The organism is Streptomyces sp. 11-1-2 (assembly GCF_003595545.1).
Classification (GTDB): domain Bacteria; phylum Actinomycetota; class Actinomycetes; order Streptomycetales; family Streptomycetaceae; genus Streptomyces; species Streptomyces hygroscopicus_B.
Genome location: NZ_CP022545.1, coordinates 4704933 through 4759265, shown reverse-complemented (window position 1 = coordinate 4759265; position 54333 = coordinate 4704933). Strand labels below are relative to the sequence as shown.

Sequence of the window (54333 nt, the reverse complement as noted above, 5' to 3'; positions counted from 1 at the left end):
GTACGGACGACAGGCCCTGGTCGAGGCCATTGGTGACCATGACCATCAGCACGATGGCCAGCAGCAGCCGATGGTGCAGCAGAAAGCGGTACCCCTCGCGCAGCTCCGCGCGGTAGGCGCGGGCGGACACCGGCACGACGGGCCTGCGCGGCGCGGCGGCGGGCAGTCCGCGCAGCCCCGCCATGATCAGCAGCGCGGAGGCCGCGAACGTCGCCGCGTCCAGCAGCAGTACGGAGGGCGGGCCGAGCAGCGCGATCAGCAGCCCCCCGACCGCCGCGCCCAGCATCCGGGCCCCGCGCGAGGCCCCGTCGTAGAAGCTGGCGGCGCGGCTGAGGGTGGTGCCCGCCCGTTCGGCCAGCGCGGGGACGAGCACTTGGCGGGCGGTCTCGCCCGGTGCGTGGAGCAGTCCGCAGAACGCCATCAGCGCGCATAACTGCCAGAACCGCAGCAGCCCGGCGAAGTGCAGCACCGGAATCGTGGCGACGGCCACCCCGCACAGCGCGTCGGAGGCGATGGAGACCCGCCTGCGGCCGACCCGGTCGATGACCGGCCCGCCGATCACGGCGGAGACGACCACCGGCAGGGTCGCGCAGAAGGACACGAACCCGGCCTTGGCCGCGCTGCCCGTGGTCTCCAGGACGAACCACGGGACGGCGATCAGCGTGAGCGAATTGCCCGCTATGGAAACGGTGTTGGCGGCGAGGACGAGCATGAGCGGTCTTCGGCCACCGCTGTTTCCCCGGCGCTCTCTGTCTCCTGTGTCGTCGGTCATGTCAGTGGTCGAACCGCGCGGTCAGACCGGATTGCGGCAGCCGTGGGGTGGCCAGCCGCAGCCCGACCTCCACCAGCGTCCAGCCGAGCCGGGTGCGCAGCGCCCGGGCACGGGCGGGGCGGGTTCGGGCGGGGCGGGTCCGGCGGTGGGACTGGGGCGCCTCGTGGGCCTCATGCTGGAGACGCTCGGCGCGTATTCGGTGGAGCCACAGATGGATCTCGTCGCCGTACATGTCGTTCCCCCCAGGGATCGGTCAGTCCTCTTCGCGCGGGAAGGCATGCAGATGGACGCGGTACGGGGCGGAGCCCTCGGTGTCCCGGTCCACCTCCTTCTCGCGGTAGCTCTCGATCACTTCGTGCACCTTGTCGCGCATTTCGCTGGCGAGTTCGGGCGTGAGACGCATGGCGAAGTCGCTCATGTCCGAAGCGCCGCGCCATGCTGAGGGCCAGTCGTGCATGGTGCTGAACCAGGTGGACAGGTCCTGGCCGTGGATGGTGGCCCACTCGTGAAGCAGGGTGTTCATTGCTCCGCGTACGGCCGGGTCGGGGCTGGTCAGAAACCTGTCGGTACCCACCCGCACGCCCCGCTGCGCCGCCTTCCACCACCGCTCCCGCCCCTTGCCCCGCTCCGGATCGTCCTTGACGAAGCCGTGGGTGGCCAGCTGCCGCAGATGGTAGCTCGTGGCGCCGCTGGACTCGCCCAATCTGTCGGCCAGTTGGGACGCGGTGGCCGGTCCGTACTCGCGCAGCGCCCCGAGCAGACGTATCCGCAGCGGATGCGCGAGCCCGCGCAGGGAGCGGGGGTCGAGCACCCGGACGTCGTCGGGCGCAGGCTCTTCGTTCTGTGCCATGCGCGGCAGCGTAAGCATGCAAAGACTCAGTTGCAACACTTTCTTTGCAACAGAGTCTTTGGATCCGTTTCAGGGGCCGCCGCGGGCCCCAGTCCTCAGTCCAGCGCCGCCTGCCGCACCAGCGGGATGATCCGCAGCGGAACCGCGTTCTCCATCACGATCGCCGTCGAGGCCCGGACGATCCCCTCGAACCCCACCACCAGGTCGATCACCCGCTGAAGGTCGGCGTTGGAGCGGGCCACCAACCGGCAGAGCATGTCCCCGTGGCCCGTGGTGGTGTGCAGCTCCAGCATCTCCGGAACGGTCGCCAGATGGGCCCGTACGTCCTGCCCCTGCCCCTGCTTGATCTCCAGCGTCGCGAACGCGGTGACCGGATAGCCGAGCGCCGCCGGGTCCACATCGGGGCCGAAGCCGCGGATCACCCCCTGCGCCCGCAGCCGGTCCAGCCGCGCCTGCGCCGTGCCGCGGGCGACACCGAGGCGGCGTGACGCCTCCAGCACGCCTATCCGCGGTTCCTCGGCGAGCAGCTCGATCAGGCGGGCGTCGAGCCCGTCGATCCCCATGCGGTCCCCCTTGAGGTCTCCGTGGCCCTTGTGACGTTCTCTGTGACGGTAGTCACCCTGTACAGGATGCTCTATGGCAGACCGCTCTGGCTATACACACTGACCAGCGTTCTCGCGAAGTGTTGCGCACCTTGAGCCATGGGAGGACGCTGCGAAGTATGACTGAGACGACAGAGATGCTGCAGCAGGGGGACGCACGGCACGCCGACCCGTTCCCCGTGAAGGGGATGGACGCGGTCGTCTTCGCGGTCGGCAACGCGAAGCAGGCCGCGCACTACTACGCCACCGCCTTCGGCATGAAGCTCGTCGCCTACTCCGGTCCGGAGAACGGCAGCCGGGAGACGGCCAGTTACGTCCTCGTCTCGGGCGGCGCCCGCTTCGTGTTCACCTCCGTCATCAAACCGGCGAGCGCCTGGGGCCGCTTCCTGGCCGAGCATGTCGCCGAGCATGGCGACGGTGTGATCGACCTCGCGGTGGAGGTGCCGGACGCGCGCGCCGCGTACGCGTACGCCGTCGAGCACGGCGCCTCCGGGATCGATGAGCCGCATGAGCTGAAGGACGAGCACGGCACGGTGGTGGTGGCTTCCATCCGCACCTACGGCGACACCCGCCACACCCTCGTCGAGCGCACCGGCTACGACGGCCCGTACCTGCCCGGCTTCGCGGAGGCCGAGCCGATCGTCGACCCGCCCGCGCGGCGGAACTTCCAGGCCATCGACCACTGCGTCGGCAATGTGGAGCTCGGCCGGATGGACGAGTGGGTCGGCTTCTACAACAACGTCATGGGCTTCACCAACATGAAGGAGTTCGTGGGCGACGACATCGCCACCGAGTACTCCGCGCTGATGTCGAAGGTCGTGGCGGACGGCACCCGCAAGGTGAAGTTCCCGCTCAACGAGCCCGCGGTCGGCAAGAAGAAGTCGCAGATCGACGAGTATCTGGAGTTCTACGGCGGCCCCGGCGTCCAGCACATCGCGCTCGCCACCAACGACATCGTCGCCACGGTGCGGGCGATGCGTGCGGCCGGGGTGCGGTTCCTGGACACCCCGGACTCGTACTACGAAACCCTGGGGGAGTGGGTCGGCGACACCCGCGTCCCGGTGGAGACCCTCCACGAGCTGAAGATCCTCGCCGACCGCGACGAGGACGGCTATCTGCTGCAGATCTTCACCAAGCCGGTCCAGGACCGGCCGACCGTCTTCTTCGAGCTGATCGAGCGGCATGGCTCGATGGGCTTCGGCAAGGGCAACTTCAAGGCCCTCTTCGAGGCGATCGAGCGCGAGCAGGAGAAGCGCGGCAACCTCTGACCGTCACGCGGGGCGGGCCGCGGCCCGTCGGCCCGCCCGGCTCCTGGTACGCCCGGCCGCGAGCGGACGGTCGCGGTGGATTCGTTGGGCCTCGACCGCGCCCGCATCGGGAGGAGGCCACGTGCAGCTTGGCGTGCACGTACGCCGAGCCGCCGCGGTCCTCCGGGGCGTGCAGCACACCGATGCGCCAGGTCGACCGGTCACCGGAGTGGAATCTCGTGTTCGGGAGTGGGGGGATTGCTCAAAGTGGTTTCCCGCTTTCACAGGAGACAGAGCGAGACCCGCACTACCAAAACCGGCGCACGGGCTGACGCAAGGGACAGGTCAGTTCGTGGATCGCGCGACGGAAGGCAAGGCAACGGACGACATTTTCCAATACGAACCCTAGCGCGTATGCGCCCCGGTGCATTGCTGAATCGTTATCTTCGAACCCTCTCTGAGTGCGCATTCCAGCCACGTTTATCAAGAGGTCCGATCCGGCTGTTCTGCGCGCGTCGTCATGGTCTCCTCCAGGGGGCCGTGAGAGCCGCCGCTCACCGGGGCGGGTGGCGGCTCTCACGCCGTTCGCGGGGTTCGGGGTCAGCCCATGTGCACCGGGGCCGCGCCGCCCTCGGTGTGGTGCTGCCTGCCGGCGTTGACGGCGAACGCGGTGACGGCCAGGCCCGCCAGGAACATCGCGCCGGCGGCCACGAAGGCCATGGTGTAGCCGTGGGTCACCGCGTCGCCGGCCCGGGCGACCAGGGCGAAGTCCTTGGTGGACAGGCCCCGGTAGAGGCCGGCGGCCGCCTCGGGGAGCTTGTCGTCGGCGGCCGACGTGGAGATCGTCGAGAGGACGGCGAGGCCGAGGGCGCCGCCGATCTGTTGGGCGGTGTTGAGCAGCGCGGAGGCGACCCCCGTGTCCTGGTGGTCGACCCCGCTGACCGCGCCGAGCGTCATCGGGACGAAGCTCATGCCCAGGCCGAGGGCGGTCACGAACATCGCGGGCAGGAGGTGGGCCGTGTAGGAGGAGTCCGGCTCCAGGGTGGCGAACCAGAACATGCCGCCGGCCGCGACCAGCAGACCGGGACCGGCGATCAGCCGGGGCGCGTGGTGGGCGACCAGCTTGGAGCTGATACCCGCGGCGGCGGCCATGCCGAAGCTGAAGGGGAGGTAGGCGAAGCCGGTCCTGACCGGGCTGTAGCCCAGGATGAGCTGCATGTAGAGGGTGAGGAAGTAGAAGGTGGCGAACATGCCGGAGCCGATGAACAGCATCGTGGCGTAACTGCCTGAGCGGTTGCGGTCCTTGAACAGGCGCAGCGGCATCATCGGGTCCGCGGTCCGGGCCTGGAGGAACAGGAAGGCGGCGAGCAGTACGGCGGAGGCCGCGAAGGAGGCCAGGGTGAGACCGCCTGTCCAGCCGTGTTCGCCGCCGCGTGTGATGCCGTAGACGAGGGAGATCAGGCCGCCGGTGCCGGTGACGGCGCCGGGCACGTCGAGGCGGCCGGGGTGCCGGTCGGCCTCGACCAGGGTGCGGGTGCCGGCCAGTACGGCCAGGCCGATGGGGATGTTGACGAAGAACACCCAGCGCCAGTCGAGTACGTCGGTCAGCGTGCCGCCGAGCAGCAGGCCGACCGTGGCGCCGACACCGCCCATCGCCGCGTACACACCCATCGCGGTGTTGCGCGGCTTGCCCGCGGGGAACGTGGTGGTGATCAGGGCCAGGGCGCTGGGCGCGGCGAGCGCGGCGCCGACACCCTGCAGGATGCGGGCGCCGATCAACAGCCCCTCGTTCGGGGCGAGTCCGCCCAGCAGCGAGGCGAGGGTGAAGACGATGATGCCCGCTTGGAACATCCGCCGGCGGCCGAACAGGTCGCCGGCCTTGCCGCCGAGCAGCAGCAGGCCACCGAAGGCCAGGGCGTAGGAATTGACGATCCACGCCAGGTTCGCGTCGGACACGCCCAGGTCGGTCTGGATGGCGGGCAGGGCGATATTGGTGATCGTGGCGTCGAGGACCACCATCAGCTGGGCGGCCGCGATCACGACGAGGGCGAGCCCTAGATGACGGCCTCCTCCTGCCGAGATCTCCGACGTGTTGGTGTCCCCCCGCGAGGGCGCGGGGGTGACCGTACTGCCAGCAGACATTGCAAGCTCCAAAAAAGGACAGGAGAATTCCCCGGGCGAGCGAGCGGCAGACAGAGAAGCCGCACTTCGTTTCGAGGGAAAGGCCAGGACGAACCCCCATCGGAGAGAGGGGAGGCGTCGGTCATGCAATCCGAGAACGGCACACCGATACAGCATGCGAACTGAACTCGGGACGAGCAAGAACCTTAACACCCGCACGGCACGGGCGAAGAAACGAGATCGGGATGTGAGATGTGTTCCTGATCGCGCTTGACAACGCGGATCAGAATGTGAACACAGGGATCGATCCTTGAAAGGCTGTGCTCACAGCTTGAGAAATAAATCAAGCGCTCACTGACTTCGGTATCCTCCAAATTCTGGATCCCGCCTTTTGGAAAGGAGATCGAAACCGGGTCCGTGGCCGGGTGGCCGATCTCCTTGCCGCGAGCTGACGAGCCTCGTGGCCACGTCGGGCTGAGAGCTTCGCGGGCGGGTGATCTCCTCGTGCCGGGCGGCGATGCGGGACCGCGCGAGGGGCCGCCCGGGCCGCATCCTCGTCTCGTCGGCGTTCGGCGCTACTGAGCTGTGCGGTTGTGCCGCCGGTATCAGAAAATGCGAACGCCTGAACGGGAGCGCTTTCTCACCGTCTACACTCTCGGCGATCTGTTCACTCCAACACGGCGTGATCGCATGGGAGTTGTTGAGTATCAATGCACACGGAAAAGTACACTGCGGGTCGTTTGACCAGGCGTAGGTTCACCCTCGGCGGGGGCGTGGCCGCGGCCGGGGCGCTCGGTGCCTTCGCCGCCCGCGCGGGGGCCGCCACCGTGGCGGGGGGCCGGTTCGATCTGTCGGTGCCCTCCACCCCGCTGATCCGCGAGAAGACCCCGCACAACGCCACCGTGCTGCAGTCCTTCGCTGTCGACGACGTGGGCGGCCACCTCTACACCGTCCAGCTGATGCAGGGCGGTATCCAGCTCAGCGGGGAATCCGCCCCCGTCTCCGGCGCGGACCGCGCCGCCCACGGCGATCTGTGCGTCACCAAGCTGTCCCTCGCCGGAGCGGAGCTGGGCTCCATGTACCTCAAGGGATTCGGGCACGGCGTCGCGATGGGCTGTGAGCCGGTCGGCTCCGCCGCGTACCTGTGGACCGAGTCGGACGCCAACCCCGACTCCGGCTACGGCCGCGCCATCAGCCGCTTCAAGTTCGCCGATGGCACCGTGCTGTCGTCCGGTTCGTCCTCGCTGGTCAAGCACTGCCCGGTGGCGGGCTCCGCCAGCAACCAGCCCGCCGTCGACATGCTCAACCGCCGGCTGCTGCTGCGCTACCGCCTCGGTGGCGAGGCCCGCTACCGGCTGATGAGCCTCTCCGGGGTCAGCGCGGGCGACTACACCGCCGTGTACGACGACATACCCCAGACCGGCGTCGAGGACGGCGAGGTCTTCCAGGGCTTCACGGTCCTCGGCGACTACGCGTACCAGATGACCGGCACCGCCTACACCGACGAGGACGGCGCCAACCCGCCCTCCGGCCACGGCAACACCTACGTCTCCTGCATCGATCTGCGCACCGGCGAACTCGTTCAGCGCGCCCGCACCGAGGCCGCCTACTCGCTGAGCTACCGCGAGCCGGAGGGCCTGGCCGTCCAGCTTTCCAGCCCCCGACGGCTGTGCATGGGCTTCGCCTCGGGCGCCGCCGGAGACCGTAAGGTCAGCGTCTACTACAAGGCGCAGTAGAGCCCGCGAGGCGCGGCCCTCCTGGCGGCTCTCCTCGCCGCCTGTCCCGGGGCCCTCCTGGCGGCAATTTCGCGGTACCCCGTCCGCTGCCGCGATCTTCCCCGCGCGCTTCCCGGGTGCGAGGCTGGACGCATGACGGACCTCATCGAGCTGCTGCGGGAGGGCCTCCCCGAGGAGGCCGTGCTGACCGACCCGGATGTGACCGGGGCCTACGCACACGACATGGCGAGCTTCTGCGAGGCGGGCGCGCCCGCCGTCGTCGTCCTCCCGCGCACGGTCGAGCAGGTGCAGCACGTCTGCCGCACCGCCACCGCGCTGCGCGTCCCGGTCGTGCCCCAGGGCGCGCGCACCGGCCTGTCGGGCGCGGCCAACGCGTCCGAGGGCTGCATCGTGCTGTCCCTGGTCAAGATGGACCGGATCCTGGAGATCAATCCGGTCGACCGGATCGCGGTCGTCGAACCGGGCGTCATCAACGCGACCCTGTCCCGGGCCGTCATGGAGAAGGGCCTCTACTATCCGCCGGACCCCTCCAGCTGGGAGCAGTGCACGATCGGCGGCAACATCGGCACCGCGTCCGGCGGGCTGTGCTGTGTGAAGTACGGCGTCACCGCCGAATACGTCCTCGGGCTCGATGTCGTCCTCGCCGACGGGCGGCTGCTGAAGACCGGCCGCCGCACCGCCAAGGGCGTCGCGGGCTACGACCTGACCCGGCTGTTCGTCGGCTCCGAGGGCAGCCTCGGCATCGTCGTCGGCGCGGTCCTCGCCCTCAAGCCCGCCCCGCTGGAACAGCTCGTCCTGGCCGCCGAGTTCCCCTCCACCGCGTCCGCCTGCGACGCCATCTGCCGGATCATGGAGCGCGGCCACGCCCCCTCGCTGCTGGAGCTGATGGACCGGACGAGCGTCCGCGCGGTCAACGCGATGGGGAACATGGGCCTCCCGGAGTCCACCGAAGCCCTGCTGATGGCAGCGTTCGACACCCCGGACCCGGCCCCCGACCTCGCCGCCGTCGCCGAGCTGTGCACGGCGGCCGGTGCGACGGAGGTGGTCCCGGCCGAGGACGCCGCCGAGTCCGACATGCTGCTCCAGGCCCGCCGGATGACGCTTCCGGCACTGGAGGCGGTCAAGGGCGTCACCATGATCGACGACGTCTGTGTGCCCCGCTCCCGGCTCGCCGAGATGATCGACGGCACGGCCGCCATCGCCGAGAAACACGCCCTCACGATCGGCGTCGTGGCCCACGCCGGGGACGGCAACACCCATCCGACGGTGTGCTTCGACCCGGCGGACCCCGACGAGTCCCGGCGGGCCCGGGAGTCGTTCGACGAGATCATGGCGCTGGGTCTTGAGCTCGGCGGCACCATCACCGGTGAGCACGGCGTCGGCGTCCTCAAACGGGAGTGGCTGGCGCGGGAACTGGGCCCGGTGGGGGTGGAGTTGCAGCAAGGGATCAAGCAGGTCTTCGATCCGCTGGGCCTGCTCAACCCCGGCAAGCTCTTTTGACGGCGGCCCTGGCAAGTCCCCGCCTCGGGGCAAGCCCTCCGCGCGACCTCGCCCGCCTCTTCACTGATCTTGAGTACACGCAGCAGGCGGGCGACCTCGGGCGCGGCAGCGCTCGCTGCGTCGAGCCGCTCGACGAGTCGGGCGACGGTGCCCCAAGCGGTGTCTTTCATGCGCGTCCAGCTGTGGAGTGAGGGAGGCTCCATCGGGTTCCGTCGGGGATGTGCCAGACGTAAGCGCTTCCGTCCGCTTCACGGGCGTACCCGAACCGGTCCTGCGACGGGCGGCCGGCGTCGTTCCACCAACGCCAAGCCGACTCGGCCTGCTCCCAGAGTCCGGCGTCGCCGCCGTAGCTGACGGTGCCGGTGTTGTCGCCGGTCAGGGGTGCGCGGGCCCAAGACCCGTCGGGCTGCTGAATCTGGATGGCCATGGTGCCTGTGGTGTCGTCGAGGTGGTAGACGAATTCCGCCTCGGGCAGGTGGAAGGCGAGCAACAGGCGGAAGGGGTAGTGACCGCGGATGTTCTCGGCGGTGACCACCGTGGGTCGGGTCTCTGCTTCCGGTGCCCGTTCAGGTCGCGGGGGCGGGGCGTAGGTGCGTGCGTCGGTGCGGGCTGCCATGAAGCGGCCGGCGGTGGTGGTGAAGTGGCCGAGGGCGCGCTGTTGCTCGTCGATGGCGAGGCGGACGAGGCCGCCCTCGATGCCGAGGGCGACATCGGCGACCAGGATGGTTCCGGGCTTGCTCTGGTCGATCCACGCTTGGGGGATGGCGGGCACGGAACAGGTGGCGATGATCCGGTCGAACGTGTCCCCGGTGGGGTAGCCCCGCGTACCGTCGCCCGCGATGACTTGGGGGGTGCATCCGGCGTCGGTGAGGCGCTGCTGTGCGGCCTCGACGAGGGCGGGGTCGACGTCGACGGAGTGCACGAGGTGTTCCCCGAGGCGTGCGCACAATAGGGCGGCGTTGTAGCCGGTGCCGGTGCCGATTTCGAGAATCCGGTGTCCATCTTCGGCGTTGAGGTCTTCGAGCATGCCGGCCATGAGGCTTGGCAGAGTGCTGGACGAGGTCGGGACGCCGGTCCATGCCGTCTCGTCGCCCTGCTCGGCGGTGGCCGGGTCGAGGGCGGTCACGAGTGTCTGGTCCCGGTAGACGGCGGCGAGGGCGTCCTCGGCGGTGGTGGCGCGGTGCTCGCGCCAGACGGTGATGCCCTTTTCGTTGGTCTCCTGCTCGAACCACTGGGGGACGAACACGTGGCGGGGGACATTGGCGAACGCTTCGGCCCATGGGCGGGTGCGGATGGCGCCGACTTGAGTGAGTTCGTCGGCGAGGGCCGCCATGTAGGGGCGGGCCTGGTCGAGGGCTGGGGCGTTCATCGGGAGACTCCTTGCAGTTCGTCGGCGATGGCCTGGGCGATGGGCAGGCCGGTTGCGTGCTCGATCCAGTCCTACTGCCCGCACGGATTCGCTTCCAGGTAAGTCCACACGCCGTCGGGGCTGACGACGAAGTCGAAGGCGGCGAACCGGAGGTCAAGGCGATCCATGTAGCGTCGTACACCCTCGACGACGTTGGGTGGGGCTGTGCCGATCCGGTACGTGAGCGAGCGGTAATCGCTGCGCCAGTCCGTATGCGCGGCGTCGCTGCCCGCGTGGACTTCGGCGGCGAAGAGCCGGTCGCCGACGACCGTGAGCCGCACCTCGTACGCCTTGTCGACCCACGCTTGGAACAGATGCGCGGTGGTGTCGATGCCGCGCAGGTCGGCGAGGTCGTCCTCGGTGACACGACGGGTGTACACGGCCTTGAACTGGTCGTCTTCGATGAACACAGGCGTGGCCACCGGCTTGCAGACGATCGGACCGGTTACGTCGCCGACGAACGCGCGGACGGCATCGGGGCTGTTGGTGATGAGCGTGGGCGGAACGGTCAAGCCGCAGGATCGAGCGGTGGCGAGCTGAAGCGGCTTGTACTCGGCGCGGGACATGGCGGCGGGGTGGGAGACCCATCGGCAGTCGAGGGCGGTCATGATGCCGCCGAGTCCGGCGCGGGCCTGCGCGGCGGCGAACCGGTGCTCGGGTTCCGACATGGTCGCGGGCAGGCTGAACGGGTTGGGGGCGCGGTAGTAGACGGCGGAGACATCGGCGAGGTCGACGGCGCGGTGAGCGGTGGTGAGTCCGCCGGACCACCCTCGTCGAGCGTCGATACGCCCGGCGAGGGTGACCTCTTGCGGGAACTCGGCGGTGTCCATGCGGAACACCTCCGCTCCACCGTCTGTGAGTGCCTTGACGACGCGGTCGGTCGGCCAGTCGTCGCGCGCTGCGATCACGAGAACGGTGGACATGAGGGCATCAGTCCTTCGCGCCCTCGTCGAGCGGCGGGGGGTTCTTCACGTTGCCGTCGGGAACCGTGGGGTTGTGGGTTTGCATGTAGGGGAGCGGGCCGTCGTACAAGCCCCGGGACATCTGTAACTCGTTGTCGTAGACGGCCGGCGGCTTCACGATCGCCTGCGTGGCGTCGGGAACGCGGGCGAAACGGAGAATCCATGGGCGCGTGTCCGGTCCGCTCGGCGGTGCGCTGCTGTACGGGATGCGCCCACCCTCGGGCGCGAGCGGGAAGGCTTCCCTCACATCAGCGGTGGCGGTGGTCATTCCGCATTCCTTCCTGTGACAGGTCGGCCGCGCCCCGACGGCGTGGCCTCGGTGGTCGTGCGGTGCGAATCGCCCCGTTCCCGGAGGCGGGCACGGGCAAGGCACGAGGCGGAGCTGTGCCGACGCTGCGGCCGGGTAGCCTCCTTCACCGCTTCGTCCAAGCCGTCGAGCAGCATCACGGGGCCGCCTTCATTTCGGCCCAGCAACGCTTACGGTTCGGCCGCCGCGCGGGGCCCAACAGGTCGTAGCCCCACCGGTCGGCAAGAACGTCGACCAGGATCAGGCCCCGCCCGTCGGTGTCGTCGCCTCCGGGGGTGCGCAGCATCGGCACCCGGGACGGGTCCATGTCCACGATCGCCAGGTACAGCCGGTCATTCGCCGGGCGGTCCACGATCACGCGCAGGCTGTGCCCCCGGGCGTGGTTCACGGCGTTGGTGACGAGTTCGGACATCGCTAGCGCGGCGGCTTCCGCCGTCTCGTCGCCGAGGCCCCACGCGGCGCACGCCGTGCGGACCAGGCCGCGCGCCACGGACGCCGTCTCTTTTGTGCGCGGGTGGGTCTCGCTGTAGCCCTGGCATCCCGTCGCGCGGGCTCTGCTTGCCGTCATCGTTATGGATCACGCCTTGGTCAGGGGGGCGGGGGAAAAACCGCGCCGGTCCTTCTTGGGGGTTGAGGGTGAAGAAACCGGTGCGACCGTCAACCGGCCGCCCGATCTCGATCACCGAACGGCCGGTAATCACTCAACTCCAGTGCGTGCATCGGGGTAAGGGAGCAGAGTGAAGGCACGGTTGAACTGGTTGAACACAGCTCGGGGGTTGGGATGGCACGACGACTGCGCACGCCGAATAGGGCTCTCGCGGGCCTGATGCAGATGGAGGGGATCGGAAACGCGCAGCTTGCGCGACGCACAAACGCCGTCGGAAAAGAACTCGGGGTCACGCTGCATTACGACAAGTCGAGCGTGTCGCAGTGGCTCGCCGGCAGTACGCCGAAGCCGCAGGCACGGCCCGCGATCCTCGAAGCGCTCTCCCGACTCGCCGGGCGGCCGGTAACGTCCGCCGAAGTCGGCTGGGGGGACGATCCGGCCGAAGAGCGCGATGTTGTTTCGGGAGTGATGGCGCTGAGCCGAGCAGATATGGACCCGTCCCGCCGCAGCGTGCTGACCGCGGCTATGTACGCGGCCACGCTGGTGGTCCCCACATACGACGAGTTAGCCGGGGAATCTGACCAGCGCGTGAAGGACACCAGCGCGGGGAGCCTTCTTCGTATCGGTATGAGCGACGTTGAGACCGTGACCAAGATGACGGACAAGGTCGCCGAGATCCTGGACGAGATCGGAGCTGGTCACGCTCGGCCGATGGCGGCGGCGTTCATCACCAACACCATCGGCACCTACCTGCGCGCTGACGCCTCGGACAAGGTGCGCAAGGCCATGCTCGCGGCCGTCTCGGACTTCGTGTACCTCACGGGCTGGATGGCGATGTACGAGATGAAGCAAGGGCTTGGGCAGAAGTACTACCTGCGCGCGCTCGATCTCGCGGCGAGGGGCGAGGACCACGTCACCTACTGCCGGACCCTGCGAGGCATGTCTTTGCAGGCGTCCCACCTCGGCTACGGGCCAAAGGCGTTGGAACTTGCGGACGCAGCAGCGGAGGCCGCACCCGCATCTGGGCCGCGTCTGGTGGCGTTCCTGCGTGGACAGCAGGCCGCTGCGGCGGCGATGACCGGCGACCGGAACACCGCTGTGACGCGCTTGCGTGAGACGGAGGCCGCCCTGGCTCAGGCGGACAACCGGCGGGATGCCGTGGGTGGGTACGACGAAGCCGCCTTCCACTTCCACGAGGCGCACGTCAGGTGGTCACTCAAGGACGGGCCGGGCAGCATCAAGGCCCTGCGCCGCTCCAACGCCGCCCGCAGCCTCCAAGAACGTCAGGGGCGAGTGCACTGCCTTGGGGTGATCGCTCAACGGCAGATGGCCATGCGGCATGTCGAGGCAGCTTGTGCCACCTGGAACGAGTTCCTCGACGAGCACCAGATGATCAGCTCTGCGCGGGGGGATGAGCACCTGCGGAACCTGCGCACCGGCCTCAAGCCGTATGCATCGCTGCCGGTTGTGCGCAGCGTCGCCGAACGGGCGCGCGAAGTCGCCCATCTGAAGGCAGCTTGAAGTAAAGATCTGAGACGGAGAGGCCGCCCGGACCCGGGGGTGGTCCGGACGGCCTCGTCTCAGTGGCTGATCAGGCCTTGGCGGCCGATCACGCCTTCAGGGAGGCGATGTCGATCACGAAGCGGTACCGCACATCGCTGCTCACGACGCGCTCGTACGCTTCGTTGATCTGGTCGCCGTTGATCAGCTCGATCTCCGCGCCGAGCCCGTGCTCGGCGCAGAAGTCCAGCATCTCCTGCGTCTCCCGGATGCTGCCGATCTTCGACCCGGCCATCGACTTGCGGCCCATGATCAGCGAGAACTGGGCGAAGGCGCTGGGGTTCTCCGGCGCGCCCACGTGCACCAGCGTGCCGTCGACCTTCAGCAGCGACAGGTAGCTGTCCAGCGGGAGGTTCGCCGAGGTCGTGTTGACGATCAGGTCGAAGGTGCCGGCCAGCTCGGTGAAGGTGGAGTCGTCACCGGTGGCGTAGAAGTGGTCGGCGCCCAGCCGCAGCCCGTCGTCCTTCTTACGGAGCGTCTGGCTCAGCACGGTCACCTCGGCGCCCATCGCATGGGCGATCTTCACGCCCATGTGGCCGAGGCCGCCCAGGCCGACGATGGCGACCTTCTTACCGGGACCGGCGTTCCAGTGGGCGAGCGGGGAGTAGAGGGTGATCCCGGCGCACAGCAGCGGGGCGGCGATGTCCAGCGAAATCCCCTCGGGGATGCGCAGGGCGTAGTTCTCGTCCACCACGATGTGGGTGCTGTAGCCGCCGTAGGTGGGGGCGCCGTCGTACTCGTTGCCGTTGTACGTGGCCACCTCGCCCTTGAGGCAGAACTGCTCCTCGCCTGCGAGGCAGTTCGCGCACTCGCGGCAGGAGTCGACGAAGCAGCCCACGCCGACCCGGTCGCCCACGGCGTACTTGGTCACACCGGGGCCGACCTCGGCGACCACACCGGCGATCTCATGGCCGGGCACCATCGGGAACTGGGCGGAGCCCCATTCCTCGCGGGCCTGGTGGATGTCGGAGTGGCAGATGCCGGCGTAGGCGATCTCGATGAGGATGTCGTGCTCGCGCAGTGCGCGGCGCTCGACGGTGGTCCTTTCCAGCGGGGCCTTCGGAGCGGGGGCTGCGTAGGCGGTGACGCTGGTGGTCATAGTGCTGTCTCCCTGGAGGAAATGAGGGGAATGCGATGAATGTGGGGGGTGGCAGGCATGGGGGTGGTCAGGCGAATAGTGCGGATGGTGCAAATGGCGTGAAAGGGAGATTGGTGCGAAGGGAGGGATTGGTGCGAAAAGGGGGGTCGGTGAGATCAGGGGGAAACGTCGGAGGACGGTCCCCCGAAGGACGCGCATCGGAAGAGGGCGCGGAGGAACGGGCGGAAGGAGGCGCGGTCCAGCTCGCCAGCAGCCGCAGGGCCGCCTCGGAGGGAGAGCCGGGCTCGACCGTGTACATGCACAGCGCCTGGTCGGGATCGCCGGGAATGGCCACGTTCTCATAGGACAACGTCATGTCCCCGACCACCGGATGGTGGTAGCGCTTGACGCCGTGGGTCTTCTCCCGCACGTTGTGGTCCGCCCACCACTTGCGGAAGTCCGGGCTCTTGATGGTGAGCTCGCCCACCAGCTCCGTCAGCCGGGGGTCCTCGGGATGGCGCCCGGCCTCCAGCCGGAGTGAGGCCACCATCTCCGCCGCGACCGTCTCCCAGTCCGGCCACAGGGAACGGGCCGCCTCGTCGAGGAACATGAAACGGGCCATGTTGCGCTCGTGGTACGGGAGCGCCTCGAAGTCGATGATCAGCGCCCGGGCCAGCCGGTTGGAGGCCAGGACATCGCCCCTGCGGCCGAGGACGAAGGCCGGTGAGATCCCGTCCAGCGTCCGCAGCAGCGCATGCACCCCGGGCCGCACCCGCTGGGGGCGGGGCGGCCGGCGGCGCACCGTGCGCCGGGGGCGCGGCCGGGTCAGCTCGAAGAGGTACGCGCGCTCGGTGTCGTCGAGCTGCAGCGCACGGGCCACGGCGTCCAGCACCGTCTCCGACACATTGAGGTGGCGGCCCTGTTCCAGACGCGTGTAGTAGTCCGTGCTCACCCCGGCCAGCTGCGCCAGCTCCTCGCGGCGCAGCCCCGGCACTCGACGGGGGCTGTCGTTGGTCACGCTCACGCCCGCGTCCCCAGGGCTCAGGCGAGCCCTGCGGCTCCGCAGGAACTCACTGAGCTCGGTATTGCGGTCCATGGGTTCCAGTATTGGCAACGGAAGTGCCATCCGAGCGTGTCAGAGTAGGTCTGTTGAACCTAGGCCGGGCGGTGCCAGGCGGGCCGTCGCCGCTCGTAACGCTTCGTGGCGCTCGCACGGGAGAGTGGTGGCGAGGAGCTGTGGGCGCCGTCGGCGGGCCGGTCTGATAGACCATGACAGCGCGCGTTCCGGGTTGCACAGCGGCTCCTGTACGGCAAACTGCTTACGCCCCCCTCACCGCGAGGCACCGTAAAGGCGCAGCGCAGTACAGCACGGCCGAGCAGATATGGGACATCGGAGATCATGAGCGCCCCTACCTCAGGATCCGCGGACGGCAGCTCCATTCCTGGCTTTTATCCTGATCCGTCCATCCCCGGCTACATCCGTTACTGGAACGGTGCCGCCTGGGTGCCCGGCACCAGTCGTCCCGCCCCGGCCGCGGGCGAGGCCATGCCCGCGCCGCCGCCCGGCGTCACCCATACCCAGGTGATCAGCCCGGCGCCGGACGAGACGGGCCCGATGTTCCTGGACGAGGAGCCGGCCCCGCGGCCCGCGGAGGAGACCGGCAGCGCACTGCCCGAGCTGCGCCGGAGCGCCGAGATGGACCTCCGGGGCGCGGGCGGGCCGCCCGAGACGGCGGCCGATGGCATGGGGGCGCGGCCGGTGCCGCCCGGCGGGGTCCCGGCGTCCGTCGACTGGAACGATCCTCAGCGGCTGTACGGCACCCGCCCCGATGCCGGGTCGGCCTGGCAGGCGGACGCGTCCCGGCAGGGCGGATTCGGCGGCGAGCAGGACCACCGGGTCTCCTGGGGCTCGGAGACGGACGCCCTTGGCGACGACCGGGCCGGTGGTGGGCAGGCCGATGGCGGGCAGTGGCCCGGGGTGCCCGACCCGAGGCGGGCGGGCCCGGGCGAGGGTGCCGGACGCGATGAGGGCACGTTGACCATGCGCGCGGGCGGCAGCGGCGGGACGGTCGACCGCTCGACGCAGGCCCTGCCGCCGGTGCGCCGGGCCCCGGAGCTGCCCTCGGCGGACGACGGGGAGACGCCCGCTCCGGTGAGCGACGGGACGATGACGATCCGTGCGGTGGGGCGCGGCGACGGAGCGGCACCCACGACGGGCCAGGGGCAGGGACAGGTCCAGGGGCAGGGGCAGGGCCAGGGCCGGAACTCGGCGTCCGGCCGCGACGACGGGACGATGGCGATCCGGGCGATCGGCCGTGGCGGCTCGCGCAAGGGCGCCGAAGCGCCGCCCCCGGCCCGGGCCCCGCACCAGCCCCAGCAGCCTCCACAGACACACCAGCCTCAGCAGCCGCCGCAGCCGTACCCGCCCCAGCAGCCCCAGCAGCCCTTCGGCGGTATCCCCGCCCAGGGCGGCGGCCCGGCCTGGCAGCAGCAGGGGCACCAGTTCGCCCAGCAGCCCGGCCCGGCGCAGGGCGCCCCGCAGGCCGCACCGCATGGCGCCCCGCCGGGTGCGCCCGAGAGCGTCATCCCCTGGAAGCCGCCCGTCGACAACCCCTTCCTGCTGGCCGCCCAGGCCCAGGGCCGGCCCGCCCCGCTCGGCCGCCGCCTCGCCGCCCGGCTGATCGACACGGTCGTGCTGTTCGGCGTCGTCGGCGCCGTCGCGTTTCCGCTGTGGGGCAAGGCGAGCGACCACATCGACGAGAAGGTCGAGACGGCCAAGCAGAGCGGTGAGACCGTCACGGTCTACTTCCTGGACGGCACGACCGGCGGCTATCTCGGCATCGTCCTCGGTCTGCTGCTCGTCCTCGGCGTCGTCCTGGAGACGCTGCCGACCGCCAAATGGGGCCGCACGCTGGGCAAGAAGCTGAGCGGGGTGCGGGTGCTGGACATCGAGGGGCACGACACCCCGTCCTTCGGCGCCGCGCTGCGCCGCTGGCTGGTCTACTCGGTGCTGGGGGTGCTCGTCATCGGTGTGCTGAACGTGCTGTGGTGCCTGTTCGACCGCCCGTGGCGGCAGTGCTGGCACGACAAGGCGGCCCGCACCTTCATCGCGGCGGCCGACTGAGCACGGCCGCGGCCGACTGAGCACGGCCGCGGCCGGGTGGGCGCCGCCGCTCCCTTCCCGACCACTGGGCCTCCGCCCCGCCCGCCCCCGCTGAGGCGGATGGGCGATCCCGGTCGCCCGAACGGTGCGCGCCGGATGCGACAGGCCCGGCTCCGGGGTCGACTCGGGCCATGAGCACCGACCAGCCGCCCCCCGGGCCCGATGAGCCCCGGGATCAGGACAGCAGCGATCCGTTCGCCAAATATCCGCGGGCGAACGGATCCCCGTACGGGGATCACACCGCCGGGGCCGAGCCGTACGCCGGGATGCCCCCGCTCGCGCACCTCGGCCGCCGTCTGATCGCCCGGATCATCGACGCGCTGCTCATCGGCATCCCGGTCGGGCTCGTCCTGAGCGCGATCGCCGGCGGCTACGACCCGGTCGACGGCAGCGCCCGTTCGACCATCGTCACGCTGATCTACGTCCTGATCTACTTCGTCTACGAGGGGCTGATGCTGACCCGGGACGGCCAGACCGTCGGCAAGAAGGCGATGAAGATCCGGGTCGCCCTGCTGGAGAACGGCCAGCCGCCGGCCGGTCAGGCGGGCTGGGTGCGCGCCGGGGTCTACGCCCTGCCCGAGATCGTGCCCTGCTGTGGCTTCCTCTTCTGGCTGATCAATGTGTTGTGGTGCACCTGGGACCGGCCCTACCGGCAGTGCCTGCACGACAAGGCGGCCAAGACCCTCGTGGTCTCGGCCGTGCCCTGAGCCCCTGAGCCCCTGAGCCCCTGAGCCCCCGAGCCCCAGAGGTGCCACCCTGAGCTTCCGGTCCACCAGGAGCGCTGATGTAATCGGGGCATGGCCCCCGACCCGCTGTCCTCGCCCCCGCACGCGTTCCCCGCCGGGATGCCCCCGCTGGCCACCCCTGGTCAGCGCTTCGCCGCCCGGCTGATCGACATCATCGTCCTCGGCGTCATCTGGACGGTGGCGCTCATCGCGACCGGCGCGCTCCAGTACACGATGGACCACCCGGGCGAGCAGCACATGGGCAAGGTGACCCTCGCGCTCATCGTCACGATGGCCGTCTACTTCGGCTACGAGGGCGTCATGCTGGCCCGCAGCGGACAGACGCTCGGCAAGAGGGCGCTGCGCATCCGGGTGGCGATGCTCGCCGACGGGGATGTGCCGGCCGGTCAGGGCTGGGTCCGCGCGGCGGTCTACGTACTGCCCGGGATGCTGATCCCGCTGCTCGTCGGCACGGTTTTCTGGCTGGTCAACTCGGCCTCCCTACTGTGGGACAAGCCGTTCCAGCGCTGTCTGCACGACAAGGCCGCGCGGACCGTGGTGGTGTCAGCCGCGCATTGAGTCGGCGTGCGCCCGGGTGCGCGCCCCCGCCGAGTCGGCCGGTCCGGACCCAGCCGTGGGGCTGCTGGTGCGGACGGTGCGGCTGGGGCGGGACGCCCGGGCCACCGGCACGGTGACGGCGACGAGGAGCCCGGACGCGAGCCCGACCACGGTGACCACCGCGATACCGAGTCCCGATTGGGTCTGGGACAGCAGCAGCATGGCGAAGGTCGAAAGAACGACGGTGGCCGAACCATAGGCAAGCTGTGCAGGAGTCGGACGCGGCATGGCGGTATCCGTCCTCAAGGGCGATATGCAGGGGGCATGGGTCAGGCTGATGTGACCGTCAGCTTGACTCTACGGTGGTGAATGCCCGAGGGGGAACGGAAGTAAGCGTGACCTCACCCACGGCGCCGTTGCACAGGGGGCGCACGGAATCATCGGCTGTTCCAACCGGCGCGCACGGCGCGCCCGTTGCTGTCCGTTAACCGGAACGCCGGGATCGCAGAACGTACTTGCCCCATCAGCCCAAGTCAAGGTCTGTCTTTTCTCCTGCCACTCCGGTCAAATGTCCGGCACCGGTGTGAAAGGGGAGGACTGAGCGAGTGAACAGCCAACGGAGAACGGCCAGATCGGCCGCCATAGCCACCGTGGTGGCCGCGCTCGGCGCGGCGGCACTCTCGACTGGCATGGCTCAGGCGGACGCGCCGTCTACGCGTGTTGAGCGCCATGATCCGGCGCCCGCGAAGACGGATGTCCAGCACGATCTCGAGGGCCCGTACAGCAAGCAGCAGGAGGCGCAGCGCCAGGAGGCGCTGCGTCAGGTCATCTCCGGCGACACCAAGGCGACCACGCGCGGGGCGTCGAAGGTGGTGAAGCTCGGCAAGGGCAAGTACGTCGAGCTGGCCCGGGAGAAGACCGACAAGATCTTCACCATCCTGGTCGAGTTCGGCGACAAGGTGGACGACACCACCATGTACGACCCGGACGGTGACGGCCCCGAGCCGCCGGTGAAGAAGTACGGCGGCGAGCCCGGACCGGCGCACAACACCATCGCCGAGCCGGACCGCGCCGACGACAACAGCACGGCCTGGCAGAAGGACTACAACCGCGAGCACTTCCAGGACCTCTACTTCTCCAAGGACAAGAAGAAGGAGTCCCTGAAGAAGTACTACGAGAAGCAGTCCTCGGGCCGCTACTCCGTGGACGGCGAGGTCTCCGACTGGGTCAAGGTCGACTGGAACGAGGCCCGGTACGGCTCCAACTACTGCGGCGACACCAACTGCGCCAACGCCTGGGACCTGATCCGCGACGGCGTCAACCAGTGGGCCAAGGACCAGAAGGCGGCCGGCCGCACCGACGCGCAGATCAAGGCGGACCTGGCCAAGTACGACCAGTGGGACCGCTACGACTACGACGCCGACGGCAACTTCAACGAGCCCGACGGCTACATCGACCACTTCCAGATCGTCCACGCCGGTGAGGACGAGTCCGCGGGCGGCGGGGCCGAGGGCGAGAACGCGATCTGGGCGCACCGCTGGTACGCGTACGGCACCGACGCGGGCAACACCGGCCCGGGCGAGAACAAGTCGGGCGGTACGCAGATCGGCGACACCGGCATCTGGGTCGGCGACTACACGATGCAGCCGGAGAACGGCGGCCTCGGCGTCTTCGCCCATGAGTACGGCCATGACCTGGGCCTGCCGGACGAGTACGACACCACCGGTAAGGGGGAGTCGTCCGTTGCCTACTGGTCGCTGATGTCCGCGGGATCCTGGCTCGGCACCGGTAAGGACGCCATCGGCGATCTGCCCGGCGATATGAACGCCTGGGACAAGCTGCAGCTCGGGTGGCTGAACTACGCCACGGCCAAGGCCGGGAAGAAGTCGACCCACACGCTCGGGGTCGCGGAGTACAACACCAAGAACAAGCAGGCGCTGGTCGTCGAGTTGCCCGCCAAGCCCGTCACCACCGAGGTGGTCGCCCCCGCCGAGGGCACCAAGCAGTGGTGGAGCGGGATGGGGGACGACCTGAAGAACACCCTGACCCGGTCCGTGGACCTCACCGGTAAGTCCAAGGCCAGCCTGGACCTCCAGGGCTGGTGGGACATCGAGGAGAACTTCGACTACCTCTACACCGAGGTCTCCACCGACGGCGGCGCCAACTGGACGCCGATCGACGGTACGGCGGACGGCAAGGCCATCCCGCGCGACGCCGGTGACAAGCCCGCGCTGACCGGCACCGCCGGGGCGTACAAGAAGCTCTCCTTCCCGCTGGACGCCTACGCGGGCAAGAAGATCGAGCTCCGCTTCCGCTACCAGACCGACGGCGGTGTGGCGCAGAAGGGCTTCGCGGCCGACGCGATCACTCTGACCGCCGATGGCACCCCGGTCTTCAGCGACGGCGCCGAGGGCGATGACAACGGCTGGACCGCGAACGGCTTCTCGCGCATCGGCGCGTCCTTCAGCAAGGACTACCCGCAGTACTACATCGCCGAGAACCGCCAGTACGTGTCGTACGACACCACCCTGAAGACCGGTCCGTACAACTTCGGCTGGGCCTCCACCCGGCCCGACTGGGTCGAGCACTTCCCGTACCAGAACGGCCTGCTGATCTGGCAGTGGGACACCTCGCAGCCGGACAACAACGTCGGCGTCCACCCGGGCAGCGGTCTGATCCTGCCGATCGACGCGCACGCCACCCCCGAGAAGTGGGCCGACGGCACGCTGATGCGCAACCGGATCCAGGCGTACGACTCGCCCTTCAGCCGGCTCCCGTCGGACGGCTTCACGCTGCACAACGACGGTAAGGCCGCCAAGGTGAAGCCGAAGCCGGGCATCCCGGTCTTCGATGACCACAAGGGGACGTACTGGGACAAGGGCAATCCGACCGGCAGTGTGAAGATTGCTGACACCAACACCCGGGTCAAGATCCTCAAGGAGCTCCCGGGCGGCTCGACGATGACCGTCCAGGTCGGACCGTCCGCCTCCTAGATCCACACCGTCTGCGTTATCGCAGGTCAGAGCGGCAGCGGCCGTCGCCCCCTAGCGGGCGGCGGCCGTTCGCGTTTAGATGCCCCTACGACCAACTTGTTGACACGACGTCTCACGGGGGACATGACCCGCAATGGCCAACGGAGGATTCACCAAGCTGCCCGGCGGCAGCGTGGTGGTCGCACTGACGCTGCCGAGCCCGCTGGGCGAGGGCGGCGTCCGCGTCCTGGTACACGCCATGAACCGCCAGCGCGCCCTGACCAGGCTGCGCAATCTCGGGCTTCGCGCCGTCTACCTGCGCGGCAATATGGCCCCGCCGACACCCGACGAGGTGACGGCGGTGCTGCACCATCCCGACGGGCTGGTCTGGCGCACCGCGCCGGACCGGGGAGGGGAGCTCTGGCATCCGATCGCCGCTCTGCTCAGACCGCCGGCCCCGGCCTCGTAACGCCGGGGCACCTCGGCCCCGGCCTCGTAACGCCGGCTCCTCGTAGCATCGGGGCCCCTCGTGGCGCCGGGGCCCGGAGGGCGGCCGCAAGGGGCCGCCAGGGCGGCTGGGGGCGCCCAGAGCGCCTCCGGCGCCCTCAGACGACCGGCTTGCCGCTGAGCTCGACCCCGGCCGCCCGCAGCTCGCCCAGGGCGCGCTCGGTGGTGTCCGGGGAGACGCCCGCGGTCAGGTCCAGCAGGACATGCGTGGCGAACCCCTCGCGGCGCGCGTCCAGCGCGGTGGCCCGGACGCAGTGGTCGGTGGCGATGCCCACCACGTCCACCTCGGTCACCTCCCGCTCGCGCAGCCACTGGGCGAGCGAGGTGCCGTGCTCGTCGATGCCCTCGAAACCGCTGTACGCCGCCTTGTACGCGCCCTTGTCGAAGACCGCCTCGATCGCGCCGGAGCCGACGGCGGGCGCGAAGTTCGGGTGGAACCCGACACCCTCGGTGCCCGCGACGCAGTGCACCGGCCAGGTGTGCTCGTAGTCCGGGTGGTCCGAGAAGTGATCGCCCGGGGCGATGTGGTGATCACGCGTGGCGACGATATGGCGGTAACCGGGCGTCGCCTCCCCGATCAGATCGGTGATCGCGGCGGCGACATCCGCGCCCCCCGTCACCGCGAGGCTTCCGCCCTCGCAGAAGTCGTTCTGGATGTCGACGACGATCAGTGCCCGGTGCATGTCACCGAGGGTAGACACTCCGCGTCGATTGCGGCAGTGGGCATGCCCCGCGTTCCCCCTCATGACGCGCCTCAGGCCGGCAGGTACTCGGTGGGCAGGACCGGCTCCCCGCGCGAGAGCTGGGTCGCCGACAGCGGCAGCCCGGCCCGGGCCGCTATATGCCGGTCCCGCGCCGCGTCCAGCGGCTCCCGGGCCACGATCTCGCCGCCGCGCACCAGCTCCACCAGCAGCTGATGGCCCGCCAGCTCCTCGGGGACCGCACCGGTGCCGACCACCTCGGCCTCGGCCACACCGTGCTCGTCCACCCGCCGCGCCGCCCATTTGCGGCCGCCCACCGAGGACTTCGCGCCCATGGACTTCTTGGCCACCGGCAGCAGCGGCGCGTCCGGGGTGTCCGAACCGGCCCGCGCGACTAGCTTGTAGACCATCGAGCAGGTGGGGTGGCCGCTGCCGGTGACGAGCTGGGTGCCGACCCCGTACGCGTCCACGGGGGCCGCGGCCAGCGAGGCGATCGCGTATTCGTCGAGATCGCTGGTCACCGTGATCCTGGTGTTCTTGGCGCCCAGCTCGTCGAGCTGCTGGCGCACCCGGTGGGCGAGCAGCAGCAGATCGCCGGAGTCGATCCTTACGGCGCCCAGATCCTTGCCGGCCACCTCCACGGCGGTGCGCACCGCCTCGGCGACGTCATAGGTGTCCACGAGCAGGGTGGTGCCGCTGCCGTGCGCCTGGACCTGCGCCGTGAAGGCGTCCCGCTCGCTGTCGTGCAGCAGGGTGAAGGCGTGGGCGCTGGTGCCCACGGTGGGGATGTTGTAGCGGAATCCGGCCGCGAGGTCGGAGGTGGTGGCGAAGCCGCCGACGTAGGCGGCGCGGGCGGCGGCGACGGCGGCCAGCTCATGGGTGCGGCGGGCACCCATCTCGATGAGCGGCCGGCCGCCGGCGGCGGTGGACATCCGGGACGCGGCGGCGGCCACCGCGGAGTCGTGGTTGAAGATGGAGAGGATGACCGTCTCCAGCAGCACCGCCTCGGCGAAGGTGCCCTCCACCCGCATGATCGGCGAGCCGGGGAAGTAGACCTCGCCCTCGGGGTAGCCCCAGATGTCGCCGCGGAAGCGGTAGTCGGCGAGCCAGGTGAGGGTCGGCTCGTCCACGATCCGCTGCTGGGCGAGGAAGTCCAGGACGTCGCTGTCGAAGCGGAAGTTCTCGACGGCGTCCAGCACCCGCCCGGTGCCCGCGACGACACCGTAGCGGCGGCCCTCGGGGAGGCGCCTGGTGAATACCTCGAAGACCGAGCGGCGGTCGGCGGTGCCCGCCCGCAGCGCGGCCTGCAGCATGGTGAGTTCGTACCGGTCGGTGAAGAGTGCGGTCGACGGCACGTCCACCGGCAGTCCCAAGTCCGCAGTGTCCATGGTTGACGATGCTACCTCCCGTACTCGTCAGACTGACGAGATCTGGGTGCCGGTTTATGCGACGGACAGTGCCGGGTGGCAGCATGGGACGTGTGAGTGTCACGCCCGTGGAGATCGAACGTCCCGAAACCCGTGAAGCACCGATGTCGGTGCCCGAGCCCGACGTTCCCTGGGTGACGGTGGTGCACAACGACCCCGTCAATCTCATGAGCTATGTGACCTACGTCTTCCAGAGCTATTTCGGCTATTCCAAGGACAAGGCGCACCGTTTGATGCTCGACGTCCACCACAAAGGCCGCGCGATCGTCTCGAGCGGCAGCCGCGAGGAGATGGAGCGCGACGTGCAGGCGATGCACGGCTACGGCCTGTGGGCGACCCTCCAGCAGGAGCGCTGATGTCGGGACGCTTCGAGCCGCTGCCCGGCGGCGGCGCCGCCCTCGCGCTGGACGAGGTCGAGATCTCCATTCTGCGCAGCCTGGCCATGCAGCTCGCCGAGCTGATCGGCCCGGGCGACCAGCCCGCCGAGGGCGGTGACCCCCTGGACGCGCTCTTCGCCGACGGCCCCAGCAAGCCGCCGGCCGATCCCGCGCTGGCCCGGCTGTTCCCGGACGCCTACTGCGCCCCGGACCAGGAGCTGGGGCCGCGGGAGGAGAAGGAGGCGCGGGAGGCGTCCGCGGAGTTCCGCCGCTTCACCGAGAACGACCTGCGGGCGCGCAAGCGCGACGACGCCCTGACGATCGTGCGCGACCTGGACTCGCTGGCCTCCGGGGCGTCCGCCGGGGCCCCGGGTGTGCTGGAGCTGGCGCCGGAGAAGGCCCGGCACTGGCTGACCGCCCTGAACGACCTGCGGCTGGCCATCGGTACCCGGCTGGAGGTCACCGACGAGGACGACGGCGGTGACCTGCTGCGGCTGCCGGACTCCGATCCGCGCAAGCCGATGGTGATGGCGTACTTCTGGCTCGGCGGGCTGCAGGAGACCCTCGTCGAGACCCTGATGCCGGAATAACTCTCTCCGGCGATTACTGAGTGTTCGTTTAGAGGATGCTCAACTCCGGATAACGATCGCATCACTGCGGTTGTGAACTTTATTGCGCGACATAACGTTTGTCCGCTTCTCCCTGTGGCGTGCACCACACGCTGCTCAGTCGATCGGCGTTGCGGTCGTGGTAAATCTTCACGATCGCCAGCCAGCCGCCACAGGGAGAAAGGCGCAGCAATATGACCTCAGCGGCTCCTGAAGAGGGCTATGAGCGCGGCCTGGGCAGTCGCCAGGTACAGATGATCGCAATCGGTGGCGCCATCGGCGTCGGCCTGTTCATGGGCGCCGGAGCGAACATCGCCAAGGCCGGCCCGAGCATCATCCTGATGTACGCCCTCGCGGGCGTGGTCATCTTCTTCATCATGAGAGCGCTCGGTGAGCTGCTCCTCTACCGCCCGGTCTCCGGGTCCTTCGCGGAATACGTTCGGGAGTTCCTCGGCCCGTTCTTCGGCTTTGTCACGGGGTGGACGTACTGGCTGATGTGGGTGGTGACCGGCATGGCCGAGCTCACGGCCGCCGCCATCTACATCAACTACTGGTACCCCTCGATCCCGCAGTGGGTCAGCGCCCTGGTCTTCCTGGTGGTGCTGTTCGGCGTCAACCTGATCTCGGTGAAGATCTTCGGTGAGGTCGAGTTCTGGTTCTCGATGGTCAAGGTCACCGCCATCATCGGCATGATCGTGATCGGCCTGGGCGTGCTCACCCTCGGCTTCTCCGACGCCGGTGACACGGCCGCCGCCTCCAACCTCTGGTCCCACGGCGGGGTCTTCCCCAACGGCATCGGCGACAGCCTGATGACCCTCCAGGGTGTGATGTTCGCCTACCTCGCCGTCGAGCTGGTCGGCGTCACCGCGGGCGAGTCCGAGGACCCCGAGAAGACCCTGCCCAAGGCGATCAACACGCTGCCCTGGCGCATCATCATCTTCTACGTCGGTGCCCTGGTGGTGCTGCTCGCCGTGGTCAAGTGGACCGAGTTCTCGGCCGGCGAGAGCCCCTTCGTGCATGCCTTCTCCAAGATCGGCATCCCGTTCGCGGCCGGCATCGTCAACTTCGTCGTGCTCACCGCGGCGCTGTCCTCCTGCAACTCCGGGATGTACTCCACCGGCCGGATGCTGCGCGGCCTGTCCGCCAACAACGAGGCCCCGAAGGCCTTCGGTCTGCTCAACGCCCGTAAGACCCCGGCCATCGGCATCACCGTCTCGGCGCTGCTGATGGGCATCGGCGTGATCCTCAACTACGTCGTCCCGGAGAAGGCGTTCACGTACGTCACCTCGGTGTCCACGGCCGCGGGCATCTGGGCCTGGGCGATGATCCTTATCAGTCATATCAAGTACCGCAAGGCCGTGACCTCCGGCCGGCTGCCGGCCTCGTCCTTCCCGGCCCCGGGTGGCGCCGTCTTCAGCTGGGTGGCGCTGATCTTCCTGATCGGCGTGACCTGCCTGATCGCGTACGACAAGGACGCCCGGGTCTGTCTGTACGTGGGCGCCGGCTGGGCCGTGTTCCTGGTGATCGGCTGGTTCATGCTGAAGTCGCGCGAGGGTGGCCAGCCGGGTGCGCACGCCGAGGCGGAGCCGGAGTACGCGCGCAAGTAAGCCGTATCGCCTTTCGGGCGCCGTATCTCAGCAGGCGGGCTCCGGACCACTGTCCGGAGCCTGCCTCCTATTGTGTGCTCATGCTGACCATCACCCAGGCGCTCCACGACAAGATCGTCGCGCACGCCCGCGCGGACCACCCGGACGAGGCATGCGGCGTGATCGCGGGCCCGGCCGGAAGCGGCCGAGCCGAGCGGTTCATCCCGATGCTGAACGCGGCCCGCTCGCCCACCTTCTACGAGTTCGACTCGGGTGACCTGCTCAAGCTCTACCGCGAGATGGACGACCGGGACGAGGAGCCGGTGGTCATCTACCACTCGCACACCGCCACCGAGGCATACCCCTCACGCACCGATATCTCCTACGCCAATGAGCCCGGTGCCCACTACGTCCTGGTCTCCACGGCGGAATGCGGCAATGACGAGGGACCCGTCCAGTTCCGGTCCTTCCGGATCGTGGACGGCGAGGTCACCGAGGAAGAGGTCGAGATCGTCCCGGGCACCTGAGTGACCTGCGCGTCTCGTATCGCGGTCATTACCCGTCCGTATCACGGGATGACCTACCGGAGCCCGGACCGGGAATCGATACGATGAGTCCATGGTTTTCGATGACGTGAGCGAGAAGACGCCGGGCATGCTGCTCGTGGCGCGGCTCCACGTCGACCTGTGCCGGCTCGCCAGCGCGATGTGTCCGCGCCGCGCCGTGGCCGCCTGAGCGCGCACCCGAGACGCCCCGACGCCCTTCGACGACGCCCTCCCGGCCGCTCCGGCCCGGGAGACCCCCCCGCCCTCCGACAGGAGCCCAGACATGGCCATCGAGGTCCGCATCCCGACCATCCTCCGCACCTACACCGACGGCCAGAAGGCGGTCGAGGGCAGCGGGACCACGCTTGCCGAGCTCTTCACCGACCTCGAGACCCGGCACGCCGGGATCCAGGAGCGCCTGGTCGACGGCGGTGAGCTGCGCCGCTTCGTCAACGTCTATCTGAACGACGAGGACGTCCGCTTCCTCGACGGTATCTCCACCAAGCTCGCGGACGGCGACAGCGTGACCATCCTCCCCGCCGTGGCAGGTGGGGCTCTCGGGGCGGAGCCCCGTCCTGCTGGGGTGGTGGCCGGGCGACGGGCGGGCATGCTCTGATGCGGTACGACAGCCCCTTGGCCGCGGTCGGCAATACGCCGCTCGTCCGGCTGCCGCGGCTCTCGCCCTCCTCCGACGTACGGATCTGGGCCAAGCTGGAGGACCGCAACCCGACCGGCTCGATCAAGGACCGCCCCGCGCTCCATATGATCGAACAGGCCGAGAAGGACGGCCGGTTGACCCCCGGCTGCACCATCCTCGAGCCCACCTCCGGCAACACCGGTATCTCGCTCGCGATGGCGGCCAAGCTCAAGGGCTACCGCATCGTCTGCGTGATGCCGGAGAACACCAGCGAGGAGCGGCGCCAGCTCCTCGCCATGTGGGGTGCGGAGATCATCTCCTCGCCCGCCGCCGGCGGTTCCAACACCGCCGTCCGGGTGGCCAAGGAGCTGGCGGAGCAGCACCCGGACTGGGTGATGCTGTACCAGTACGGAAACCCCGACAACGCCGGTGCCCACTACGCCACCACCGGCCCCGAGATCCTCGCCGACCTGCCCTCCCTCACCCACTTCGTCGCGGGTCTCGGCACCACCGGCACCCTGATGGGCGTCGGCCGCTTCCTGCGCGAGAACAAGCCGGACGTCCAGATCGTCGCGGCCGAACCGCGGTACGACGACGTCGTCTACGGACTCCGCAACCTGGACGAGGGGTTCGTCCCCGAGCTGTACGACGAGTCCGTGCTGACCACCCGCTTCTCCGTCGGCTCCGAGGACGCGGTGACCCGCACTCGGGAACTCCTCGCCCAGGAAGGCATTTTCGCGGGCGTGTCGACCGGTGCGGCCCTGCACGCCGCCCTCGGTGTCGCCGGTAAGGCGGTCAAGGCCGGGCAGAGCGCCGATGTGGTCTTCATCGTCGCCGACGGTGGCTGGAAGTACCTCTCCACCGGTGTCTACACGGCGGCCACCACCGAGGAGGCGATCGCGACGCTGCACGGCCAGCTCTGGGCGTAGCCCTTCGGGCCGGTCGGCCGGCGGGGGCATGGCCGGGCGCCACCCGGCTCCGTCCTGGTGATTCCGCCCACAACGCGGGCCCATGGAGGAGCTGCCTGGGCTTTTGCGCCTTACGCTCGTGGGCACCGCATGACCCCCCGCACCGCCCATGGCCTTCGGCATGGGGACCCCTCAAGGAGGTTCCTGCTTCATGAAGCTCACCGTCGTCGGATGCTCAGGGTCGTTCCCGTCCGCGGAATCGGCCTGCTCGAGCTACCTCGTAGAGGCCGACGGCTTCCGGCTGCTCCTCGACATGGGCAATGGCGCCCTTGGCGAGCTGCAGCGCCACTGCGGTCTCTACGACCTCGACGCTGTACTGCTGTCCCATCTTCACCCCGATCACTTCATCGACATGTGCGGATACTTCGTCGCGCGCTACTACCGGCACGACGGTGGCCGCGCCGAGGCGATCCCCGTCTACGGCCCCGAGGACACCGAGCGGCGGCTGGTCCAGGCGTACGACGACCTGCCCGATGAGAAGTCGATGCGTGAGGTCTTCGACTTCCGCACCCTGACGCCCGGCAGCTTCGACATCGGCCCCTTCACCATCCGCGCCGAGCGCGTCTGCCACCCCGTGGAGGCGTTCGGCTTCCGGATCGAGTACGGCGGCCGCTCGCTGGTCTACTCGGGCGACACGGGCCCCTGTGAGGCTCTGGTGGACCTGGCCCGGGGCGGCGACCTCTTCCTGTGCGAGGCGGCCTTCACGCACGGCAAGGAGGACATCCCGGAGCTGCATCTCAACGGCCGCCAGGCGGGTGAACACGCGCTGCGGGCGGGGGTCGGGAGCATGGTGCTCACCCACATCCCGCCGTGGACGGACCCCCAGATCAACCAGCGCGACGCCCAGGCGGTCTTCGGCGGCCCGGTGGAGCTGGCCAAGGCGGGCGCGGTCTACGAGGTGTAACGGACGGTGAACGACGAAGCGCCGGGCTGGAGGACCAGCCCGGCGCTTCGTCGTTCACCGTGGTGCGTGCTCGGTGGCTACTTCTTGCCGTCCGCCACCGCGGCGTCGTCCAGGGAGTCCTCCGGTTCTCGTCCCGGCGTCGGGATGTTGAACTTCGTGATCACGAAGCGGAAGACCACGTAGTAGACGACGCTGAACGCCAGCCCGATCGGGATCAGCATCCAGGCCTTCTCGCTGTGCGACCACCCCAGCAGATAGTCGAACAGCCCGCCGGAGAAGGTGAAGCCGCTGCGGATGCCGAGTGCCCAGGTCAGCGCCATGGACAGGCCCGTCAGCACCGCGTGGATGCCGTACAGCAGGGGCGCGATGAACATGAACGAGAACTCGATCGGCTCGGTGACACCGCAGACGAACGCCGTCAGCGAGACCGAGATCATCATGCCCATCACGGCCTTGCGCCGCTCGGGACGGGCGCAGTGCGCGATCGCCAGACCGGCGGCGGGCAGCGCGAACATCATGATCGGGAAGAAGCCCGTCATGAACATTCCGGCCGACGGGTCGTCGTGGAAGTAGCGCGCGATGTCGCCGTGCCAGGTCTGGCCGCCGGAGCTGAAGTCGCCGAACTGGAACCAGGCGAACGAGTTCAGCAGCATGTGCATGCCGACCGGGATCAGCAGCCGGTTGACCACACCGAAGATCCCCGAGCCGACCGCGCCATTGGACGACAGCCACTCGGAGAAGTTGTTGAGGCCGTCGCCTATCGGGCCCCACAGGTAACCGAAGAGCACGCCGTAGATCACGCCCGCGAAGGACATCAGGATCGGGATGAAGCGACGGCCGCTGAAGAAGCCCAGCCAGTCCGGCAGCCGGGTGCGGTGGTACTTCTCCCACAGCACCGCGGCGGTCAGGCCGACCACGATGCCGCCGAGGACGCCCGGGTCCTCCGGCTTGCCGGTCACCTCGCTGACGAAGCCGGTCAGGACGTTCTTGTAGACGAGGAAGCCGACCAGGCCCGCGAACGCCGTGGTGCCGTCCGACTTCTTCGCGAAGCCGATGGCCACGCCGATGCAGAAGAGCAGGGCCAGGTTGTCGAAGAGCGCGCCGCCCGCGTGGGCGAAGATCTCCGCGAGCTTGTTCCAGCCGAGTCCCGTCTTGCCGAAGACATCGTCCTGGCCGAGCCGGCTCAGGATGCCCGCGGCGGGCAGAGCGGCGACGGGGAGCTGGAGGCTGCGCCCGATCTTCTGCATACCCTTGATCAGACCGGCACCCCGCTTCTGGGCGGGCGCGGCCGGGGCGGTGGCCGTACTCATCGGATTCCTCCTGGTGAGGCGGGCTCTCAGGGGAGGGGCGGCCCGCGCTATGGTCTAAACCACATGTGGTGTAGACCTGTTGTAGCACGTAGGGATCCGCTAAAGGAATCTATCGTTCCAAGTGACGAGTGACTTCCTCACCCGCATAATGGTGTAGACCATTTGCCGCAACGCGGACACCACGCGGACAGCAGGACGACAGGAGCGAACATGGCCACCAAGGCTGACAAGATCGTCGAGGGGCTCGGCGGCATCGACAACATCGTCGAGATCGAGGGCTGCATCACCCGCCTGCGCACCGAGGTCAAGGACGCCGCCCTGGTCGACGAGGCCCTCCTGAAGGCCGCCGGTGCCCATGGCGTGGTGAAGATGGGCACGGCGATCCAGGTGGTCATCGGCGCCGACGCGGACCCCGTCGCCGCCGAGATCGAAGACCTGATGTGACCTCCCGAGACCTGATGTGACCTTCCGGGCCCGGAGTGCCGTCCCCCGGGAGCGGGGCCCTCGCCGGACGCGGACCGGGGGCCTCCGCGATGCCGATAGGCTCATCTCATGTCTCGTATCGACGGCCGCACCCCCGACCAGCTCCGACCCGTGACCATCGAGCGCGGATGGAGTAAGCATGCCGAGGGCTCGGTCCTCGTCTCCTTCGGCGATACGCGGGTCCTGTGCACCGCGAGCGTCACCGAGGGCGTGCCGCGCTGGCGCAAGGGCAGCGGCGAGGGCTGGGTCACCGCGGAGTACGCGATGCTGCCGCGCTCCACCAACACCCGGGGCGACCGCGAGTCCGTCCGCGGCAAGATCGGCGGCCGTACGCATGAGATCTCCCGTCTCATCGGCCGTTCGCTGCGCGCGGTGATCGACTACAAGGCGCTCGGCGAGAACACCATCGTCCTGGACTGCGATGTCCTCCAGGCCGACGGCGGCACCCGCACCGCCGCCATCACCGGCGCCTATGTGGCGCTGGCCGACGCCATTGGCTGGGCCCGGGGCAAGAAGCTCATCAAGGCCACCCGGCAGCCGCTGACCGGCACCGTCTCCGCCGTCAGCGTCGGCATCGTCGGCGGCGTGCCCCTGCTCGACCTCTGCTACGAGGAGGACGTGCGCGCCGAGACCGACATGAACGTGGTCTGCACCGGCGACGGACGCTTCGTCGAGGTGCAGGGCACGGCGGAGGGCGAGCCCTTCGCCCGCGAGGAGCTGAACGGGCTGCTGGACCTCGCCGTGGCCGGTTGCGAGACCCTGGGCGGAATCCAGCGCGCGGCGCTGGCCCAGGAGAGGTGACGACGGCGCCGAGCAACCGTCGCGCGGCGCCCGGCGTTTAGTCAGGTACCAGCACCGTTCCCGGGGAAGGACCCATTCCATGGCGCCGCGCCACCGTCACCGCCGTACCACCGCCGTCACCGCTCTCGCCGCCGTCGCGCTCATCGTGCCGGTCACCGTCGGCTGCAGCGCGGTGGAGAAGGCCCTCGACTGTGCCCAGCTCGCGGTCGAGATATCCAACGACGTGGACAACCTCCAGGACGCCCTGACCGGTGCCGCGGTCAATCCGCAGGACGCCGACAAGATCCTGGACGCCCTCGACAAGGACATCGACAAGGTGGGCGACCGCACCGACAACGCGGACGTCGGCAAGGCCGTGGACGACCTCCAGAAGGCCCTGGACAACGTCCAGAAGTCCGTGGACAGCGGCAAGCACCCCGATATGACTCCGGTCAGGGACGCGGCGGGCGAGCTGACCGGTGTCTGCTCGCCCTGACCTCCCCTCGATAATCGAGAGCTATGCAGCAACACACTGAGGGACACCGCCCGCACCCCCGCCGTCTGGTCCTCGCGACCCGCAACGCCTACAAGATCACCGAACTGCGCTCGATCCTGGGCGAGATCGGCCTGGACGCCGAACTCGTCGGCGCCGACGCCTATCCGGAGGTCCCGGACGTCAAGGAGACCGGCGTGACCTTCGCGGAGAACGCCCTCCTCAAGGCCCACGCCCTGGCGCAGGCCACCGGCCACCCCGCCATCGCCGACGACTCCGGCCTGTGCGTGGACGTCCTCGGCGGGGCGCCGGGCATCTTCTCGGCCCGCTGGTCGGGCCGGCACGGCGACGACCGCGCCAATCTCGACCTACTGCTCGCCCAGCTCTCCGACGTCCCCGACGAACACCGCGGCGCCCACTTCGCCTGCGCCGCCGCCCTCGCCCTCCCCGACGGCACCGAGCGCGTCGTCTCCGGCCGGCTCACCGGCACGCTCCGTCATGAGCCCGTGGGCGGCGGGGGGTTCGGCTACGACCCCATCCTCCAGCCGCACGGCGAGACCCGCACCTGTGCCGAACTGGACCCCGAGGAGAAGAACGCCATCAGCCACCGCGGCAAGGCGTTCCGCGCGATCGCCCCGATCGTCCGCGAACTCCTGGGGTGAGCGGCCCCGTAGGACGCCGCAGGCCCGGCCCGCGATGAGGCGGGCCGGGCCTGCGTTCGCGCGGCGTGCGGCCGGAGGGACTCGAACCCTCACGGGAGTTACCCCACTGGGACCTAAACCCAGCATGACTGCCAATTCCATCACGGCCGCTCGGCACGGTCATGGTACTGCCTGGTGAACGGGGTCCGGGGCGGCAGCCCCGGGTCCGTCACAGCCCCAGGTCTTTGATGATCTTGGCTACGTGGCCGGTGGCCTTGACGTTGTACAGGGCGCGCTCGACCTTGCCCTGCTCGTCGACGATGACGGTGGAGCGGATCACGCCGATGACCGTCTTGCCGTAGAGCTTCTTCTCGCCGAAGGCGCCGTACGCATCGAGGGTCTCCTTGGCGGGGTCGGCGAGGAGCGTGACCTTGAGGTCCTCCTGGTCGCGGAACTTGGCCAGCTTCTCGGGCTTGTCGGGGGAGATGCCGATGACGTCGTAGCCGTGGCCGGCCAGGAAGGCGAGATTGTCGGTGAAGTCGCACGCCTGCTTGGTGCAACCGGGGGTGAGGGCGGCGGGGTAGAAGTAGACGATCACCTTACGGCCGGCGTGGTCGGCGAGCGAGACCTCCTTGCCGTCCGCGTCGGGGAGGGTGAAGGCGGGGGCGGTGTCGCCGGGCTGCAGTCGCTCGCTCATGGTCTGGTGCTCCTCGTGGCGTCGGGGGTACGTACCCGACATTAGCCAGCTTCCCGTCCGGGGGTGCCGTGGGGCGGGGAGGAGGGCGAGCTGACAGACTGTCCATCACGAATCATCGAGACTGACGGAGGCAGCGCGGTGTCGGATGCCAGGACCCCTGCGCAGATCGAGGCGGACATCGCCCGCAGGCGGCAGGAGCTCGCCGTGACGCTCGACGAGATCGGGGTGCGGATGCACCCGAAGACGATCATCGGGGACGCGAAGGCGAAGGCGGCGTCGGCCGTGGACCGGACCGCCGGGCGGGCCTATGTGTCCGCCAACCGCGTGGTGACGGGCGTGCGGGGCCAGTTGGTGTCGGAGGACGGCCAACCCCGCATGGAGCGGATCGTGCCGGTCGCGCTCGCCGTGGCCGGGCTGGTCGGACTGCTCGCGCTCTCGGCGAGGTCCTCCCGGTCCGCCAAGGCGTCCCGCTCCTCGCGGTGCGCCAAGCGGCGCCGCTGAGCGAAGGGCGGCCCGGTGCCGCTGAGCGAAGACGGCCCGCACCGGCCCTGAGGCGTCATCGCGCCGTCCGGCCAGGTACGGTCATGGCGTGAGTGCGAACACGACCCATGACAAGCTGCCCATCCGGATGCTGCACGACCGTGTGCTGGTCCGCACCGACATTCCGGAGGGCGAGCGCCGGTCGTCCGGCGGCATCGTCATCCCCGCCACCGCGGCGGTCGGCAGGCGGCTGGCCTGGGCCGAGGTGGTCGCGGTCGGGCAGAGCGTACGGACCGTGGAGCCCGGTGACCGGGTGCTCTACGACCCGGAGGACCGGGCCGAGGTCGAGGTCCGCGGGGTCGCCTACGTCCTGATGCGGGAGCGCGACCTGCACGCGGTGGCCGCCGAGCGGCTGGAGGGCGCGGAGGACTCCACGGGGCTCTACCTGTAGGAACACCGCGGGATCGGACATGACAGAGGGTGGTGACGGTCTCCGTCACCACCCTCCGCTGTTCGTGGTCCGCGGTCTCAGCCGCCCACCGGCCCCCCTGGGTCGCCCGGATCGCCACCCGGATCACCTGGCCCGCCCGGGCCCGGCTCGGTCGTCGGCCCCCCGGTGGGGAAGTCCGTCGGCGGGGTGGTGACCGGCGGCTGGGTCGTCGGCGGCGTCGGCGGGGTGTCGGTCGGCGCCGTGGGGACCGAGGTGTCCGGCGGGGCGTCGGTCGGGGGAGTGGTGACCACCGGCGGCAGGGAGCCCGGAGACTGCTGGCCGGGCTGGGAGCCGTCGGGGGTGCTCGCCCCGTCCTCCAGCCGCAGATCGAACTCGGCCGGTGGCTTGCCGTCCAGCGCGCCCGACGTGTACTGCGCCCAGATCTCGGCGGGATAGCCGCCGCCGTTGATCCGCTCCAGGCCCGTCGCCCCGTACAGCGGCTTCTGCACGCCGGTATTGGAGTCCTGGCCCATCACCGCGACCACGGTCGCCAGATCCGGGGTGTAGCCCGCGAACCAGGCGGCCTTGTCCTCCTCCGCGGTGCCCGTCTTGCCCGCCGCCGGGCGCTCGGCGGCCTGGGCGGCGGTGCCGGTGCCGCCGTCGACCACGCTCTGCAGTATCGAGGTGGTGGTGTCGGCGGCGCTGCGCGGGATGGCCTGCCGGTTCTCCCGGTCCGGGAGACCGACCCGCGCACCGTCCTTGGTGACCTCCTCGACCAGGCTGTACTTGCCGTGCTCGCCGTGGTTGGCGAGGGTCGCGTACGCCTCGGTCATGTCCAGCACGCTCGCGGTGGCGGGGCCGAGCGCGATGGAGGGGGAGGCGTGCAGATCGGGGGTGTTCTTGGGGACGCCCAGGTCGATGGCGGTCTGCTTGACCTTGGCGGGGCCGACGTCCTGGGCCATCTGCGCGTACACCGAGTTCACGGAGTTGTCGGTGGCCGTGGTGACGTCGATGTCGCCATAGTCGACGTCGTCCTCGTTGGCGGGGGAGTAGCCGGTGGGCCCCTCCGGGCCGACGACCTCGCGCTTGTTGTCGCCGTTGTAGAGGGTGTCCGGGGTGATCGTCTGACCGTCCTGGGTGGTGGACCCGTAGCGCACCGCCGAGGTGAAGACGAATGGCTTGAAGGTGGACCCCACCTGGTAGTCACGGCGGGTCGCGTTGTTGACGAACTGCTTGGTGTAGTCGATCCCGCCGTAGAGCGCGACCACCTTCCCGGTCTTCGGGGCGATCGAGGCGCCGCCCGCGCGGACATAGCGGTCGACCTTGCGGTCCTCCGGGCTGAGCTTGCTCATCAGCCGGTCGCGGACGGCCCCCGCGAAGGCGTCCTGCTTCTTCTTGTCGATCGTGGTGGTGATGCGGTAGCCGCCGCGCGCCAGGGTCTGCTCGTCGATGATCCCGTTGCTGGTGAGGTAGTCCTCGACGGCCTCGACGAGATAGCCGCGCTGGCCGGACATGCCCGAGGGGGCCCTGGCCTCGGAGGGCGCGGGGAAGGTCATCTTCTGCTGGTCGGCCCTGGTCAGCCAGCCCTTCTTCACCATGCCGTCCAGGACGTAGTGCCAGCGGGCCGTGGCCCGCCCCTTGTTCTGCGGATGGGCGACGATGTCGTAGGCGCTGGGGGCGTTCAGCAGGGTCGCGAGATACGCGCCCTGGGTGGTGTCGAGCTCGCCGATGTCCTTGCCGTAGTACGCCTGGGCGGCGGCCTGGATTCCGTAGGCGTTGCGCCCGAAGTAGCTGGTGTTGAGGTAGCCCTCGAGGATCTTGTCCTTGCTCACCTCCCGGTCCAGCTTGATCGCGATGAAGAACTCCTTGGCCTTGCGGGTGACCGTCTGCTCCTGGTCCAGGTAGTAGTTCTTCACATACTGCTGGGTGATGGTGGAGCCGGACTGCTTGCCCTTGCCGGTGGCGGTGTTCCAGGCGGCCCGGACCATCGCCTCGGGGTTGATGGCCGACTCCGAGTAGAAGTCCCGGTCCTCGGCCGCCAGCACCGCGTGCTGGATCCGCTTGGGAATCTGGCTGAGCTGGACGTTCTCCCGGTTGACCTTGCCCTCACGGGCAAGCTGGGAGCCGTCGGAGTAGAGGAAGACATTGCTCTGGGCGATGGCGGCTCTGTTCGCCGGGGGGATGTCGACGAGCAGATAGCCGGTGACGAGCCCGCCCGCGATCAGCAGGACGATCAGGAGGAAGCCGCCGAGGAGCATGCGCCAGGTGGGCAGCAGCCGGCGCCATCCGGTGCGCTGGGGGCGGCCCTTTCTGCCCTTGGCCGGTTTGCCTGCGGGGAGGCCGTCCGCGCGGTGCGGCGTGTCGTGGTTGCCATCGTCGATGCCGGGCCGGGCACCCGTTCCGGCCGCGCCACCGTCGATCAACTGGGGCTCGTCGCTCATGTCTCCTGAGACTCCTCGGCCGCCGTCGAAGGTTGCGCGGCGGCAGGATCGTGCACGGTCGGGCGATTCGCGTCGTACGCCCGATAAAACACTGTCGCATCATCCGTTCCGGGCCGGGGACGTGGCGCGCACCCGTGACTGGTCTGTGACCGGCCATATGGATGATTCCGCTCACACCATCCGGTGAATATTGGCTGGCCGTCTCTCCGGTCACCCCACTAGGCTCCGGATTTTGGCGCCGATCGGGCGGTGCGGTCGGGGAGGGAGGGACGGGCGGATGCGGCTGTACGCGGCCGTCGCGGTCAGCGGCTTCAAACGCTACGCGACGTATCGGGTCGCCACCGTGGCCGGGGTCTTCACCAATACCGTTTTCGGCTTCATCCTCGCCTACACCTACACCGCGCTGTGGGACGAGCGGCCGCACCTCGGCGGCTACGACCTCGACCAGGCGCTGACCTTCGTCTGGCTCGGCCAGGCCCTGCTGGCGGCCGTGGCGCTGATGGGCGGCGGCTTCCAGGAGGAGCTGCAGGACCGCATCCGCTCCGGTGACATCGCCGTGGACCTCTACCGCCCCGTCGACCTCCAGTCGTGGTGGCTGGCCACCGAGCTCGGCCGGGCGCTGTTCCAGTTGCTGGGGCGCGGCGTGGTGCCGATGGGGATCGGGGCGCTGGTCTTCGAACTCCGGCTGCCCGCCTCGCCGTTGACCTGGCTGTGGTTCCTGCTGTCGGTGGCGCTCGCGGTGTGCGTCGGTTTCGCGGTGCGCTATCTGGTCTCGCTCGCCTCCTTCTGGCTGCTCGACGGGACGGGGCTGTCCATGCTGAGCGGGCTGCTGTGCCTGTTCTTCTCCGGGATGATCCTGCCGCTCAACGTCTTCCCCGGGCAGCTCGGCGAGATCGCCCGCGCGCTGCCCTGGGCGGCGATGCTCCAGGTGCCCGCGGATGTCTTCCTGGAGGAGCACCGGGGGGCGGGGCTGCTGGGGGCCTTCGCCTTCCAGACGGGATGGCTGGTGGTGCTGCTGGCGGCCGGGCGGGTGCTGCAGTCGGTGGCGACCCGGAAGGTGGTGGTCCAGGGTGGCTGAGTCCGCCGTGTCCAACGGGCTCCGGGCCTACGTCCTGATCGTCGGGATGTGGGTGCGCTCCACGATGGCGTACCGCACCTCGTTCCTGATCATGACGCTGGGGAACCTCCTCGCGACCGGACTGGACTTCGTCGCGATCGCGCTGATGTTCACCCACATCGGGCAACTGGGCGGCTTCACCCTTGACGAGGTCGCCTTCCTCTACGGCACCACCAGCATCGCCTTCGGCCTCGCCGATCTCACACTGGGCACCATGGGGCGGCTGGGCCAGCGGGTGCGCGACGGCACGATGGACACCCTGCTGGTGCGGCCGGTGCCGATACTCGCCCAGGTCGCCGCCGACCGCTTCGCGCTGCGCCGGCTGGGCCGGATCACCCAGGGCGCGGTGCTGCTCGGCTGGTCGCTGGCCCGGCTGGACATCGACTGGACGGTGGACCGGGCGCTGCTGATGCCGGTGATGCTGCTGAGCGGGGGTGCCATCTTCGGGGCGCTGTTCGTGCTCGGCGGCGCCTTCCAGTTCTGGGCCAAGGACGCCTCCGAGGTGCAGAACGCCTTCACCTTCGGCGGGACCACGCTGCTGGAGTACCCGCCGACGGTGTTCGGCAAGGAGCTGCTGCGCGGCGTCACCTTCGTCATCCCGCTGGCGTTCGTCAACTGGCTGCCGGCGCTGCACATCCTGGGCCGCCCCGATCCGCTGGGGCTCCCGGCCCGGATCGGCTTCGCGGCGCCGCTGGTCGCGTGCGGCTGCTGTGCGGTGGCGGGGCTGGCCTGGCGGGCGGGGCTGCGGGCGTATCAGAGCACGGGGAGCTGAGGGGGAGGGATGGCCATGGACGAGCTGATCGAGCTCGACGGTGTCGAGAAGGTGTTCCAGGTGCGGCGCAGAGCCGGGCTGATGCGCCGTGAGCGCCGCGAGGTGCGCGCCGTGGACGGCATCAGCTTCCGGGTGCCGCGCGGCGAGATGGTGGGCTACATCGGCCCGAACGGCGCCGGGAAGTCCACCACGATCAAGATGCTGACCGGGATCCTGGTGCCCAGCGGCGGACGGCTGAGGGTCGCCGGAATCGACCCCTCCAGGGAGCGGACGCGGCTCGCGCGCCGGATCGGGGTGGTCTTCGGGCAGCGGACCACCCTGTGGTGGGATCTGCCGCTGCGCGATTCGTACGCGCTGGTGCGGCGGATGTACCGGATCCCCGACGACCGCTACCGGGAGAACCTGGACCGCTGCGTGGAACTGCTCAACCTGAGCGAGCTGTTGGACGTGCCGGTGCGTCAGCTCTCGCTCGGCCAGCGGATGCGCGGCGATATCGCGGCCGCCCTGCTGCACGACCCCGAGGTGCTCTATCTCGACGAGCCGACCATCGGGCTCGATGTGGTCAGCAAGGCGAAGGTGCGGGAGTTCCTGCGCGATGTGAACGCCGAGCAGGGCACCACCGTGCTGCTCACCACCCACGATCTGACCGATATCGAACTGCTGTGCAAGCGGGTGATGGTCATCGACCACGGCCGGCTGGTCTACGACGGCGGGCTCGACGGGCTGCACGCGGTGGGGGAGAGCGAACGCACGCTCGTGGTCGACCTGGAGCAGGAGCTGCCGCCCATCGAGATCCCCGGCGCCCGGACGGTGCGGGTCGAGGGGCCCCGGCAGTGGCTGGCCTTCCCGGCGAACAGCAGCGCGGCGCCGATCGTCGCGGCGGTCGCCGACGGCTATCCGCTGGTGGACCTCTCGGTGCGCGAGCCCGAGATCGAGGACGTGATCGCGAGGATGCTGCACGGCGGGGAGGGCGGGGCGGCCGGGCGCGGAGTGTGAGCGGGGCCCGTGACCGGGTCGGTGGCCGGGAACGGGGGATGGATCGGGGGCGGCACCCCCGTACGAGATACGGGCCACGGCCGGTGCCCGCCGTTAGTCTGTCCGTATGACGAGCGCTGGTTCTTCCCAGGGGGCGAGCCCCGACCTCCCGGACCCGGCCGGGATGCGGGCCTCCGACGCCGAGCGTGAGCGGATCGCGGAGGTCCTCCGCGAAGCCGTCGCCGAAGGCCGCCTGGACATGGAGGAGTTCGACGAGCGGCTGAACGCGGCCTACACGGCGCGCACCCACGGCGAGTTGGAGCCGCTGGTACGGGATCTCCCGGTGCCCGGCAGCGCCGCTCCCGCCCCGCCGGCCCCGGCCGATCCCACCGGCTGGAGGGAGCGCATCGGCGGCACCCCGACGTCCCGCATGGGGATCGCGATCATGGGGGGCTTCCAGCGTAAGGGCACCTGGACCGTCCCGCGCGCCTTCACCGCGTTCACCCTCATGGGCGGCGGTGAGATCGATCTGCGCGAGGCCCGGTTCGAGGACCGCGATGTGGTGATCCGCTGCTTCGCCCTCATGGGCGGGGTGCAGATCATCGTCCCGCCGGACGTGGAGACGCATGTCGGCGGTATCGGTCTCATGGGCGGTTTCGACCACACCGGGTCCGCCGACGGGGATCCCACCGGCCCTCGGGTGACCGTTACGGGCCTGGCGATCTTCGGCGGGGTCAGCGTCGAGCGCAAGCTCCGTAAGGAGGAGCACAAGCGCCTCAAGGAGGAGCGCCGCCGGGTGAAGGCCGAGCGCAGGGACGAGCTGCGCGCCGAGCGCCGGGAACTGCGGGGCGCACGGCGCGATGAGCGCCGTGAGGAGCGGGAGGAGCGCCGGCTGTCCCTGGAGAAGGACCGTCGCCGCGACGACTACTAGGCCCTTACGGGGCTACTGGGCCCTTACGGGGCTACTGGGCCCTTACGGGGCTACTGGGCCCTTACGGGGCCCGGAAGGGCCCGAGGGCCCTCCAGGCTCCGGAGATCGGCGAGAAGCTCCGGCTGAGCTTCCGGCTAGAGCTCGGCCGCCGTGCGGCCCCGCAGGTGGTCCAGGTCCAGCGCCCGCGCCATCGCCCGGTAGCCGTCGTCGCTCGGGTGCAGATGGTCGCCCGAGTCGTACATCGGGCGCAGCCGCAGCGGGCTGATCGGGTCGCGCAGTGCCTTGTCGAAGTCCACGACCTCGTCGAAGACCCTCCCGGCGCGGATCCGCGCGTTGACCTGCTCGCGTACGGCGTCCAGCTGGGGTGTGTAGCCGCGGTGCCCGTAGAAGGGCGTCAGGGTGGCTCCGATGACCCGCAGGCCCTGGGCGTGGGCCTGTTCGGTCAGCCGCTTCAGGCCCCACACGATCCGGTTGGGGTCGGTCTCATGGGGGATGCGCAGTATGTCGTTGACGCCCAGTTCGACGATCACGGCCTTGACGCCCGTACGGGACAGCACATCGCGGTCGAAGCGGGAGAGCCCGCTGGGGTTGTTGGGCGGGTACTGCGTGCCGTCGCTCAGCACGCGGTTGCCGCTGATGCCCTGGTTGAGCACGCCGAAGCGGGGCGCGCCGGGCTCGCTGCGCAGCCGCTCGGAGAGGAAGTCGGTCCACCGGTGGTTGGCCCCGGCGGTGGAGGTGATGCCGTCGGTGATCGAGTCACCCAGCACCGCGACCGCGCCCTCGGCCTGCTTGGACCACACGTCCACGCCGGTCAGATAGCGCCAGTACGGGCTCTGCTGGGTGTAGGCGGCGCCCGCCGTGTCCTCCGTACGGTCGCCATGCGCCATGTACGACGTCTGGCGGGCGTGCGGGTGGTAGGTGACCGAGCCGGACGCCTGCGGAGTGTAGGTGGTGACCAGCAGATCGGCCGAGTCCGGGACGGCGAGCCGCACCGGGTCGCTGGTGATGGCCTTACCGGGCGGGATCGTCACCCAGGTGCGGTTGTTGAAGGCGAGGCGGCGCATGGTGCCGGTCGCCGCGGTGGGGTTGCTGGGCGCGGCGGCCAGCGCCAGCGAGGCATGCGTGACCGTCAGCGGACGGCTGCTGTAGAAGTTGGAGAGCTGGATGCGGGCGCTGGTGCCGCCGATGGTGGTGTGCACCACGTTCCGTATCGACATGCCCGACAGGCCGCGCAGCGTCCTCGGCTCGGCGGCCGCGGCCGAGGTGGACCAGGTGCCCACCCAGGATCCGGCCGAGGCCGGGTCGGCCGAGCCGCGGGCCCCCTGCGCACGGGAGTCCGTACCCTCCTTGTCGCCACCGAGCCCGATGAATATCGCGGTGGAGACAAGGATCACCACAGCCGCCAGCGCAGCGAGCACGGCATACCCCGTGCGTCTGGGCATTGGGGGCATGCTCATGAGCGGGTTGTCTCCTCGGGCGGACGGAGCCCGAGGCTCCGGAAGTGGACGGGAACGGCGGGTGATATCCGGCAGCGCCGATGCGGTCCGGTCGGTGACTCATGATCCCATGGCGGGACCCGGCTCCGCCTGTCGGCCTGCCCCCAATGTGCTGGGTCGCTCCCCCAGACAGACGACGGGAACTCACCGTTCGTTCCACCCATGGGCGACTGAGACCGGAAAGAGACAATGCATGAGGGGACGGGTCGACCAGGTGGAGCGTATGGAGCGAAGAACGACTGGTGAGACGGCGGCCCCGCCGCCCCGGGGCGCGGCTGTGCCCTTTGTCACGGACAGCCCCCTGGACGTGGAACGGCGGCGCGGAGTGCGCCGGATGAAGGCGCTCGCCACCGGCATGCTGTTCGGTGTCGCACTGGTGTACGTGCTCGCCACCTGGGCGCGCTCCTCCGGTATCGACGGCTGGCCCGGCTATGTCGCCGCGGCCGCCGAGGCGGGCATGGTGGGCGCCCTGGCCGACTGGTTCGCGGTCACCGCGCTCTTCCGGCGGCCCATGGGGCTGCCGATTCCCCATACGGCGATCATCCCCACCAAGAAGGACCAGCTCGGGGCCAGCCTCGGGGAGTTCGTCGGGGAGAACTTCCTCTCCGGCGACGTCGTACGGATGCGGCTGCGCGCGGTCGGCATCGGCAGCCGGCTCGGCACCTGGCTCGTCCGGCCCGAGCATGCCGAGCGGGTGACGGCCGAGCTGGCGACCGCGCTGCGCGGCGCGCTCACGGTGCTGCGCGACTCCGATGTGCAGGCGGTGGTGGGCGAGGCGATCACCCGCCGGGCGGACGCCCAGGAGGTCGCGCCGGGCCTGGGCAAGCTGCTGGAGCGAGTTGTCGCGGAGGGCGGTCACCGCCGCGCCGTGGACCTTGTGTGCCTGCGCGCCCACGACTGGCTGGTGGAGCACAACGAATCGGTGATGCAGGCCGTGACCGGCGGCGCCCCCGGCTGGACGCCGCGGTTCGTGGACCGCAAGGTCGGCGACCGCGTCTACAAGGAACTGCTGCGCTTCGTCACCGAGATGCGCGATATGCCCGCCCATCCGGCGCGCGGCGCCCTGGACCGCTTCCTCACCGACTTCGCCGGGGATCTGCAGTCCGACACCGACACCCGGGCCCGGGTGGAGCGGGTGAAGAGCGAGGTGCTGGGGCGCGGCGACGTCCAGGACATCATCACCACGGCCTGGGCCTCGGTGCGGGCGATGATCGTGACGGCGGCCGAGGACGAGCGCAGCGAGCTGCGGCAGCGGGCGCGGGCGGCGATTCTGTCGCTGGGCAGGCGGATGGTGACGGACCAGCGGCTGCGGGACAAGGTCGACGGCTGGCTGGAGGACGCCGCCGTCTATGTGGTGACGACGTATCGGGACGAGATCACCTCGCTGATCACCGAGACGGTGGCGGGCTGGGACGCGGAGCACACTTCGCGGAAGATCGAGGCCCATATCGGCCGGGATCTGCAGTTCATCCGGATCAACGGCACCGTGGTGGGTGCCCTGGCCGGGCTGGTGATCTATACGGTCTCGCGGGCGATGGGCGGATAGCCGCGCCCTGTCTCTGGCAGGTGCGCGCGGTCTGGCCTATGGTGCGCGCGTGCGACGTCGTCGAGGGCGGGCCGTGCTCGCCCGGGGGCTGTGGACGGCCGGTGAACTCGCCGTCACCCTCGGGCTCGTGGTGCTGCTCCTGGTCGTCCACCAACTGTGGTGGACCAACCGGCAGGCGAGGGCGGGCGCACGGCACGAGGTGGGCGTACTGGAGCGGCAGTGGCACGACGGGGCCGCCGAGTCCGCGACACCGGCGCCGGGGGCGACGCGATCCTCCGATTCCCCTCATGGGGACGGACGCGACCGTGACCGGGCGACCGGGGGCGGGGGCCAGGGTCCGCGCCGGGACCAGGCGTACGCCGTGCTCCGGATCCCGCGCATCGGCCTTACGGTGCCCATCGCCGAGGGCATCAGCCGGGCGGCGGTGCTCAACAAGGGGTACGTGGGCCACTATCCGCGGACCGCCCAGCCGGGCCAGGCCGGCAACGTCGCCCTCGCGGGCCACCGCAACACCCACGGCGAGCCCTTCCGGCAGCTTGACGAGGTGCGCCCGGGCGACACGGTGCGCATCGACACCGCCGACGCCCGCTACACGTACACGGTCGAGCGCACGCTGCCGCGCACCTCGCCCGCCGACGGCACGGTGGTCGCCCGGGTGCCGTACAGCTCCACCCATCCCCGCTACCGCTACACCGAACCGGGCTACTACCTCACGCTGACGACCTGCACCCCCGAATTCACCTCCCGCTACCGCCTGGTGGTCTGGGCCCGGCTGCGGGCCGCCGCCCCACGGGCTGTCAGCGGGGGCCACTAGACTGGCGGAGCCAGGAGGGGAGACCGGCCGGGAGAGGGGGTGTGACGGTGTCGCGACGACTCGAAGCGCTGCGCATGCAGCTGGGCGTCTGCCTGTTTCTGCTGACCGGGGTTCTGCTGGCGCAGAGCGGGACCGTCAGCGCCGTCGCCCTCGCCGCCACCGTCGCGGCCACGGCCGCCGTCGCCACGGCGCTGCTGACCTGCGCGATCCTCGCCTCCCGCGGCCGAATACCCGCCCCCGCCGGGCGGATTCGCACCGCGATACGGGACCGTGAGCGCCGTACGGCGTTCCTGCCCCAGCGGGATCCCGATGCCTCAGGACGCCCGAGGCCGCGAGCGCCGGGCCGTCGTCTCCCGACGGCCGCGTAGGCGCACCCATTTCGCTGTACGGCGGACCCCCAGCCTCTCCGGTTTGAGGAGCGGGGTCCGGGGCGGAGCCCCGGAAGCTCCAGCATTCGTACCGCCGCGCCACGCGGCTCGTCACGCCGATGTCTTCCTCACTCCGGCACGACGAGACCCGCGGAGGGCTCCCATGTCCCTTTTCTCTTCCCTAGGCACCCTGCTGACCACCATGGCGGGCGGCCTCGACCCGCTCTTCGGCGCGTCCGCGGCGGCGGCCGCCATCGTCCTGTTCACGCTGTGCGTCCGCGCCGCGCTGCATCCCCTCGCCCGTGCCGCGGTGCGCGGTGAGAAGGCGCGGGCCGCGCTCGCGCCGAAGCTCACGGAGCTGAGCCGCAAGCACAAGGGCGACCCCGAGCGGCTGCGGCGCGCCATGGCGGAGCTGCGGGCGAAGGAGGGCGCGTCACCGCTGGCGGGCTGTCTTCCGGCGCTCGCCCAGCTTCCGGTCTTCTTCGTCATGTACCACGTGTTCTCCACCGGCAGCGGCGCCGGAGACCTTCTCGACCACACCCTCGCCGGGGCCCCGCTCGGCGCCCGGTGGGGCGGGGCGCTCAACGGTGCGCCGGGTCTGGTCTACCTCGGGCTGTTCGCGCTGATCGCGGCCGTGGCGACCTGGACGTATCTCCGCGCCCGTAGGACGACCGTCCCCGGGGCGCCCGGAGTGGCCCGGGCGCTGCCGCTGCTGTCGTTCGGGACCCTCGTCACCGCCGCCGTGGTCCCGCTGGCGGCGGCGCTGTACCTGGCGACCAGCACCACCTGGACTGCGGTGGAACGGGCCCTGCTGCACCGCGGATGACGGCACCCAGGACGGGGCCCGCGACGACACTCGCCGCAGTCACGAGTGAAACCGCTGTCCCAGTCCGTGAATGAGGTCTTGCGGGCTGGACGCCCCTGAAGAGAGGATCGATCAGCCGGTAGGCGCCTCGCACCGGCCTGTGACCTCGGGAGTCTTGGGATGAAACTGCTGCGAGTCGGACCGGCGGGCGCGGAACGCCCCGCGCTGCTCGATCAGAACGGCACCTTGCGCGATCTGTCCGCCCTGGTCCCGGACATCGACGGCGCCCTCCTCGCCGACGAGGTCGCTCTCGCGCGGCTGCGCGCGGCAGCGGCCGCCGAGGGCGACGACGCGCTGCCCGTGATCGAGGACGGCGAGGTGCGGATCGGCCCGCCGCTGGGCCGTATCGGCAAGATCGTGTGCATCGGGCTGAACTACCACGACCACGCCGCCGAGACCGGCGCCACCGCCCCCGAAGAGCCCATCATCTTCATGAAGGCCCCGGACACGGTCGTCGGCCCCGATGACACGGTCCTCGTCCCGCGCGGCAGCGTGAAGACCGACTGGGAGGTCGAACTCGCCGTCGTCATCGGCCGCACCGCCCGCTACCTCGACTCCGACGAGGCCGCCCTCGCCTCGGTCGCGGGCTATGCGATCGCCCACGACGTCTCCGAGCGCGCCTTCCAGATCGAGCGCGGCGGCCAGTGGGACAAGGGCAAGAACTGCGAGACGTTCAACCCCCTGGGCCCCTGGCTGGTGACCGCCGACGAGATCCCCGACCCGCAGGCCCTGGGCCTGCGCCTCTGGGTCAACGGCGAGGTCAAGCAGGACGGCACCACCGCGGACCAGATCTTCGGCGTGGCCCATGTGGTCCGCTACCTCAGCCAGTTCATGACCCTCTACCCCGGCGATGTCATCAACACCGGCACCCCGGCGGGCGTGGCCATGGGCCGCCCCGAGCCCAAGCCGTACCTCCGCTCCGGCGATGTCGTCGAGCTCGAGATCGACGGACTGGGCCGCCAGCGCCAGGAGTTCAAGGACGCGTAGCCGGACGCCGGGCGGGCGGCCCTGCCGGGGCCGCCCCTCCGTACGGCCGCCTCAGGCCGTCGTCGGCAGATAGCGCTCCAGCGCCTCCACCACCAGCGCGTGGTCCTCGGCCTGCGGCAGCCCCGAGACGGCGACCGCGCCGATGACGCCCGTGCCCGTCACATGGAGGGGGAAGGCGCCGCCGTGCGCGGCGTACCGGTCGGGGTCGAGGCGGGAGGACTCCTCGAAACTGGCGCCCTTGGCGCGGAGGCGGGCGCCGACGAGGAACGAGCTCGCCCCGTAGCGCTCCACGACCCGGCACTTGCGCTCCAGCCAGGCGTCGTTGTCGGCGGAGGTGCCCGGCAGCGCGCGGTGGAAGAGCCGCTGACCGGCCCGGTGGATGCCGATCGTGACGGCGGCGCCGCGCTCCTGGGCCAGGTCGGCGATGAGGCAGCCCAGACGCCAGGCGTCGTCGTTGCCGAAGCGGGGCAGGCGCAGCCGGCGCTCCTGCTCCTCGATGCGGGATATCAGCTCGACGTGCTCGCTCATGCGGGGACCTCGATCCGGACGGTACGGCGCTCCGCGGCCGACAGCCGGGCCGCCTCCAGCACATGCAGGGTGGCCGCGGCCTCGGCGGCGGTGACCGGCGGCGGGGTGCCGTCGCGGAGGGCGGCGGCGACGGCGGCGTAGTACGCGGGGTAGTCGCCCGCAAGAGTGGGCACGGGGACCCCGCCGCCGGTCAGCGGGGACTCTCCGGCGCCCAGCCGGCCCCATTCGCTCTCCGGCTCGGTGCCCCATTCGACGGACGGGTCGCCGGGGCGCAGCCCCTCGCGCAGGGCGCCCTCCTGCGGGTCGAGGCCGTACTTCACATAGCCCGAGCCGCTGCCCAGCACCCGGAAGCGCGGGCCGAGCTGGGCGGTGATCGCACTCATCCACAGATGGGAGCGGACGCCGCTGGTGTGGGTGAGGGCGATGAAGGTGTCGTCGTCGGTCTGCGCCCCGGGGCGGCGCACATCGACCTCGGCGTAGACGGAGTCGACGGGGCCGAAGAGGGTGAGCGCCTGGTCGACGAGGTGACTGCCCAGGTCATACAGCAGCCCACCGACCTCGGCCGGGTCGCCGGACTCCCGCCAGCCGCCCTTGAGCTGCGGCCGCCACCGCTCGAAGCGGGACTCGAAGCGCTGCACGTCGCCGAGCGCGCCCTCGGCGAGCAGCTTGCGGAGGGTGAGGAAGTCGTTGTCCCAGCGGCGGTTCTGGAAGACGCTCAGCAGCAGCCCGCGGGCCTCGGCGAGCGCGGCCAGCTCCTCGGCCTCGGCGGCGGTCGCGGCCAGCGGCTTGTCCACGACGACCGGCAGCCCCGCCTCGAGGGCGGTGCGGGCGAGCGGGACATGGGTGCGGTTCGGGGAGGCGATGACGATCAGGTCCAGTTCATCCGCCCGGCCCCACAGCTCATCGGCGGAGTCCACGAGACGGACATCGGGGAACTCGGCGCGTGCCTGCCGCTGCCGCTCCGGGCTGGAGGTGACGATGGTGTCCAGGACCAGTCCCTCGGTGGCCGCGATCAAGGGGGCGTGGAAGACGGATCCGGCCAGGCCGTAGCCGATCAGTCCCACGCGGACGGTACTGCTGTCATCCATGGCATCCATGAGGGCCACTTTGGCAACAGTGTTGCTAAAGCGCAAGCGATGGCCACAATGGAGGAGTGAACAGCACCATGTCGGGGGCGGCCGGGCCCGGAGCCAATCTGACCGCCCTGCGCAGCCATAACGCCGCGCTCGTCCTGCGTCTGCTGCGGGACGCGGGCGAGGACGGCGTCAGCCGACCGGAGCTGGCCGGCCACACCGGGCTGACCCCCCAGGCCGTCAGCAAGATCACGGCGCGCCTGAGGACGGAGGGACTGGCGGTGGAGGCCGGTCAGCGCGCCTCGACCGGCGGCAAACCGCCCGCCGTGCTCCGCCTGGTCCCGGGCGCCCGCCATGCGATCGGGCTGCAGCTCGACCGCGATGAGCTGACGGCTGTCCTCGTCGACCTCGCGGGTACACCGGTCGCCGCCCGCACGGCGCCCTTCGACTTCGGCGCGCGGGCGGAGGAGGCGCTCGCGGCGGCCACCGCCGAGGTCAGGGCGCTCCTCGCGGACGCCGGGACCGGCCTTACGGATGCCGGGACCGGCCTTACGGAGACTGGCACGGAGACTGGTGGCGCGACCGGCGGCGCGGCGGGCGGTGGGCTGGGCGGTGGGCTGCTCGGCGTCGGCGTCGCCGCGCCGGGACCGCTCGATCACGGCTCCGGCGTGCTGCACCGCGTCACCGGCTTCCCCCAGTGGGACGGCTTCCCGCTGCGTGACGCGCTCGCCGAGCGGCTCGCCCTGCCCGTCGTCCTCGACAAGGACACCAACGCCGCGGCGCTCGGGCTGGTGACCACCGGGACCGCCGCGTCGGCCGCGTATCTCCATCTGGGCACGGGTCTGGGCGCCGGTCTGATGCTCGGCGGGGACGTCTACCGGGGGGCGCGAACCGACGCGGGCGAGTTCGGGCATCAGGTGATCCAGCTCGACGGGCCGCTCTGCGAATGCGGCAATCGCGGCTGCCTGGAGGCGCTGTGCCTCGCCGCCGTCGCACGCGACGACCATACGGACGCGGCGCGGCTGCTCGGCGTCGGCGCGGCCAACCTCGTACGGCTCCTCGACATCGACCGGGTGCTGCTGGGCGGCCGGGTGGTGCTGGCCCACCCCGAGCCCTACGTTCGCGGTGTGGCCACGATGATCGCCGAGGACTCCGCCCGCGCCAGCCGCCTCCCCGTGCCCGTGGATGTCGTGGAGCGGGGCGGGCGGGCCGTGGTCGAGGGCGCCGCCCGGCTCGTACTCGCACCACTGTTCGCACTGGGCTGATCGAGGGGGATCCTGACCGCCAGTCGGGGGCAATCCGGGCCTGGTGCGGTGTGTCGGCGTGCGGACGCGGAATGTAGCGCAGTGCTCGGGGAAACCCCGCACAGCAGAGGTCACTCATGCGCTTGCCCACCGCACTGTCCCTACGAGCTGTCCTTCCGGCGGCCGCGCTCGCGTTCGCCCCCGCCCTCTATGGAATCCCGGTGTACGCCGCCGAGGCGGAGTCCGCCGCCTGCGGGGGCCGGAACGCCTCCGACTTCCCGATCGAAGCCCATCTGCGCGATGGGCCGGATCAGTACGCCCGGGGCGGCGGCTGGCGCGGCTGGCACCTCGAACTGCGCAATGCCACGGACACCGGCTGCCGTGCCATCCACCCCATCGCCGTTCTGCTCGACCAGGCCCGTGAACTGCGGCCCCGCCATATTGGTTTCGAGTTCCTGGACCCGTCCGCGGAGGGCGGCGCCACCTGGCGAGCCGTCTCCTTCCAGACGACGGACGAGGACGAGAACATCGGGGTCTTCGAGAACAGCCATTTCAAGGGTTTCACCGTGCCCGCGCACAAGACCGTCGACGTCCAGGTGCGTACGCGTTTCACCGAGGACGCGCCCGAGGGGTCGGTGACGGCCAACGCCATCGCCGTACAGCGGCGCGCGGACGACGGCGACTGGGTGGGACAGTCGAACGACTACGAATTCCGCATCGGCCCGGCGGCTACGGGGGCGGGTTCGGGCACGGGCACGGGTGCGGGTGCCGGTACGGAGGCCGGGACGGGCACGGAGGCCCAGACGGGTACCGGAACGCGGACCAGGGCGGCTACGGGCGCCGTCAGGGATAGGGAGACGGATGCCGGTGTCGGCGCCGGAGCCGACACCGACGGAGCTACCGAGACAAAGCCCGCGCCGCAGCAGCCGACCACCCGCTCCAAGAGCCCCACGGCCGCTCCGACGCGAACGCCGGAGAAGACCCGGCCCTCCGCTCCCGCCGCGCCGAGCCGGACCCCGAGCTCCGGTGCAAGCCATAAGGAGAGCCATTCGGCCGTAGTGCCGCCCCGTGCCGACAGCGACGCTGATGCCGACGCGGAGGCGGACGCGGACGCCGACGTCGGCGCGGAGGCCGACGTCGACACCGATCCCAGTGCCGAAACGGACACGGAGACCGGAGCGGATGCCGATACGGACACGGGTACCGATACTGAGCCGGGCGCTGATGTCGACACCGACACGGACGCGGACCTCGGCGAGGACGCGAGCGCGGACGCCGGCACGGGTACCGACACCGATACGGGCGCCGACACCGAGGCAGGTACGGACACCGGGACGGACGCCGACGCCGGTACCGGTACCGACCTCGACGAGGGCCTCGACGCGGACAGCGACCTCGGTACCGACACCGACCTGGGCACCGACACCGACCTGGGCACGGAGACCGACGACCCCAGCGCCGAATCCGACCTGGGCACCGAAACGGACCCCGGCGCTGAAACGGACCCGGGTACCGACCCTGGCGCCGAAACCGAACCCGGACGTGAGTCCCAAGCCGACCCCAGCACCGGCACCGGCGCCGACGGACGTCACGAGCAGGACGGCGGCCACGAGCGCGAGCGGATGCCCGAACTCGCCGCGACGGGCCGTCACACCGCCCTGCTCGCGGGGCTCGGCGTCATCAGCGCCGCGCTCGTGACCTGTGGCACCGTCCTCGTGGTGAGGTCCCGGCGCTCGGGGACCTGAAGCCCCGACGTCCCCGACGCCCTCAACTCCGAGCTACTGGCCCCGGGGCCCCTCGCCCCGGCGGCGCAGCTCGTCGTCGATCTTGTCCGAGCCGGACTGGATCTGCTCCGAGTGCTTGCCGCCCGTCTTCTTGTCGGCGGCCTCGGCCCCCTTGCGAGTGCCCTTCCGAGCCTTGTCGGGGTTCTTGCTGATCGCGCCCTTGAGCTTGTCCATCATGCCCATCGCGGCCTCCTTACGGTCCGGCTCGTTCCAGGGAGGGGCGGAGTCCGCCCCTCCCTCAGGATCAGACACCTGTGCGGATCTGTCGCGCTGGGACGGGGCGCGAACGGACGGCGAACGCATTGTGCTCCCGGACACGGGGCGGTCTCCCCAGGGCTTTCCCCGGTTAGGCTGAGGTCGTCGCCAAAGGTCGATTCCGAGCGGAGAGCAACCAGTGGCAGAGCGCAAGCCGATCGAGTCATGGCTCACCGACATGGACGGTGTCCTGATGCACGAGGGCATACCGGTGCCAGGTGCCGATGCCTTCGTCAAGCGGCTGCGCGAGTCCGGCACGCCCTTCCTGGTGCTCACCAACAACTCCATCTACACCCCGCGCGACCTCCATGCCCGGCTGTCCCGGATCGGGCTGGACGTCCCGGTGGCCAACATCTGGACGTCGGCGCTGGCCAGTGCCCAGTTCCTGGACGAGCAGCGCCCCGGCGGCACCGCGTATGTGATCGGGGAGGCGGGGCTGACGACCGCGCTGCACGACATCGGCTACGTCCTTACGGATGTCGAGCCGGACTATGTGGTGCTCGGCGAGACCCGTACGTACAGCTTCGAGGCGCTCACCAAGGCCATCCGGCTGATCAACGACGGTGCGCGGTTCATCGCCACGAACCCCGATGAGATCGGCCCCTCCGCGGAGGGTGCGCTCCCCGCCACCGGCTCCGTGGCCGCGCTGATCACCAAGGCCACCGGCCAGAAGCCGTACTTCGTCGGCAAGCCCAATCCGCTGATGATGCGCTCCGGGCTGAACGCGATCGGTGCCCACTCCGAGACCAGCGCGATGATCGGCGACCGGATGGACACCGATGTCCGGGCCGGGCTCGAGGCCGGTATGGAGACCTTCCTGGTGCTCACCGGGGTGACCAAGGCGGCAGAGGTGGACCGGTATCCGTACCGCCCGTCCACGGTCGTCGACTCCATCGCGGATCTCGTGGAACGCATCGCCTGACCCGCCGAGGCCGCTGCCTGACCCGCCGGTGGCCCCTGTCCGACCCGCCAGCGCCCCCTGTGCCCCGGATGGCGCAGTAGGCGCCCGCAGCGGATGCGGGCCCCTGCCGGGCGCGTGAGCCTCTTGGTATCGGGAGGTTCTCACCATGCGCATCGTCGCACTCACTCTCTGTACCGCAGCATGCGCCGCCGTCGCGGCGGTGACGGCCGCTGCTCCGGCCCTCGCCGACCAGCGCCACTCCGCCACCACCACGATCCGGATCAGTCCGCATGCCCTCGCCCCCGGCGCCGAGGTCGAGGTCTGGGCCTTCGGCTGCCCTGACCGGGAGGCCACGGCCTCGTCACCGGTGTTCGTGGACGACGCGGAGCTGACCCCCGAGGGGGACGCGCTCTTCAGCGAGGCGACGATCCGCTCGACGGCGACCAAGGGGGCGCACCGGGTCACCGTGGACTGCGCGGACGGCCTCGCTCGCG

The 54333-nt window shown here is 70.2% G+C and carries 57 protein-coding genes and 1 tRNA gene (2 of these 58 running past the window's edge); 36 read left to right on the top strand and 22 right to left on the bottom strand.

Annotated elements, in window-relative coordinates:
• From CGL27_RS19860 to CGL27_RS19845, 4 genes are all read right to left on the bottom strand, one after another.
• Positions 1 to 712, bottom strand: the 5' portion of a protein-coding gene (locus CGL27_RS19860) for an MFS transporter (protein WP_119989009.1). It extends 653 nt beyond the left edge of the window; only the first 712 of its 1365 coding nucleotides appear in the window; it begins with the start codon at positions 710 to 712; the stop codon falls past the left edge of the window.
• A 61-nt stretch (positions 713 to 773) separates the two neighbouring features.
• Complete coding sequence (locus CGL27_RS19855; protein WP_119989007.1) at positions 774 to 1004, bottom strand: hypothetical protein; 231 nt, start codon at positions 1002 to 1004, stop codon at positions 774 to 776.
• Positions 1005 to 1025: 21 nt separating this feature from the next.
• Entirely contained in the window at positions 1026 to 1622 is a 597-nt protein-coding gene (locus tag CGL27_RS19850; protein ID WP_240450570.1) for a helix-turn-helix domain-containing protein, read from the bottom strand.
• Between the two features lie 95 nt (positions 1623 to 1717).
• Positions 1718 to 2185 carry an Lrp/AsnC family transcriptional regulator gene (locus CGL27_RS19845; RefSeq protein WP_078641724.1) on the bottom strand — a complete coding sequence of 156 codons (468 nt, stop codon included), beginning with the start codon at positions 2183 to 2185 and terminating at the stop codon, positions 1718 to 1720.
• Positions 2186 to 2343: 158 nt separating this feature from the next.
• Between CGL27_RS19845 and hppD the strand changes: the two genes are divergently transcribed.
• Entirely contained in the window at positions 2344 to 3492 is a 1149-nt protein-coding gene (hppD, locus tag CGL27_RS19840) for a 4-hydroxyphenylpyruvate dioxygenase (RefSeq protein ID WP_119989003.1), read from the top strand.
• A gap of 579 nt (positions 3493 to 4071) precedes the next feature.
• Here hppD and CGL27_RS19830 read toward each other — a convergent pair.
• Positions 4072 to 5613, bottom strand: a complete 1542-nt coding sequence (locus CGL27_RS19830; RefSeq protein ID WP_119988999.1) for a DHA2 family efflux MFS transporter permease subunit — start codon at positions 5611 to 5613, stop codon at positions 4072 to 4074.
• A gap of 719 nt (positions 5614 to 6332) precedes the next feature.
• On the opposite strand from CGL27_RS19830, the gene CGL27_RS19825 reads away from it, so the two are divergent.
• Both CGL27_RS19825 and CGL27_RS19820 read left to right on the top strand, forming a co-directional pair.
• Positions 6333 to 7328 carry a teichoic acid biosynthesis protein C gene (locus CGL27_RS19825; RefSeq protein ID WP_240450569.1) on the top strand — a complete coding sequence of 332 codons (996 nt, stop codon included), beginning with the start codon at positions 6333 to 6335 and terminating at the stop codon, positions 7326 to 7328.
• A gap of 132 nt (positions 7329 to 7460) precedes the next feature.
• Positions 7461 to 8828 carry an FAD-linked oxidase C-terminal domain-containing protein gene (locus CGL27_RS19820; RefSeq protein WP_119988994.1) on the top strand — a complete coding sequence of 456 codons (1368 nt, stop codon included), beginning with the start codon at positions 7461 to 7463 and terminating at the stop codon, positions 8826 to 8828.
• Between the two features lie 166 nt (positions 8829 to 8994).
• On the opposite strand, the gene CGL27_RS19815 is transcribed toward CGL27_RS19820, so the two are convergent.
• The 4 genes from CGL27_RS19815 to CGL27_RS19800 all read right to left on the bottom strand — a co-directional run bounded on the left by CGL27_RS19815 (position 8995) and on the right by CGL27_RS19800 (position 12073).
• A complete protein-coding gene (locus CGL27_RS19815) occupies positions 8995 to 10197 on the bottom strand; it encodes a methyltransferase domain-containing protein (RefSeq protein ID WP_119988992.1) in 1203 nt (400 codons plus the stop codon).
• 71 nt (positions 10198 to 10268) lie between these two features.
• Positions 10269 to 11159: an ATP-grasp ribosomal peptide maturase gene (tgmB, locus tag CGL27_RS19810; protein WP_240450568.1), complete on the bottom strand. Its 891-nt coding sequence runs from the start codon at positions 11157 to 11159 to the stop codon at positions 10269 to 10271.
• A gap of 7 nt (positions 11160 to 11166) precedes the next feature.
• On the bottom strand, positions 11167 to 11466 hold the full coding sequence (locus tag CGL27_RS19805) for a hypothetical protein (RefSeq protein WP_119988990.1): 300 nt from the start codon (positions 11464 to 11466) through the stop codon (positions 11167 to 11169).
• A gap of 175 nt (positions 11467 to 11641) precedes the next feature.
• Positions 11642 to 12073: an ATP-binding protein gene (locus CGL27_RS19800; RefSeq protein WP_059144482.1), complete on the bottom strand. Its 432-nt coding sequence runs from the start codon at positions 12071 to 12073 to the stop codon at positions 11642 to 11644.
• Positions 12074 to 12286: 213 nt separating this feature from the next.
• Between CGL27_RS19800 and CGL27_RS19795 the strand changes: the two genes are divergently transcribed.
• Entirely contained in the window at positions 12287 to 13633 is a 1347-nt protein-coding gene (locus CGL27_RS19795; RefSeq protein WP_119988989.1) for a hypothetical protein, read from the top strand.
• An 88-nt stretch (positions 13634 to 13721) separates the two neighbouring features.
• Here CGL27_RS19795 and CGL27_RS19790 read toward each other — a convergent pair whose 3' ends face one another.
• A complete protein-coding gene (locus CGL27_RS19790; RefSeq protein WP_119988987.1) occupies positions 13722 to 14771 on the bottom strand; it encodes an NAD(P)-dependent alcohol dehydrogenase in 1050 nt (349 codons plus the stop codon).
• Between the two features lie 67 nt (positions 14772 to 14838).
• Complete coding sequence (locus CGL27_RS19785) at positions 14839 to 15846, bottom strand: helix-turn-helix transcriptional regulator (RefSeq protein ID WP_119988985.1); 1008 nt, start codon at positions 15844 to 15846, stop codon at positions 14839 to 14841.
• A 303-nt stretch (positions 15847 to 16149) separates the two neighbouring features.
• On the opposite strand from CGL27_RS19785, the gene CGL27_RS19780 reads away from it, so the two are divergent.
• From CGL27_RS19780 to CGL27_RS19770, 3 genes are all read left to right on the top strand, one after another.
• Positions 16150 to 17874, top strand: coding sequence for an RDD family protein (locus CGL27_RS19780; RefSeq protein ID WP_119988984.1), 1725 nt, complete (start codon positions 16150 to 16152; stop codon positions 17872 to 17874).
• A 170-nt stretch (positions 17875 to 18044) separates the two neighbouring features.
• Positions 18045 to 18620 (top strand): RDD family protein, encoded by a 576-nt coding sequence (locus CGL27_RS19775; RefSeq protein ID WP_119988982.1) that lies wholly within the window; start codon positions 18045 to 18047, stop codon positions 18618 to 18620.
• Between the two features lie 90 nt (positions 18621 to 18710).
• Positions 18711 to 19217: an RDD family protein gene (locus tag CGL27_RS19770; protein ID WP_119988980.1), complete on the top strand. Its 507-nt coding sequence runs from the start codon at positions 18711 to 18713 to the stop codon at positions 19215 to 19217.
• Here CGL27_RS19770 and CGL27_RS19765 read toward each other — a convergent pair.
• Positions 19203 to 19484, bottom strand: a complete 282-nt coding sequence (locus CGL27_RS19765) for a hypothetical protein (protein ID WP_119988979.1) — start codon at positions 19482 to 19484, stop codon at positions 19203 to 19205. The two genes, CGL27_RS19770 and CGL27_RS19765, sit on opposite strands and share 15 nt — an antisense overlap.
• A gap of 317 nt (positions 19485 to 19801) precedes the next feature.
• Between CGL27_RS19765 and CGL27_RS19760 the strand changes: the two genes are divergently transcribed.
• Together CGL27_RS19760 and CGL27_RS19755 are read left to right on the top strand one after the other, a co-directional pair.
• On the top strand, positions 19802 to 22189 hold the full coding sequence (locus tag CGL27_RS19760) for an immune inhibitor A domain-containing protein (protein ID WP_119988977.1): 2388 nt from the start codon (positions 19802 to 19804) through the stop codon (positions 22187 to 22189).
• A gap of 133 nt (positions 22190 to 22322) precedes the next feature.
• Complete coding sequence (locus tag CGL27_RS19755; protein WP_078641706.1) at positions 22323 to 22637, top strand: hypothetical protein; 315 nt, start codon at positions 22323 to 22325, stop codon at positions 22635 to 22637.
• A gap of 136 nt (positions 22638 to 22773) precedes the next feature.
• Here the strand turns inward: CGL27_RS19755 and CGL27_RS19750 are convergent, their stop codons facing one another.
• Positions 22774 to 23358, bottom strand: a complete 585-nt coding sequence (locus CGL27_RS19750) for a nicotinamidase (RefSeq protein WP_119988975.1) — start codon at positions 23356 to 23358, stop codon at positions 22774 to 22776.
• A gap of 71 nt (positions 23359 to 23429) precedes the next feature.
• Entirely contained in the window at positions 23430 to 24764 is a 1335-nt protein-coding gene (locus CGL27_RS19745; RefSeq protein ID WP_078641704.1) for a nicotinate phosphoribosyltransferase, read from the bottom strand.
• 83 nt (positions 24765 to 24847) lie between these two features.
• On the opposite strand from CGL27_RS19745, the gene clpS reads away from it, so the two are divergent.
• The 8 genes from clpS to CGL27_RS19710 all read left to right on the top strand — a co-directional run bounded on the left by clpS (position 24848) and on the right by CGL27_RS19710 (position 30428).
• Positions 24848 to 25159, top strand: coding sequence for an ATP-dependent Clp protease adapter ClpS (gene clpS / locus CGL27_RS19740; protein ID WP_203348453.1), 312 nt, complete (start codon positions 24848 to 24850; stop codon positions 25157 to 25159).
• The gene (locus CGL27_RS19735; RefSeq protein WP_119988974.1) at positions 25159 to 25770 is read left to right on the top strand and encodes a DUF2017 domain-containing protein; all 612 of its coding nucleotides are present in this window, start codon (positions 25159 to 25161) and stop codon (positions 25768 to 25770) included. Before clpS ends, CGL27_RS19735 begins: the two co-directional genes overlap by 1 nt.
• A 212-nt stretch (positions 25771 to 25982) precedes the next feature.
• The gene (locus CGL27_RS19730; RefSeq protein ID WP_078641701.1) at positions 25983 to 27395 is read left to right on the top strand and encodes an amino acid permease; all 1413 of its coding nucleotides are present in this window, start codon (positions 25983 to 25985) and stop codon (positions 27393 to 27395) included.
• Positions 27396 to 27475: 80 nt separating this feature from the next.
• Positions 27476 to 27901 carry a M67 family metallopeptidase gene (locus CGL27_RS19725; RefSeq protein ID WP_078641700.1) on the top strand — a complete coding sequence of 142 codons (426 nt, stop codon included), beginning with the start codon at positions 27476 to 27478 and terminating at the stop codon, positions 27899 to 27901.
• 91 nt (positions 27902 to 27992) lie between these two features.
• Complete coding sequence (locus CGL27_RS53550; protein ID WP_014061047.1) at positions 27993 to 28109, top strand: putative leader peptide; 117 nt, start codon at positions 27993 to 27995, stop codon at positions 28107 to 28109.
• A gap of 93 nt (positions 28110 to 28202) precedes the next feature.
• Positions 28203 to 28535, top strand: a complete 333-nt coding sequence (locus CGL27_RS19720) for a MoaD/ThiS family protein (RefSeq protein WP_119988972.1) — start codon at positions 28203 to 28205, stop codon at positions 28533 to 28535.
• The gene (locus CGL27_RS19715) at positions 28535 to 29485 is read left to right on the top strand and encodes a cysteine synthase (protein WP_078641698.1); all 951 of its coding nucleotides are present in this window, start codon (positions 28535 to 28537) and stop codon (positions 29483 to 29485) included. The genes CGL27_RS19720 and CGL27_RS19715 overlap by 1 nt, the downstream gene beginning before the upstream one ends.
• Positions 29486 to 29675: 190 nt before the next feature.
• On the top strand, positions 29676 to 30428 hold the full coding sequence (locus tag CGL27_RS19710) for an MBL fold metallo-hydrolase (protein ID WP_014061044.1): 753 nt from the start codon (positions 29676 to 29678) through the stop codon (positions 30426 to 30428).
• 77 nt (positions 30429 to 30505) lie between these two features.
• On the opposite strand, the gene CGL27_RS19705 is transcribed toward CGL27_RS19710, so the two are convergent.
• Positions 30506 to 31738 (bottom strand): PTS transporter subunit EIIC, encoded by a 1233-nt coding sequence (locus CGL27_RS19705; RefSeq protein WP_078641696.1) that lies wholly within the window; start codon positions 31736 to 31738, stop codon positions 30506 to 30508.
• A gap of 162 nt (positions 31739 to 31900) precedes the next feature.
• On the opposite strand from CGL27_RS19705, the gene CGL27_RS19700 reads away from it, so the two are divergent.
• The 4 genes from CGL27_RS19700 (at position 31901) to rdgB (ending at position 34156) form a co-directional block, all read left to right on the top strand.
• A complete protein-coding gene (locus tag CGL27_RS19700; RefSeq protein ID WP_257789973.1) occupies positions 31901 to 32182 on the top strand; it encodes a PTS glucose/sucrose transporter subunit IIB in 282 nt (93 codons plus the stop codon).
• Positions 32183 to 32290: 108 nt separating this feature from the next.
• Positions 32291 to 33022 (top strand): ribonuclease PH, encoded by a 732-nt coding sequence (rph, locus tag CGL27_RS19695; RefSeq protein WP_119988969.1) that lies wholly within the window; start codon positions 32291 to 32293, stop codon positions 33020 to 33022.
• Positions 33023 to 33101: 79 nt separating this feature from the next.
• On the top strand, positions 33102 to 33497 hold the full coding sequence (locus tag CGL27_RS19690) for a hypothetical protein (protein WP_078641694.1): 396 nt from the start codon (positions 33102 to 33104) through the stop codon (positions 33495 to 33497).
• 23 nt (positions 33498 to 33520) lie between these two features.
• Positions 33521 to 34156, top strand: coding sequence for an RdgB/HAM1 family non-canonical purine NTP pyrophosphatase (gene rdgB / locus CGL27_RS19685; protein ID WP_119988966.1), 636 nt, complete (start codon positions 33521 to 33523; stop codon positions 34154 to 34156).
• A gap of 66 nt (positions 34157 to 34222) precedes the next feature.
• Here the strand turns inward: rdgB and CGL27_RS19680 are convergent.
• Both CGL27_RS19680 and bcp read right to left on the bottom strand, forming a co-directional pair.
• Positions 34223 to 34306 (bottom strand) — tRNA-Leu (locus CGL27_RS19680).
• Positions 34307 to 34364: 58 nt separating this feature from the next.
• Entirely contained in the window at positions 34365 to 34832 is a 468-nt protein-coding gene (gene bcp, locus CGL27_RS19675) for a thioredoxin-dependent thiol peroxidase (protein ID WP_014061038.1), read from the bottom strand.
• A 138-nt stretch (positions 34833 to 34970) separates the two neighbouring features.
• On the opposite strand from bcp, the gene CGL27_RS19670 reads away from it, so the two are divergent.
• Together CGL27_RS19670 and CGL27_RS19665 are read left to right on the top strand one after the other, a co-directional pair.
• Complete coding sequence (locus tag CGL27_RS19670; protein WP_119988964.1) at positions 34971 to 35333, top strand: DUF3618 domain-containing protein; 363 nt, start codon at positions 34971 to 34973, stop codon at positions 35331 to 35333.
• Positions 35334 to 35460: 127 nt separating this feature from the next.
• A complete protein-coding gene (locus CGL27_RS19665) occupies positions 35461 to 35763 on the top strand; it encodes a co-chaperone GroES (protein ID WP_052393151.1) in 303 nt (100 codons plus the stop codon).
• 77 nt (positions 35764 to 35840) lie between these two features.
• On the opposite strand, the gene CGL27_RS19660 is transcribed toward CGL27_RS19665, so the two are convergent.
• Positions 35841 to 38183, bottom strand: coding sequence for a transglycosylase domain-containing protein (locus CGL27_RS19660; protein ID WP_119988961.1), 2343 nt, complete (start codon positions 38181 to 38183; stop codon positions 35841 to 35843).
• A gap of 277 nt (positions 38184 to 38460) precedes the next feature.
• Between CGL27_RS19660 and CGL27_RS19655 the strand changes: the two genes are divergently transcribed.
• The 4 genes from CGL27_RS19655 to CGL27_RS19640 all read left to right on the top strand — a co-directional run bounded on the left by CGL27_RS19655 (position 38461) and on the right by CGL27_RS19640 (position 41978).
• The gene (locus CGL27_RS19655; RefSeq protein WP_078641690.1) at positions 38461 to 39261 is read left to right on the top strand and encodes an ABC-2 family transporter protein; all 801 of its coding nucleotides are present in this window, start codon (positions 38461 to 38463) and stop codon (positions 39259 to 39261) included.
• Between the two features lie 46 nt (positions 39262 to 39307).
• Positions 39308 to 40072 carry an ABC transporter permease gene (locus CGL27_RS19650; RefSeq protein WP_237299899.1) on the top strand — a complete coding sequence of 255 codons (765 nt, stop codon included), beginning with the start codon at positions 39308 to 39310 and terminating at the stop codon, positions 40070 to 40072.
• Between the two features lie 15 nt (positions 40073 to 40087).
• Positions 40088 to 41068 carry an ATP-binding cassette domain-containing protein gene (locus CGL27_RS19645; RefSeq protein ID WP_078647444.1) on the top strand — a complete coding sequence of 327 codons (981 nt, stop codon included), beginning with the start codon at positions 40088 to 40090 and terminating at the stop codon, positions 41066 to 41068.
• Between the two features lie 106 nt (positions 41069 to 41174).
• Positions 41175 to 41978 carry a DUF1707 domain-containing protein gene (locus tag CGL27_RS19640; RefSeq protein ID WP_240450567.1) on the top strand — a complete coding sequence of 268 codons (804 nt, stop codon included), beginning with the start codon at positions 41175 to 41177 and terminating at the stop codon, positions 41976 to 41978.
• A 134-nt stretch (positions 41979 to 42112) separates the two neighbouring features.
• On the opposite strand, the gene CGL27_RS19635 is transcribed toward CGL27_RS19640, so the two are convergent.
• On the bottom strand, positions 42113 to 43420 hold the full coding sequence (locus CGL27_RS19635) for an SGNH/GDSL hydrolase family protein (RefSeq protein WP_119988955.1): 1308 nt from the start codon (positions 43418 to 43420) through the stop codon (positions 42113 to 42115).
• A gap of 277 nt (positions 43421 to 43697) precedes the next feature.
• Here CGL27_RS19635 and CGL27_RS19630 point away from each other — a divergent pair, with 277 nt between their 5' ends.
• The 5 genes from CGL27_RS19630 to CGL27_RS19610 all read left to right on the top strand — a co-directional run bounded on the left by CGL27_RS19630 (position 43698) and on the right by CGL27_RS19610 (position 48054).
• Positions 43698 to 45020, top strand: a complete 1323-nt coding sequence (locus tag CGL27_RS19630) for a DUF445 domain-containing protein (protein ID WP_240450566.1) — start codon at positions 43698 to 43700, stop codon at positions 45018 to 45020.
• Positions 45021 to 45069: 49 nt separating this feature from the next.
• The gene (locus CGL27_RS19625; protein ID WP_119988949.1) at positions 45070 to 45834 is read left to right on the top strand and encodes a class E sortase; all 765 of its coding nucleotides are present in this window, start codon (positions 45070 to 45072) and stop codon (positions 45832 to 45834) included.
• A gap of 74 nt (positions 45835 to 45908) precedes the next feature.
• Positions 45909 to 46202, top strand: coding sequence for a DUF6412 domain-containing protein (locus CGL27_RS19620; protein WP_078641684.1), 294 nt, complete (start codon positions 45909 to 45911; stop codon positions 46200 to 46202).
• Positions 46203 to 46365: 163 nt separating this feature from the next.
• Positions 46366 to 47028 (top strand): membrane protein insertase YidC, encoded by a 663-nt coding sequence (gene yidC, locus CGL27_RS19615; protein WP_119988947.1) that lies wholly within the window; start codon positions 46366 to 46368, stop codon positions 47026 to 47028.
• 159 nt (positions 47029 to 47187) lie between these two features.
• Entirely contained in the window at positions 47188 to 48054 is an 867-nt protein-coding gene (locus tag CGL27_RS19610) for a fumarylacetoacetate hydrolase family protein (protein WP_119988944.1), read from the top strand.
• A gap of 51 nt (positions 48055 to 48105) precedes the next feature.
• Here CGL27_RS19610 and CGL27_RS19605 read toward each other — a convergent pair whose 3' ends face one another.
• Both CGL27_RS19605 and CGL27_RS19600 read right to left on the bottom strand, forming a co-directional pair.
• Positions 48106 to 48582, bottom strand: a complete 477-nt coding sequence (locus CGL27_RS19605) for a heme-degrading domain-containing protein (RefSeq protein ID WP_119988941.1) — start codon at positions 48580 to 48582, stop codon at positions 48106 to 48108.
• Positions 48579 to 49679 carry a Gfo/Idh/MocA family oxidoreductase gene (locus CGL27_RS19600; protein ID WP_119988938.1) on the bottom strand — a complete coding sequence of 367 codons (1101 nt, stop codon included), beginning with the start codon at positions 49677 to 49679 and terminating at the stop codon, positions 48579 to 48581. Before CGL27_RS19600 ends, CGL27_RS19605 begins: the two co-directional genes overlap by 4 nt.
• 68 nt (positions 49680 to 49747) lie before the next feature.
• Between CGL27_RS19600 and CGL27_RS19595 the strand changes: the two genes are divergently transcribed.
• Together CGL27_RS19595 and CGL27_RS19590 are read left to right on the top strand one after the other, a co-directional pair.
• Positions 49748 to 50920, top strand: a complete 1173-nt coding sequence (locus CGL27_RS19595; protein WP_119988936.1) for an ROK family protein — start codon at positions 49748 to 49750, stop codon at positions 50918 to 50920.
• 116 nt (positions 50921 to 51036) lie between these two features.
• Complete coding sequence (locus CGL27_RS19590; RefSeq protein WP_162953026.1) at positions 51037 to 52644, top strand: hypothetical protein; 1608 nt, start codon at positions 51037 to 51039, stop codon at positions 52642 to 52644.
• A gap of 33 nt (positions 52645 to 52677) precedes the next feature.
• Here CGL27_RS19590 and CGL27_RS19585 read toward each other — a convergent pair whose 3' ends face one another.
• Complete coding sequence (locus tag CGL27_RS19585) at positions 52678 to 52935, bottom strand: antitoxin (protein ID WP_240450565.1); 258 nt, start codon at positions 52933 to 52935, stop codon at positions 52678 to 52680.
• 142 nt (positions 52936 to 53077) lie between these two features.
• Here CGL27_RS19585 and CGL27_RS19580 point away from each other — a divergent pair, with 142 nt between their 5' ends.
• Both CGL27_RS19580 and CGL27_RS19575 read left to right on the top strand, forming a co-directional pair.
• On the top strand, positions 53078 to 53860 hold the full coding sequence (locus tag CGL27_RS19580; RefSeq protein ID WP_014061019.1) for an HAD-IIA family hydrolase: 783 nt from the start codon (positions 53078 to 53080) through the stop codon (positions 53858 to 53860).
• A gap of 145 nt (positions 53861 to 54005) precedes the next feature.
• A protein-coding gene (locus CGL27_RS19575) for a hypothetical protein (RefSeq protein ID WP_119988930.1) crosses the window boundary here: on the top strand, positions 54006 to 54333 show its 5' portion. 248 nt of this gene lie beyond the right edge of the window; 328 of the gene's 576 nt are visible here — the first part of the coding sequence; the start codon lies at positions 54006 to 54008; its stop codon lies beyond the right edge, outside the window.

What these genes read in the sequence shown, in the direction of transcription:
- CGL27_RS19855 (WP_119989007.1), bottom strand. Translation starts at nt 1,004, where the DNA reads ATGTACGGCGACGAGATCCATCTGTGGCTCCACCGAATACGCGCCGAG.
- CGL27_RS19850 (WP_240450570.1), bottom strand. Translation starts at nt 1,622, where the DNA reads ATGGCACAGAACGAAGAGCCTGCGCCCGACGACGTCCGGGTGCTCGAC.
- CGL27_RS19845 (WP_078641724.1), bottom strand. Translation starts at nt 2,185, where the DNA reads ATGGGGATCGACGGGCTCGACGCCCGCCTGATCGAGCTGCTCGCCGAG.
- hppD (WP_119989003.1), top strand. Translation starts at nt 2,344, where the DNA reads ATGACTGAGACGACAGAGATGCTGCAGCAGGGGGACGCACGGCACGCC.
- CGL27_RS19830 (WP_119988999.1), bottom strand. Translation starts at nt 5,613, where the DNA reads ATGTCTGCTGGCAGTACGGTCACCCCCGCGCCCTCGCGGGGGGACACC.
- CGL27_RS19820 (WP_119988994.1), top strand. Translation starts at nt 7,461, where the DNA reads ATGACGGACCTCATCGAGCTGCTGCGGGAGGGCCTCCCCGAGGAGGCC.
- CGL27_RS19815 (WP_119988992.1), bottom strand. Translation starts at nt 10,197, where the DNA reads ATGAACGCCCCAGCCCTCGACCAGGCCCGCCCCTACATGGCGGCCCTC.
- tgmB (WP_240450568.1), bottom strand. Translation starts at nt 11,159, where the DNA reads ATGTCCACCGTTCTCGTGATCGCAGCGCGCGACGACTGGCCGACCGAC.
- CGL27_RS19805 (WP_119988990.1), bottom strand. Translation starts at nt 11,466, where the DNA reads ATGACCACCGCCACCGCTGATGTGAGGGAAGCCTTCCCGCTCGCGCCC.
- CGL27_RS19800 (WP_059144482.1), bottom strand. Translation starts at nt 12,073, where the DNA reads ATGACGGCAAGCAGAGCCCGCGCGACGGGATGCCAGGGCTACAGCGAG.
- CGL27_RS19795 (WP_119988989.1), top strand. Translation starts at nt 12,287, where the DNA reads ATGGCACGACGACTGCGCACGCCGAATAGGGCTCTCGCGGGCCTGATG.
- CGL27_RS19790 (WP_119988987.1), bottom strand. Translation starts at nt 14,771, where the DNA reads ATGACCACCAGCGTCACCGCCTACGCAGCCCCCGCTCCGAAGGCCCCG.
- CGL27_RS19785 (WP_119988985.1), bottom strand. Translation starts at nt 15,846, where the DNA reads ATGGACCGCAATACCGAGCTCAGTGAGTTCCTGCGGAGCCGCAGGGCT.
- CGL27_RS19780 (WP_119988984.1), top strand. Translation starts at nt 16,150, where the DNA reads ATGAGCGCCCCTACCTCAGGATCCGCGGACGGCAGCTCCATTCCTGGC.
- CGL27_RS19775 (WP_119988982.1), top strand. Translation starts at nt 18,045, where the DNA reads ATGAGCACCGACCAGCCGCCCCCCGGGCCCGATGAGCCCCGGGATCAG.
- CGL27_RS19770 (WP_119988980.1), top strand. Translation starts at nt 18,711, where the DNA reads ATGGCCCCCGACCCGCTGTCCTCGCCCCCGCACGCGTTCCCCGCCGGG.
- CGL27_RS19765 (WP_119988979.1), bottom strand. Translation starts at nt 19,484, where the DNA reads ATGCCGCGTCCGACTCCTGCACAGCTTGCCTATGGTTCGGCCACCGTC.
- CGL27_RS19755 (WP_078641706.1), top strand. Translation starts at nt 22,323, where the DNA reads ATGGCCAACGGAGGATTCACCAAGCTGCCCGGCGGCAGCGTGGTGGTC.
- CGL27_RS19750 (WP_119988975.1), bottom strand. Translation starts at nt 23,358, where the DNA reads ATGCACCGGGCACTGATCGTCGTCGACATCCAGAACGACTTCTGCGAG.
- CGL27_RS19745 (WP_078641704.1), bottom strand. Translation starts at nt 24,764, where the DNA reads ATGGACACTGCGGACTTGGGACTGCCGGTGGACGTGCCGTCGACCGCA.
- clpS (WP_203348453.1), top strand. Translation starts at nt 24,848, where the DNA reads ATGGGACGTGTGAGTGTCACGCCCGTGGAGATCGAACGTCCCGAAACC.
- CGL27_RS19735 (WP_119988974.1), top strand. Translation starts at nt 25,159, where the DNA reads ATGTCGGGACGCTTCGAGCCGCTGCCCGGCGGCGGCGCCGCCCTCGCG.
- CGL27_RS19730 (WP_078641701.1), top strand. Translation starts at nt 25,983, where the DNA reads ATGACCTCAGCGGCTCCTGAAGAGGGCTATGAGCGCGGCCTGGGCAGT.
- CGL27_RS19725 (WP_078641700.1), top strand. Translation starts at nt 27,476, where the DNA reads ATGCTGACCATCACCCAGGCGCTCCACGACAAGATCGTCGCGCACGCC.
- CGL27_RS53550 (WP_014061047.1), top strand. Translation starts at nt 27,993, where the DNA reads ATGGTTTTCGATGACGTGAGCGAGAAGACGCCGGGCATGCTGCTCGTG.
- CGL27_RS19720 (WP_119988972.1), top strand. Translation starts at nt 28,203, where the DNA reads ATGGCCATCGAGGTCCGCATCCCGACCATCCTCCGCACCTACACCGAC.
- CGL27_RS19715 (WP_078641698.1), top strand. Translation starts at nt 28,535, where the DNA reads ATGCGGTACGACAGCCCCTTGGCCGCGGTCGGCAATACGCCGCTCGTC.
- CGL27_RS19710 (WP_014061044.1), top strand. Translation starts at nt 29,676, where the DNA reads ATGAAGCTCACCGTCGTCGGATGCTCAGGGTCGTTCCCGTCCGCGGAA.
- CGL27_RS19705 (WP_078641696.1), bottom strand. Translation starts at nt 31,738, where the DNA reads ATGAGTACGGCCACCGCCCCGGCCGCGCCCGCCCAGAAGCGGGGTGCC.
- rph (WP_119988969.1), top strand. Translation starts at nt 32,291, where the DNA reads ATGTCTCGTATCGACGGCCGCACCCCCGACCAGCTCCGACCCGTGACC.
- CGL27_RS19690 (WP_078641694.1), top strand. Translation starts at nt 33,102, where the DNA reads ATGGCGCCGCGCCACCGTCACCGCCGTACCACCGCCGTCACCGCTCTC.
- rdgB (WP_119988966.1), top strand. Translation starts at nt 33,521, where the DNA reads ATGCAGCAACACACTGAGGGACACCGCCCGCACCCCCGCCGTCTGGTC.
- bcp (WP_014061038.1), bottom strand. Translation starts at nt 34,832, where the DNA reads ATGAGCGAGCGACTGCAGCCCGGCGACACCGCCCCCGCCTTCACCCTC.
- CGL27_RS19665 (WP_052393151.1), top strand. Translation starts at nt 35,461, where the DNA reads ATGCTGCACGACCGTGTGCTGGTCCGCACCGACATTCCGGAGGGCGAG.
- CGL27_RS19660 (WP_119988961.1), bottom strand. Translation starts at nt 38,183, where the DNA reads ATGAGCGACGAGCCCCAGTTGATCGACGGTGGCGCGGCCGGAACGGGT.
- CGL27_RS19655 (WP_078641690.1), top strand. Translation starts at nt 38,461, where the DNA reads ATGCGGCTGTACGCGGCCGTCGCGGTCAGCGGCTTCAAACGCTACGCG.
- CGL27_RS19650 (WP_237299899.1), top strand. Translation starts at nt 39,308, where the DNA reads ATGTGGGTGCGCTCCACGATGGCGTACCGCACCTCGTTCCTGATCATG.
- CGL27_RS19645 (WP_078647444.1), top strand. Translation starts at nt 40,088, where the DNA reads ATGGACGAGCTGATCGAGCTCGACGGTGTCGAGAAGGTGTTCCAGGTG.
- CGL27_RS19640 (WP_240450567.1), top strand. Translation starts at nt 41,175, where the DNA reads ATGACGAGCGCTGGTTCTTCCCAGGGGGCGAGCCCCGACCTCCCGGAC.
- CGL27_RS19635 (WP_119988955.1), bottom strand. Translation starts at nt 43,420, where the DNA reads ATGCCCAGACGCACGGGGTATGCCGTGCTCGCTGCGCTGGCGGCTGTG.
- CGL27_RS19630 (WP_240450566.1), top strand. Translation starts at nt 43,698, where the DNA reads ATGGAGCGAAGAACGACTGGTGAGACGGCGGCCCCGCCGCCCCGGGGC.
- CGL27_RS19620 (WP_078641684.1), top strand. Translation starts at nt 45,909, where the DNA reads ATGCAGCTGGGCGTCTGCCTGTTTCTGCTGACCGGGGTTCTGCTGGCG.
- yidC (WP_119988947.1), top strand. Translation starts at nt 46,366, where the DNA reads ATGTCCCTTTTCTCTTCCCTAGGCACCCTGCTGACCACCATGGCGGGC.
- CGL27_RS19610 (WP_119988944.1), top strand. Translation starts at nt 47,188, where the DNA reads ATGAAACTGCTGCGAGTCGGACCGGCGGGCGCGGAACGCCCCGCGCTG.
- CGL27_RS19605 (WP_119988941.1), bottom strand. Translation starts at nt 48,582, where the DNA reads ATGAGCGAGCACGTCGAGCTGATATCCCGCATCGAGGAGCAGGAGCGC.
- CGL27_RS19600 (WP_119988938.1), bottom strand. Translation starts at nt 49,679, where the DNA reads ATGGATGCCATGGATGACAGCAGTACCGTCCGCGTGGGACTGATCGGC.
- CGL27_RS19595 (WP_119988936.1), top strand. Translation starts at nt 49,748, where the DNA reads ATGTCGGGGGCGGCCGGGCCCGGAGCCAATCTGACCGCCCTGCGCAGC.
- CGL27_RS19590 (WP_162953026.1), top strand. Translation starts at nt 51,037, where the DNA reads ATGCGCTTGCCCACCGCACTGTCCCTACGAGCTGTCCTTCCGGCGGCC.